Annotated in this window: 51 protein-coding genes (1 of these 51 only partly in view); 18 read left to right on the top strand and 33 right to left on the bottom strand. The window is 55.8% G+C overall.

Annotated features, from left to right (window positions below):
- Positions 1-21 carry the 5' portion of a D-glycero-beta-D-manno-heptose 1,7-bisphosphate 7-phosphatase gene (gene gmhB / locus N1689_RS14375; RefSeq protein ID WP_260059237.1) on the bottom strand. 540 nt of this gene lie to the left of the window's left edge, so 21 of the gene's 561 nt are visible here — the first part of the coding sequence; the start codon lies at positions 19-21; its stop codon lies off the left edge, out of view.
- A gap of 189 nt (positions 22-210) precedes the next feature.
- Here gmhB and metN point away from each other — a divergent pair, with 189 nt between their 5' ends.
- From metN to proS, 6 genes are all read left to right on the top strand, one after another.
- Entirely contained in the window at positions 211-1242 is a 1032-nt protein-coding gene (gene metN, locus N1689_RS14370; RefSeq protein WP_150010669.1) for a methionine ABC transporter ATP-binding protein MetN, read from the top strand.
- A complete protein-coding gene (locus N1689_RS14365) occupies positions 1235-1888 on the top strand; it encodes a methionine ABC transporter permease MetI (protein ID WP_031375299.1) in 654 nt (217 codons plus the stop codon). The genes metN and N1689_RS14365 overlap by 8 nt, the downstream gene beginning before the upstream one ends.
- A 34-nt stretch (positions 1889-1922) precedes the next feature.
- Positions 1923-2738, top strand: coding sequence for a MetQ/NlpA family lipoprotein (locus N1689_RS14360; RefSeq protein ID WP_161735512.1), 816 nt, complete (start codon positions 1923-1925; stop codon positions 2736-2738).
- A gap of 128 nt (positions 2739-2866) precedes the next feature.
- Positions 2867-3265, top strand: coding sequence for an Rcs stress response system protein RcsF (rcsF, locus tag N1689_RS14355; protein ID WP_013356860.1), 399 nt, complete (start codon positions 2867-2869; stop codon positions 3263-3265).
- Positions 3262-3966 carry a tRNA (N6-threonylcarbamoyladenosine(37)-N6)-methyltransferase TrmO gene (gene tsaA, locus N1689_RS14350; RefSeq protein WP_161735510.1) on the top strand — a complete coding sequence of 235 codons (705 nt, stop codon included), beginning with the start codon at positions 3262-3264 and terminating at the stop codon, positions 3964-3966. The genes rcsF and tsaA overlap by 4 nt, the downstream gene beginning before the upstream one ends.
- A gap of 89 nt (positions 3967-4055) precedes the next feature.
- Positions 4056-5774 (top strand): proline--tRNA ligase, encoded by a 1719-nt coding sequence (gene proS, locus N1689_RS14345; RefSeq protein WP_161735508.1) that lies wholly within the window; start codon positions 4056-4058, stop codon positions 5772-5774.
- Between the two features lie 204 nt (positions 5775-5978).
- Here the strand turns inward: proS and arfB are convergent, their stop codons facing one another.
- Positions 5979-6389 carry an alternative ribosome rescue aminoacyl-tRNA hydrolase ArfB gene (arfB, locus tag N1689_RS14340; protein WP_003852622.1) on the bottom strand — a complete coding sequence of 137 codons (411 nt, stop codon included), beginning with the start codon at positions 6387-6389 and terminating at the stop codon, positions 5979-5981.
- A gap of 217 nt (positions 6390-6606) precedes the next feature.
- Between arfB and N1689_RS14335 the strand changes: the two genes are divergently transcribed.
- Both N1689_RS14335 and rof read left to right on the top strand, forming a co-directional pair.
- Positions 6607-6807, top strand: coding sequence for a YaeP family protein (locus N1689_RS14335; protein ID WP_003852623.1), 201 nt, complete (start codon positions 6607-6609; stop codon positions 6805-6807).
- A complete protein-coding gene (gene rof / locus N1689_RS14330; RefSeq protein ID WP_150010675.1) occupies positions 6794-7054 on the top strand; it encodes a Rho-binding antiterminator in 261 nt (86 codons plus the stop codon). The genes N1689_RS14335 and rof overlap by 14 nt, the downstream gene beginning before the upstream one ends.
- Positions 7055-7094: 40 nt before the next feature.
- Here the strand turns inward: rof and N1689_RS14325 are convergent, their stop codons facing one another.
- The 21 genes from N1689_RS14325 to rpsB form a co-directional block, all read right to left on the bottom strand.
- Positions 7095-7403: a cytochrome c gene (locus N1689_RS14325; RefSeq protein ID WP_161735506.1), complete on the bottom strand. Its 309-nt coding sequence runs from the start codon at positions 7401-7403 to the stop codon at positions 7095-7097.
- On the bottom strand, positions 7342-8721 hold the full coding sequence (tilS, locus tag N1689_RS14320; RefSeq protein ID WP_260059232.1) for a tRNA lysidine(34) synthetase TilS: 1380 nt from the start codon (positions 8719-8721) through the stop codon (positions 7342-7344). Before tilS ends, N1689_RS14325 begins: the two co-directional genes overlap by 62 nt.
- Positions 8722-8773: 52 nt before the next feature.
- Positions 8774-9163, bottom strand: a complete 390-nt coding sequence (locus tag N1689_RS14315) for a VOC family protein (RefSeq protein WP_161735504.1) — start codon at positions 9161-9163, stop codon at positions 8774-8776.
- Positions 9164-9227: 64 nt separating this feature from the next.
- Entirely contained in the window at positions 9228-11378 is a 2151-nt protein-coding gene (locus N1689_RS14310) for a lysine decarboxylase LdcC (RefSeq protein ID WP_161735502.1), read from the bottom strand.
- A 169-nt stretch (positions 11379-11547) separates the two neighbouring features.
- Positions 11548-12504 (bottom strand): acetyl-CoA carboxylase carboxyl transferase subunit alpha, encoded by a 957-nt coding sequence (gene accA, locus N1689_RS14305; RefSeq protein ID WP_013356851.1) that lies wholly within the window; start codon positions 12502-12504, stop codon positions 11548-11550.
- Between the two features lie 12 nt (positions 12505-12516).
- Positions 12517-15999: a DNA polymerase III subunit alpha gene (gene dnaE / locus N1689_RS14300; protein ID WP_161735500.1), complete on the bottom strand. Its 3483-nt coding sequence runs from the start codon at positions 15997-15999 to the stop codon at positions 12517-12519.
- 31 nt (positions 16000-16030) lie between these two features.
- The gene (rnhB, locus tag N1689_RS14295) at positions 16031-16657 is read right to left on the bottom strand and encodes a ribonuclease HII (protein WP_161735498.1); all 627 of its coding nucleotides are present in this window, start codon (positions 16655-16657) and stop codon (positions 16031-16033) included.
- The gene (lpxB, locus tag N1689_RS14290) at positions 16650-17798 is read right to left on the bottom strand and encodes a lipid-A-disaccharide synthase (protein WP_161735496.1); all 1149 of its coding nucleotides are present in this window, start codon (positions 17796-17798) and stop codon (positions 16650-16652) included. The genes rnhB and lpxB overlap by 8 nt, the downstream gene beginning before the upstream one ends.
- A 3-nt stretch (positions 17799-17801) precedes the next feature.
- On the bottom strand, positions 17802-18590 hold the full coding sequence (lpxA, locus tag N1689_RS14285; protein WP_013356847.1) for an acyl-ACP--UDP-N-acetylglucosamine O-acyltransferase: 789 nt from the start codon (positions 18588-18590) through the stop codon (positions 17802-17804).
- Between the two features lie 3 nt (positions 18591-18593).
- Positions 18594-19049 carry a 3-hydroxyacyl-ACP dehydratase FabZ gene (fabZ, locus tag N1689_RS14280; RefSeq protein WP_003852639.1) on the bottom strand — a complete coding sequence of 152 codons (456 nt, stop codon included), beginning with the start codon at positions 19047-19049 and terminating at the stop codon, positions 18594-18596.
- 152 nt (positions 19050-19201) lie between these two features.
- Positions 19202-20227 (bottom strand): UDP-3-O-(3-hydroxymyristoyl)glucosamine N-acyltransferase, encoded by a 1026-nt coding sequence (gene lpxD, locus N1689_RS14275; RefSeq protein ID WP_013356846.1) that lies wholly within the window; start codon positions 20225-20227, stop codon positions 19202-19204.
- Between the two features lie 3 nt (positions 20228-20230).
- Complete coding sequence (gene skp / locus N1689_RS14270) at positions 20231-20728, bottom strand: molecular chaperone Skp (protein WP_003852644.1); 498 nt, start codon at positions 20726-20728, stop codon at positions 20231-20233.
- Between the two features lie 110 nt (positions 20729-20838).
- Positions 20839-23250 (bottom strand): outer membrane protein assembly factor BamA, encoded by a 2412-nt coding sequence (gene bamA / locus N1689_RS14265; protein WP_222924509.1) that lies wholly within the window; start codon positions 23248-23250, stop codon positions 20839-20841.
- A gap of 51 nt (positions 23251-23301) precedes the next feature.
- Complete coding sequence (gene rseP / locus N1689_RS14260) at positions 23302-24648, bottom strand: sigma E protease regulator RseP (RefSeq protein WP_161735492.1); 1347 nt, start codon at positions 24646-24648, stop codon at positions 23302-23304.
- A gap of 12 nt (positions 24649-24660) precedes the next feature.
- Positions 24661-25518, bottom strand: coding sequence for a phosphatidate cytidylyltransferase (gene cdsA / locus N1689_RS14255; RefSeq protein WP_161735491.1), 858 nt, complete (start codon positions 25516-25518; stop codon positions 24661-24663).
- A gap of 18 nt (positions 25519-25536) precedes the next feature.
- Positions 25537-26289 (bottom strand): (2E,6E)-farnesyl-diphosphate-specific ditrans,polycis-undecaprenyl-diphosphate synthase, encoded by a 753-nt coding sequence (ispU, locus tag N1689_RS14250; RefSeq protein ID WP_009091989.1) that lies wholly within the window; start codon positions 26287-26289, stop codon positions 25537-25539.
- 181 nt (positions 26290-26470) lie between these two features.
- Positions 26471-27667: a 1-deoxy-D-xylulose-5-phosphate reductoisomerase gene (ispC, locus tag N1689_RS14245; RefSeq protein WP_161735489.1), complete on the bottom strand. Its 1197-nt coding sequence runs from the start codon at positions 27665-27667 to the stop codon at positions 26471-26473.
- 111 nt (positions 27668-27778) lie between these two features.
- A complete protein-coding gene (gene frr / locus N1689_RS14240; RefSeq protein ID WP_161735487.1) occupies positions 27779-28336 on the bottom strand; it encodes a ribosome recycling factor in 558 nt (185 codons plus the stop codon).
- A gap of 143 nt (positions 28337-28479) precedes the next feature.
- On the bottom strand, positions 28480-29205 hold the full coding sequence (gene pyrH, locus N1689_RS14235) for a UMP kinase (RefSeq protein WP_013356840.1): 726 nt from the start codon (positions 29203-29205) through the stop codon (positions 28480-28482).
- A 157-nt stretch (positions 29206-29362) separates the two neighbouring features.
- Entirely contained in the window at positions 29363-30214 is an 852-nt protein-coding gene (gene tsf / locus N1689_RS14230; protein ID WP_013356839.1) for a translation elongation factor Ts, read from the bottom strand.
- Positions 30215-30395: 181 nt separating this feature from the next.
- A complete protein-coding gene (rpsB, locus tag N1689_RS14225; protein ID WP_031375276.1) occupies positions 30396-31121 on the bottom strand; it encodes a 30S ribosomal protein S2 in 726 nt (241 codons plus the stop codon).
- Between the two features lie 318 nt (positions 31122-31439).
- Between rpsB and map the strand changes: the two genes are divergently transcribed.
- The 4 genes from map to N1689_RS14205 all read left to right on the top strand — a co-directional run bounded on the left by map (position 31440) and on the right by N1689_RS14205 (position 36480).
- Positions 31440-32234, top strand: a complete 795-nt coding sequence (map, locus tag N1689_RS14220; protein WP_260059231.1) for a type I methionyl aminopeptidase — start codon at positions 31440-31442, stop codon at positions 32232-32234.
- Positions 32235-32300: 66 nt separating this feature from the next.
- The gene (glnD, locus tag N1689_RS14215) at positions 32301-34955 is read left to right on the top strand and encodes a bifunctional uridylyltransferase/uridylyl-removing protein GlnD (RefSeq protein WP_260059230.1); all 2655 of its coding nucleotides are present in this window, start codon (positions 32301-32303) and stop codon (positions 34953-34955) included.
- Between the two features lie 83 nt (positions 34956-35038).
- Entirely contained in the window at positions 35039-35863 is an 825-nt protein-coding gene (gene dapD / locus N1689_RS14210) for a 2,3,4,5-tetrahydropyridine-2,6-dicarboxylate N-succinyltransferase (protein WP_161735481.1), read from the top strand.
- 224 nt (positions 35864-36087) lie between these two features.
- Positions 36088-36480 (top strand): DUF3461 family protein, encoded by a 393-nt coding sequence (locus N1689_RS14205; protein WP_033731626.1) that lies wholly within the window; start codon positions 36088-36090, stop codon positions 36478-36480.
- A gap of 60 nt (positions 36481-36540) precedes the next feature.
- Here N1689_RS14205 and N1689_RS14200 read toward each other — a convergent pair whose 3' ends face one another.
- The 3 genes from N1689_RS14200 to dgt all read right to left on the bottom strand — a co-directional run bounded on the left by N1689_RS14200 (position 36541) and on the right by dgt (position 40953).
- Positions 36541-37698 carry a CdaR family transcriptional regulator gene (locus N1689_RS14200; protein WP_013356833.1) on the bottom strand — a complete coding sequence of 386 codons (1158 nt, stop codon included), beginning with the start codon at positions 37696-37698 and terminating at the stop codon, positions 36541-36543.
- Positions 37699-37882: 184 nt separating this feature from the next.
- Positions 37883-39328, bottom strand: a complete 1446-nt coding sequence (gene degP / locus N1689_RS14195) for a serine endoprotease DegP (protein WP_161735480.1) — start codon at positions 39326-39328, stop codon at positions 37883-37885.
- A gap of 134 nt (positions 39329-39462) precedes the next feature.
- Positions 39463-40953 (bottom strand): dGTPase, encoded by a 1491-nt coding sequence (gene dgt, locus N1689_RS14190; RefSeq protein WP_260059229.1) that lies wholly within the window; start codon positions 40951-40953, stop codon positions 39463-39465.
- A 92-nt stretch (positions 40954-41045) separates the two neighbouring features.
- Here dgt and mtnN point away from each other — a divergent pair, with 92 nt between their 5' ends.
- The 3 genes from mtnN to N1689_RS14175 all read left to right on the top strand — a co-directional run bounded on the left by mtnN (position 41046) and on the right by N1689_RS14175 (position 42906).
- The gene (gene mtnN, locus N1689_RS14185) at positions 41046-41744 is read left to right on the top strand and encodes a 5'-methylthioadenosine/S-adenosylhomocysteine nucleosidase (protein ID WP_161735476.1); all 699 of its coding nucleotides are present in this window, start codon (positions 41046-41048) and stop codon (positions 41742-41744) included.
- Complete coding sequence (gene btuF / locus N1689_RS14180) at positions 41737-42531, top strand: vitamin B12 ABC transporter substrate-binding protein BtuF (RefSeq protein ID WP_260059228.1); 795 nt, start codon at positions 41737-41739, stop codon at positions 42529-42531. The genes mtnN and btuF overlap by 8 nt, the downstream gene beginning before the upstream one ends.
- A gap of 123 nt (positions 42532-42654) precedes the next feature.
- Entirely contained in the window at positions 42655-42906 is a 252-nt protein-coding gene (locus N1689_RS14175; protein ID WP_161735472.1) for a hypothetical protein, read from the top strand.
- A gap of 30 nt (positions 42907-42936) precedes the next feature.
- Here the strand turns inward: N1689_RS14175 and erpA are convergent, their stop codons facing one another.
- Positions 42937-43284 (bottom strand): iron-sulfur cluster insertion protein ErpA, encoded by a 348-nt coding sequence (erpA, locus tag N1689_RS14170; RefSeq protein WP_008925625.1) that lies wholly within the window; start codon positions 43282-43284, stop codon positions 42937-42939.
- A 203-nt stretch (positions 43285-43487) separates the two neighbouring features.
- On the opposite strand from erpA, the gene hemL reads away from it, so the two are divergent.
- On the top strand, positions 43488-44768 hold the full coding sequence (gene hemL, locus N1689_RS14165) for a glutamate-1-semialdehyde 2,1-aminomutase (protein WP_161735470.1): 1281 nt from the start codon (positions 43488-43490) through the stop codon (positions 44766-44768).
- A gap of 329 nt (positions 44769-45097) precedes the next feature.
- On the opposite strand, the gene fhuB is transcribed toward hemL, so the two are convergent.
- From fhuB to hrpB, 6 genes are all read right to left on the bottom strand, one after another.
- Positions 45098-47077 (bottom strand): Fe(3+)-hydroxamate ABC transporter permease FhuB, encoded by a 1980-nt coding sequence (fhuB, locus tag N1689_RS14160; protein ID WP_260059227.1) that lies wholly within the window; start codon positions 47075-47077, stop codon positions 45098-45100.
- On the bottom strand, positions 47077-47955 hold the full coding sequence (gene fhuD / locus N1689_RS14155; RefSeq protein ID WP_260059244.1) for a Fe(3+)-hydroxamate ABC transporter substrate-binding protein FhuD: 879 nt from the start codon (positions 47953-47955) through the stop codon (positions 47077-47079). Before fhuD ends, fhuB begins: the two co-directional genes overlap by 1 nt.
- Before the next feature lie 10 nt (positions 47956-47965).
- The gene (fhuC, locus tag N1689_RS14150) at positions 47966-48760 is read right to left on the bottom strand and encodes a Fe3+-hydroxamate ABC transporter ATP-binding protein FhuC (RefSeq protein ID WP_161731523.1); all 795 of its coding nucleotides are present in this window, start codon (positions 48758-48760) and stop codon (positions 47966-47968) included.
- 39 nt (positions 48761-48799) lie between these two features.
- Positions 48800-51022, bottom strand: a complete 2223-nt coding sequence (gene fhuA / locus N1689_RS14145; RefSeq protein WP_260059226.1) for a ferrichrome porin FhuA — start codon at positions 51020-51022, stop codon at positions 48800-48802.
- Between the two features lie 201 nt (positions 51023-51223).
- Complete coding sequence (gene mrcB / locus N1689_RS14140; protein ID WP_253421118.1) at positions 51224-53761, bottom strand: bifunctional glycosyl transferase/transpeptidase; 2538 nt, start codon at positions 53759-53761, stop codon at positions 51224-51226.
- 98 nt (positions 53762-53859) lie between these two features.
- Complete coding sequence (hrpB, locus tag N1689_RS14135; protein WP_260059225.1) at positions 53860-56343, bottom strand: ATP-dependent helicase HrpB; 2484 nt, start codon at positions 56341-56343, stop codon at positions 53860-53862.
- Between the two features lie 30 nt (positions 56344-56373).
- Between hrpB and thpR the strand changes: the two genes are divergently transcribed.
- Together thpR and sfsA are read left to right on the top strand one after the other, a co-directional pair.
- Positions 56374-56931, top strand: coding sequence for an RNA 2',3'-cyclic phosphodiesterase (gene thpR, locus N1689_RS14130; RefSeq protein WP_260059224.1), 558 nt, complete (start codon positions 56374-56376; stop codon positions 56929-56931).
- Positions 56909-57613 (top strand): DNA/RNA nuclease SfsA, encoded by a 705-nt coding sequence (gene sfsA, locus N1689_RS14125; RefSeq protein WP_222924527.1) that lies wholly within the window; start codon positions 56909-56911, stop codon positions 57611-57613. Before thpR ends, sfsA begins: the two co-directional genes overlap by 23 nt.
- Positions 57614-57671 lie beyond the last annotated feature (58 nt).

Raw genomic sequence — 57671 nt, 5'->3', positions numbered from 1 at the left:
AGCGGGGACTTTATTCGCCACGTAGAAACTCCTGCTGTAAAAATTGCCGATCAGTATCGCATGATTGCTATAAAAGGGAGAATGTCAGATTGAATCACTTCCATTGATTTAGACGTCTGGATGCCTTAACATCCATCCAGCTTTTATAGCGACTAAAAGTGACGAGGCTTCCCACACCACGGACAACGCAACACGATAATTAATAACATAATGATTAAACTAGAAAATATTACTAAAGTGTTTCAGCAGGGCTCGCGGACTATTCCGGCATTAACGGATGTCAGTCTGCACGTGCCTGCCGGACAGATTTATGGCGTTATCGGCGCTTCCGGTGCCGGTAAAAGTACATTGATTCGTTGCGTGAATCTGCTGGAGCGGCCTACTTCGGGTCGCGTACTGGTTGACGGAGCCGATCTGACTGCACTTAATGAACGTCAGTTAACCCAGGCGCGCCGCCAGATTGGCATGATATTCCAGCACTTTAACCTGATGAACTCACGCACCGTTGCGGGCAACGTTTCTCTGCCACTGGAACTCGGTAATCTCTCCCGCGCCCAGATCAACGCTCGTGTCACTGAGCTGCTGGAACTGGTGGGATTGTCTGATAAGCATGATGCCTGGCCTGCAAATCTCTCAGGCGGTCAGAAGCAGCGTGTCGCGATTGCCCGTGCGCTGGCCAGTAATCCCAAGGTTCTGCTGTGTGATGAAGCCACCAGCGCACTGGATCCCGCTACAACCCGCTCTATTCTGGAGTTGCTGAAAGATATCAACCGCCGCCTTGGGCTGACGATTCTCCTGATCACTCATGAGATGGATGTGGTGAAACGCATCTGCGATCAGGTTGCGGTCATCAGTCACGGTGAGTTAATCGAGAAAGACAGCGTCAGTGAGGTGTTCTCACACCCTAAGACGCCTCTGGCGCAGCAGTTTATTCAGTCTACCCTGCATCTGGATATCCCGGATGATTACCAGCAGCGTCTTTCAGCCACTGCCACTGAAGGCACCGTGCCGCTGCTGCGGCTGGAATTCACCGGTAAATCGGTTGATGCGCCACTGCTTTCCGAAGCGGCCCGCCGTTACAACGTGAATAACAACATTATCAGTGCCCAGATGGATTACGCCGGTGGTGTGAAGTTCGGCATTATGCTGGCCGAAATGCATGGCGCAGAGAGCGATACGCGCGAGGCGATAGCCTGGCTGAAAGAGAATCATGTGAAAGTAGAGGTGTTAGGTTATGTCTGAAGCGATGATGTGGTTGCTGGGACGAGGCGTATGGGAAACGCTGATGATGACCTTCGTCTCTGGCTTTTTCGGTTTTGTACTGGGCCTGCCGGTCGGCGTTTTACTTTATGTCACCCGTCCGGGCCAGATTCTGCAGAATCAGGGGCTGTACCGCGTGCTCTCCGCGCTGGTGAATATCTTCCGCTCCATACCTTTCATTATCTTACTGGTCTGGATGATTCCTTTTACCCGCGTTATCGTCGGCACCTCCATTGGACTGCAGGCAGCTATCGTTCCGCTGACCGTCGGCGCTGCACCGTTTATTGCGCGTATGGTTGAAAACGCCTTGCTGGAACTGCCTACCGGCCTGATCGAAGCCTCGCGTGCCATGGGTGCAACGCCAATGCAGATCATCCGTAAGGTCCTGTTGCCGGAAGCGATGCCAGGCCTGGTGAATGCGGCAACCATTACCCTGATTACGCTGGTCGGTTACTCCGCCATGGGTGGCGCAGTGGGTGCCGGTGGTCTGGGTCAGATCGGTTATCAGTATGGTTATATCGGATACAACGCCACGGTGATGAATACGGTATTGGTGTTGTTAGTGGTTTTGGTGTATCTCATTCAATTCTGTGGCGACCGCATCGTGCGTGCAGTGTCCCATAAGTAAGCCAGCAATCTCACATTATTAAGAAGGAAAGGATATGTCTTTCAGATTCAAAAAAATTGCCGCTGTGGGTGCACTGATTGGCGCGATTGCGCTGGCAGGATGCGATCAAAAAGAGAAAGACGCTAACCACATCAAAGTGGGCGTCATTGTTGGTGCTGAGCAGCAGGTTGCTGAAGCCGCACAGAAAGTGGCTAAAGATAAGTATGGTCTGGATGTTGAGCTGGTCACATTTAACGACTACGTGCTGCCGAATGAAGCGCTGAGCAAAGGCGATATCGACGTCAATGCTTTCCAGCACAAACCGTATCTGGATCAGCAGATCAAAGATCGTGGTTACAAGCTGGTTTCCGTAGGTAACTCCTTCGTCTACCCGATTGCAGGCTATTCGAAGAAGATCAAGTCACTGGATGAGCTGCAGGATGGCGCGCAGGTTGCCATTCCGAATGACCCGACGAACCTGGGCCGTACACTGCTGCTGCTGCAGAAAGTGGGGCTGATTAAACTGAAAGATGGCGTGGGCTTGCTGCCAACCTCGCTGGATATCACTGAGAATCCTAAGCATCTGAAAATTGTTGAGCTGGAAGCGCCGCAGCTGCCACGCTCACTGGACGATCAGCAGATCGCGCTCGCGGTTATCAACACCACTTACGCCAGCCAGATTGGCCTGACACCAGCCAAAGATGGCATTTTCGTCGAAGATAAAGACTCACCTTACGTGAACCTGATTGTCGCGCGCGAAGATAATAAAGATGCGGAAAACGTGAAGAAATTCGTCAAGGCTTACCAGTCTGACGAAGTTTACGCAGAAGCTAACAAAGTCTTTAATGGCGGCGCGGTTAAAGGCTGGTAATTCAGCTGTTCATCTCTTTAAGGGCGGCGCTATGCCGCCCTTTCTGTTATTGGGTGCCCTGCCCGACTTGTTATTTATTCTTGTCCTTGTTTCAATAACGCCACTTTTTGAAACCTGAGGATGTTGCCATGCGTTTTTTACCGCTCTGCTTGTTAGCATTGATGCTGACAGGGTGTGTTCATGAGTATCACCCGATAAGCAGCGCACCGTCCCGGCCGCAGCAATCCAGCCAACCGACCCGCAAACCTGTGGTACGACCGGCGCCGGTTAAGCTCTATACCGATGCCGCCGATCTGGTCAGTAAACCGTTCCGCGATCTGGGTGAAGTCTCCGCTGAAGATTGCCAGATCAGTAATCAGAACTCCCCGGCCAACATCGCCACAGCACGAAAACGTCTGCAGATTAAAGCATCACAGATGAAAGCCAATGCGGTGCTGCTGCATCAGTGTGAAATCGTCACCGGCACGCCGGGCTGCTATCGTCAGGCCGTCTGCCAGGGTTCAGCGCTGAAAGTCAGCAATCAATGAGTGAATTCGCCTTTGCGCAAATTGGGGTAATCCGCTCACCGTGGAAGGAGAAGTTTGCCGTGCCGCGCCAGCCAGGGCTGGTGCAGGATGGCGGCGGCGAACTGCACCTGCAGCCACCTTACAATCAGCCGGAAGCGGTGCGTGGGCTGGAAGCGTTCAGCCATCTCTGGTTGCTGTTTGTCTTCCATCAGACGATGGCCGGCGGCTGGCGTCCTACGGTTCGCCCTCCCCGACTGGGCGGCAATGCGCGCATGGGTGTATTTGCGACACGTTCAACGTTCCGTCCCAATCCCATTGGCATGTCGCTGGTTGAGCTAAAAGGTATCAGGATTGAAAAACAGCAGGTGATCCTGCAGCTTGGCAGTCTGGATCTGGTCGATGGCACGCCGGTGGTCGATATCAAACCTTATCTGCCCTTTGCCGAAGCGCTGCCTCATGCACAGGCAGGTTTTGCTCAGGCGGCACCTGCCGCTGATATGCCGGTTCGCTTCTCCGCTTTGGCCCAGCAGCAGCTTCAGCAGCAGTCGCGCTACCCCAATCTGGCACGTTTTATCAGCGAAGTGCTGGCACAGGATCCTCGTCCCGCTTACCGACAGAGCGAAACGCAGGCGCGGGAATATGCGGCCTGGCTGATGGATTTTAATGTACGCTGGCGCATTGATGATGCCGGTACTGAAGTAATCGCGATCGACCCGCGTTAAAACCCGCTTTTGAGCCGGTGATCTCACTGGTACACTAGCCGCCAGCAAAATTCTGTCTGTGACTTTCCGATCAACTGGAACCGTAATCAATGCGTACTACTCAATATCTGCTCTCTACTCAGAAAGAGACGCCTTCCGACGCTGAAGTGATCAGCCACCAGCTGATGCTGCGCGCCGGTATGATCCGCAAACTGGCTTCTGGCTTGTACACCTGGTTACCGACCGGGGTTCGCGTGCTGAAGAAAGTCGAAAACATCGTGCGTGAAGAGATGAACAACGCGGGCGCGGTTGAGATTTTAATGCCGGTTGTGCAGCCCGCCGACCTGTGGCAGGAGAGCGGTCGCTGGGAGGAGTATGGCCCGGAACTGTTACGTATTGCCGATCGCCACGAACGTCCGTTCGTGCTGGGTCCGACGCATGAAGAGGTGGTCACTGACCTGATCCGCAATGAGCTGAGCTCTTATAAGCAACTGCCACTCAACCTCTATCAGATTCAGACCAAATTCCGTGATGAAGTCCGTCCGCGCTTTGGCGTGATGCGTTCACGCGAGTTCATCATGAAAGATGCTTACTCATTCCATACGTCGCAGGAATCGCTGCAGGAAACCTATGACGCGATGTACCGCGCTTATAGCCAGATTTTCAGCCGTATGGGCCTGGATTTCCGTGCCGTGCAGGCCGACACTGGCTCTATCGGCGGCAGCGCATCACATGAGTTCCAGGTACTGGCGCAGAGCGGTGAAGATGATGTGATCTTCTCTACCGATTCTGATTACGCCGCCAACATTGAGCTGGCCGAAGCCGTTGCCCCCGCGGGTGAACGTGCCGCGCCATCGCAGGAGATGCAGCTGGTTGAGACGCCAGACGCAAAAACCATCGTGGAGCTGGTTGAGCAATTCAGTGTGCCTGTTGAAAAAACAGTGAAAACGCTGATTGTTAAAGGTGCCGAAGAGAGCGGCCACGCGCTGGTTGCCCTGCTGGTACGCGGCGATCATCAGCTTAATGAGATCAAAGCGGAGAAGTCAGAGATCGTTGCGTCACCGCTGGTGTTCGCGACCGAAGAAGAGATTCGCGCCGCAGTAGGTGCCGGACCGGGTTCAATCGGCCCGGTTGGTCTGCAGATGCCGATCATTGCTGACCGTACCGTGGCGAAGATGAGCGACTTCAGCGCCGGTGCCAACGTCGATGGTAAACACTACTTCGGCATTAACTGGGAGCGCGATCTGCCGCTGGCCAGCGTTGCAGATATCCGTAACGTGGTCGAAGGCGATTTAAGCCCGGATGGCAAAGGTACGCTGCAGATCAAACGCGGCATCGAAGTGGGTCACATCTTCCAGCTCGGCACCAAGTATTCTGACGCGCTGAAAGCCTCCGTTCAGGGTGAAGATGGCCGTAATCAGGTGATGAGCATGGGCTGCTATGGCATCGGCATCACTCGCGTGGTTGCCGCAGCCATTGAGCAGAACCATGACGATCGCGGCATCATCTGGCCAGCCGCACTGGCACCGTTCGAAGTGGCAATTCTGCCGATGAATATGCAGAAATCGTTCCGCGTTAAAGAGCTGGCGGAAGAGCTGTATGCCACCCTGCGAGCCAGGGGCGTTGAGGTTATTCTGGATGACCGTAAAGAGCGTCCGGGCGTGATGTTCGCAGATATGGAACTGATCGGTGTGCCGCACACCATCGTCATCGGCGACCGCAATCTCGACAATCAGGAGATTGAATATAAATCACGTCGTGCCGGTGAGAAGCAAATGATTAAGCAGGATGAAATCGTTGATTTCCTGCTGAAGGCTCTGAATAAGTAAGTTCTTAGCGTTAGTCAAAGCGGGCTGAATCTGGCCGCAACTGATGAGTTCAACGTGAAAGGAACCGGGTCAGAAGAGGAAAGCGGCCATGGATGGCTTTAGCGACTTTCCGGTCTGACCCGGTTCACTGAGAAAGCTCGGAATCTCTTCAAGGCTCGCCCCTGAAGTTATAAGTACTCAAACGCCCCGCCTGCGGGGCGTTTTTTATTGCACCTTGCCGCGCATCGATTTAGTCGAACTGCGTCGCGCTTTTCCTTCCAGACGACGTTCTTTCGAGGCGCGTGTCGGGCGCGTGGCGCGCCGGGCTTTTTCGACGGTGCTCAGCTCCTGGATCAGATTGACCAGACGTTGCAGCGCCGCTTCACGATTCATCTCCTGACTACGATACTCCTGCGCCTTAATCACCACGACGCCATCACCGGTAATCAGATGATGGCTGGCGGTGAGCAGTCGCTCTTTATAAAACGCAGGCAGTGAAGAGGCCGCAATATCGAAACGCAGATGAATGGCGGTGCTGGCTTTGTTGACATGTTGTCCGCCTGCACCCTGGGCACGAATCGCCGTCAGCTCGATCTCACTCTCCGGAATCTCAACCGAACGGGATAGCATAATCATTAGCGCTCTCCCCATACCTTAATCACGTTGACCTCCGATAACCTGTTCATCAATTTAACCTTTTGTGCTCTGATTCAGTCCGCCTGAGACAGCGGAATCTGTCACTTTAGCAGTGATTCGCGCACTGATCCTGCTTTACACAGGCTGATTTCCTCCAAATGGCTATGATATAGTCGCCAGTTAACCAGAGTATTTACGCTCTGCTGAGGAGGGCCACGTGCAAAATTATTGTGAGTTAGTTCGCCGGAAATATGCCGAAATCGGCAGCGGGGATTTAGGTTACATACCGGATGCGATTGGCTGCGCATTAAAGGCACTTAATGATATTGCCGCAAATACTGAGCTAAACTCTTCTGTCAGGGAACAGGCGGCTTACGCCGCTGCTAACTTATTGGTGAGCGACTATGTTGATAAATGAAGCGTACCAACCTATCAATTGCGATGATTACGATAATCTGGAGCTCGCCTGCCAGAACCACTGGATGCTGTCGCTGGAAATGAAAGATGGCGAGCAGCTCAAGGCAAAGGCTAAAGAGATCTTTTCACGCAAGAATGTGGAATATCTGGCTATCGATCTTTCCGGTGAGCATCGCGAATTACGTCTCGATCATATCGCCAGCTTTACCCATCCCGAACTGGGTACGGTCGTGGTCAGCGCAGAGTAATCCACGCATTCCGGGCGGGACCTTCCCGCCCGTTTAAACATCAGGGCTGTAACGAACTGTAGTACGCCGCCAGATCCGCCATATCGCTATCGCTTAATCCCGCCACAAACGCCTTCATGACCTCAGCCTGACCCCCGCTGCGCTCACCCTTTTTGTAGGCCTGCAGCGCATGCTCCAGATAAGGGGCGTGTTGTCCGGCCAGGTTTGGGTAGAGCGGCACCGCCGCTTTGCCCGCTGCGCCATGACACGCCATGCAACTGGCCGCTTTTTCTGCGCCGCGGTGCGCATCACCCGCCGCCCATGCCGGTAACACGGCGGCCACTAAACAGGCGATAAGCCATTGCTTCATTGTTATTGCTCTCCTGCGCAGGTGTCATGTCCCAGACTATCTGCCAGCCCTGCTGATCACTGGCCGCGCCAGCATGGGTGACAAAGAGATTCGGTAGACAGACCAGCGCCTGGTTGTAAAAAATTAACGGCAGCCGTTCTCGCTGCCACGGCGGTATCTGTAACTCCTGCCAAAGCTTTTTCATTTCTCTTCCGCCATTGCGACCCACCACATGAACGTGACCCTGCGCATGGAACCGCACGCTGATCTGCTCATCCGGCTGAGGATAGCGTAACAGGCTTTGTGACTGGCTGGCTCGCAGCGTGCCGAGATTCTGTGGTAAATCCAGCGGCTGGCGAATATCGGGCCATGCCAGCTCAGTGTCTCGCAGTGACGGGAATAACGGCAGCCAGTAGAGTTGCTGACGGTACCGACGCAATTCAGCCTGACCGAAGCGTAGCCGGGGCTGTGCATCTTCCCGGCTTGCCATCACTTCATCGCAAATACGCTTCAGCGCATCACGGGATGGCATCGCCCCACCCTGTCCGGCGATCCAGCGGCGCAATAACGCGTTAGCACGCAGCGCGCTCATGTTCATTAAAGGTGGAAAATAAAGGCTGCCGTCAGGCTGGATCAGCTCGGCCAGTTGCCCGGCGAGCAGTTCATCCAGCAACTGCTCCTGTTCACTGCACAATGCCGCACTTCGGGCCGTTGCCTCGGCAAAATGGGGCCAGCGCTGATAAAGCTCAGGCAGCAGCCGCTGGCGTAAGAAGTTACGATCGTAGCGAAGATCCTGATTGCTTTCATCATCTATCCACACCAGCTGATGTACGTCGGCGTAAGCTTCCAGCGACTTTCGCGACTGATTCAGCAGCGGACGCACCAGCTGATGGGAACCCAGCATGCGCGATGATGGCATCGCAGCCAGCCCGGCAGGACCACTGCCGCGCTTCAGCGCCAGCAGAAAGGTTTCACACTGATCGTCGAGGTGCTGCGCGGTAAGTAATATCTCGCCCGGCTTGAGCGCGGCGCTCAGCGCCTGATAACGGGCGGTGCGGGCGGCTGCTTCAATCCCGGTTTCCCTGTCATCCACCGTCACGCGCAGCACGTCACATGTCAGCTGCAACTGTTCGCATATCGTCTGGCAATGGGCGGCCCATGCATCGGCATTCGGGCTAAGACCGTGATGCACATGCAACGCCCGCAGGCGCGACTGAGGATGCTGCTGCTGCCAGCCGCGAAGCTGATGCAGCAGCACCGTTGAATCGAGTCCGCCGCTGAATGCGACTACCAGCGCGGCATCAGGTTGCAACAGGGCGTCAAAAGCGGGCAAAGACATAGCGGCATCCGAAAAATCGGGCCACTGAATGTCGCCCGCTGAACGCGCTATTTTACGCCTGATAAAGCTCCAGCGGCAAACCATCCGGATCCGTAAAGAACGTACACTGTTTACCGGTCAGTTCATCAATGCGAATCGGCTCGCAGATAACACCTTTATCGGCCAGCGTGGCGACAGCAGCGACCACATCCGGCACGGTAAAGGCCAGGTGGCGCAGGCCACATGCTTCGGGATGACTGACCCGCGCCGGCGGCTCAGGGAAAGAGAACAGCTCAATGGTATAGCGATCCTGTAAGGCCAGGTCGCCTTTCCAGGAGTCGCGCGCCTCGCGGTAAACTTCGCCCATCAGGCGAAAGCCCAGCACGTCACAATAGAACGCTTTGCTGCGCTGATAGTCGGACGCGATGATGGCGATGTGGTGAATAGCGGTTAACTGCAACATAGTGAATGTCCTGATTCAGGCAGGCTGCCCGCAGACCGCCTGCCGCTGTGAGTGGTTTAAGGGTTTACGCGGGATCGTTTTTTAGCACGCGAACGCGGTACTCGCCCTCTTCCGTCAGGCTGGCACCGTGAATATCGGTTTCGAAGCCCGGATAATGCCGGCCAATGCTGCACAGCATTAGCAGGAAGTCGAGCACAGCACGGCTCTTCTCCGTAATCATCTCGCCCGGCATCACCAGTGGAACGCCTGGCGGATAAGGCAGAATCATGTTGGCCGACACCCGCCCGACCAGTTCACTGAGATCCACCGTTTCGATATTGCCCTTCACCTGCTGCTGAAACGCCTGATGCGGCGTCATCTTCATTTCGGGCAGCACATCAAATGCCTGCAGCATCAGACGCGGCAGATCGTGATGGCGGATCAGCTGATGGATCCCCTGCGCCAGCGTCTGGATACGCATATTTCGATAAAAGTCGGGATCTTCAGCGTAGAGATCCGGCAGCATATTTTTCACCCGCAGATTGAGATCGTAGGCGCGTTTAAACTCGGTCAGACCGCGCAGCACGCTCATCGCTTTGGTTTTGTCGATGCCGATACTGAACAGGAACAGCAGGTTATAGGGGCCGGTCTTCTCCACTACAATGCCGCGCTCATCGAGAAACTTCGCTACCAGCGCGGCCGGGATCCCCTCTTCCGCCATCTCACCCAGCTCGCTCATACCTGGCGTCAGAATGGTGACCTTGATCGGATCGAGGTACATGTGGTCACGATCGGCCTGCGTAAATCCGTGCCACTCTTCGTCGCCGGGCTGGATCGCCCAGCATTGCGCTTCATCAATCTGTTCCGGCTGCCAGATATCGAAGAACCAGCTGTCAGACTCTTCGCGCAGGCGCTGGATTTCCCGACGGAAGTGCAGCGCGCGTTCCACCGAGCGATTGATTAACCGCTTACCGGGGTTACCGCGCAGCATGGCGGCGGCAGTTTCAATTGAGGAGACAATAGCGTAATTGGGCGAGGTGGTCGTGTGCATCATGTAGGCTTCGTTAAACGTCTGTTCGTCGTAGTCGCCTTTAATGTGAATCATGGAGGCCTGCGAGAACGCCGCCAGCAGTTTGTGGGTCGATTGCGTCTCGTATATCACCTTGCCCGGAATACGATCGCCACTCATGCCGCTTTTACCGGCATAAATCGGATGGAAATTGGTGTAAGGCACCCAGGCTGAATCGAAATGAATTGACGGCACATCCAGCGTCTCTTTAATGAACTGGGTATTGTAGAGCAGCCCATCGTAAGTGGAGTTGGTGATCACCGCATGCACCGGCCAGGTAGCGCGATCGGTGGTCGCGACCTTCTGCGTAATGCTCTCACGGGTGAACTCGTGCTTCGGGATACCGCCGAGAATCCCCAGCGCATTGCGGGTCGGCTTCAGCCAGATCGGGACCAGATCGCTCATCATCAGCAGATGAGTCAGAGACTTGTGGCAGTTGCGATCGATCAATACGGTGCTGCCCGCCGGGGCCGCATACATGCCGACAATTTTGTTCGACGTTGAGGTGCCATTGGTCACCATATAACTCTGCTCGGCGCCAAACGTGCGTGCGATGTACTCTTCCGCTTCAAGGTGCGGGCCGGTGTGATCCAGCAGCGAACCCAGCTCGGTCACTGAAATGGAGATGTCCGACTTCAGCGTATTGGCCCCGAAGAAATCGTAGAACAGGCAGCCTACCGGGCTCTTCTGAAATGCGGTGCCCGCCATATGGCCCGGTGTGCAGAAGGTGTACTTGCCCTCTTTCACATAGGTGAACAATGCTTTGGTCAGCGGCGGCGTAATGTGGTCGAGATAGTCATCGGTATACTGCCGGATATGCAGCGCGATATCGTCGGCGGCATTCAGCGCATATTCAAAAAAGTGCAGCGGCATGCGCATCTCATTGATGCTGATGTCCATCTGTGAGTGGGTATTAATAAAGGCGTACAGCGGCAGGTATTCGTTGAGCTGATTAATCTCACCACACAGTTCAGGACTGTTGTGTGCATCCCAGTCGAAGATGACGCCGCTGATACGCGGATTGTGTTCAATCAGCTTCAGCAGATCATCACTGTTTTTCGGGTAAAGCAGCTGGAAGCCTTGCAGATTTAACGCCGCGTCGAGTTCGCGTAACGGTTCATCTTTATAAAACACGCCGTGCGCGCCCATGATCGCCAGAATATTCAATGCCCCTCTCCCTGATTGTTGTGGAACCGGACAAGCATAACCGCTAACTCAGGGAAGGTGTAGCAAGGGGACGATCAGATGAGGCTGAAAGGCGTCAGACCGCGTGCGGGGGCTGAACTGGCGGCATAAAAAAAGCGGACCGAAGTCCGCTTTTATTGATGGGCTAAAATCAGGCGTAGCCATAGCTCATCAGACGCTGATAACGACGATCCAGCAGCTCCTCGGTGGTTAATCCATCGAGGTCGGCCAGGTCAGCCAGCAGCTGCTGCTTGAGTGACTGCGCCATATCCACCGGACGACGATGCGCGCCACCCAGCGGTTCAGGGATGACGGAGTCAATCAGCTTCAGCTCTTTCAGACGGTGTGCAGTAATGCCCATCGCTTCGGCGGCAAGCGGTGCTTTGTCAGCGCTTTTCCACAGAATGGAAGCACAGCCTTCCGGCGAGATCACTGAATAAGTGCTGTACTGCAGCATATTCACTTTATCGCCCACGCCAATTGCCAGCGCGCCACCTGAACCGCCTTCACCGATGACCGTACAGATCACGGGTACTTTCAGACCAGACATTTCACGCAGGTTGCGGGCAATCGCTTCAGACTGCCCACGCTCTTCCGCGCCCACGCCCGGATAAGCACCCGGTGTGTCGATGAAGGTGATGATTGGCATTTTGAAACGTTCAGCCATCTCCATCAGGCGCAGCGCTTTGCGGTAGCCTTCCGGTGCGGGCATGCCGAAGTTACGGCGAATCTTCTCTTTGGTTTCACGGCCTTTCTGGTGCCCGATGATCATCACCGGACGTCCATCAAGACGCGCAATCCCGCCGACAATCGCTTTGTCGTCCGCATAAGCACGGTCGCCCGCCAGCTCATCGAAATCGTCGAAGGCGTTGCGAACGTAGTCAAAGGTGTAAGGACGTAAAGGATGGCGTGCCAGTTGGGCAATTTGCCATGCGCCCAAATCGGCGAAGATTTTACGGGTCAGCTCAACGCTTTTCTCACGCAGACGCTGAACTTCTTCATCCAGATTAACGTGTTTATCATCCTGACGACCAATCGAGGTCAGCGAATCAATCTTCGCTTCCAGTTCTGCAATTGGCTGTTCAAAATCCAGGTAATTAAGACTCATAATGTTCCTGTTCTAGTCAAACTCCAGTTCCACCTGCTCCGATCCAATCAACGAGCGCAGATCGTTAAGTAAACGATCGCTGGGCGAAATTCGCCACGCTGCACCAAAGCGCAGCTTCGCTCGCGCGTCGGCTCTCTGATAGTAGAGATGCACCGGAATAGTCCCTGATCGATGGGGTTCCAGGGACTGACGGAGTCGGTTTAATAGCTGGTCATCAATTTGCCTGTCCGTCAGCGAGATAGCAAGTCCGCGCGCGTATTTTTCGCGAGCTTCGTCGATGTCCATGACTTCACGCGCGGTCATTTTAAGCCCACCACTGAAGTCATCAAAGCTGACCTGTCCGCTGACGATCAGGATTCGGTCTTTCTCCAGCAACTGCTGGTATTTATCTAACGCATCGGTAAATAACATCACCTCAAGACGACCGGAGCGATCGTCCAGAGTACAGATACCAATTCGGTTGCCGCGTTTGGTCACCATTACCCGCGCGGCGATCACCAGACCGGCCGCCACGGTAATTTTACCCCGATCGGTAGGATGCATATCTTTCAGCCGCACCCCGCCAACGTAACGCTCAATTTCTTTCAGATACTGATTAATCGGGTGGCCGGTCAGGTACAAGCCCAGCGTTTCCCGTTCACCATCCAGCTGCACCTGCTCAGGCCAGGGTGTGACGCTGGCGTACGATTTCTCAACCTGCTCCGGCTCTTCTGCCAGTACGCCAAACATATCTGCCTGACCAATCGCTTCCGCTTTCGCGTGTTGATCGGCCGCTTTCAGCGCGTCGCTGAGTGCACTCATCAGCGCCGCGCGATGCGGTCCGAGGCGATCAAAGGCCCCGGACATAATCAGTTTCTCCATCACCCGACGGTTGATCTTTTTGGTATCGGTACGGGCGCAGAGATCAAACAGCTCGCGGAAATAGCCGCCTTCGTTACGGGCGTCGATGATCGCTTCGATCGGACCTTCGCCCACGCCTTTGATCGCGCCTATGCCGTACACGATCTCGCCCGCTTCGTTAACATGGAACGGATAGAGACCGGAGTTAATATCGGGCGGCAGGACTTTCAACCCCATCCGCCAGCACTCATCGACCAGGCCGACTACTTTCTCGGTGTTATCCATATCGGCGGTCATAACCGCCGCCATAAACTCAGCCGGATAGTGCGCTTTCAGCCACAGCGTCTGATAGGAGACCAGTGCGTAGGCCGCAGAGTGTGACTTGTTAAAGCCATACCCTGCAAATTTTTCCACCAGATCGAAGATCTTCATCGACAGTTCGCCGTCGATGCCCATGCTTTCGGCACCGTCGCGGAAGACTGAACGCTGTTTAGCCATCTCCTCAGGTTTCTTTTTACCCATGGCGCGACGCAGCATATCTGCACCGCCCAGGGTGTAACCGGACAGGACCTGGGCGATCTGCATCACCTGTTCCTGATAGAGGATGATGCCGTACGTTGGCTCCAGTACTGGCTTCAGGCTTTCATGCTGCCACTGGATGTCGGGATAGGAGATCGCTTCCCGGCCATGCTTACGGTCAATGAAGTTGTCTACCATGCCGGACTGCAGAGGACCAGGACGGAACAGCGCCACCAGTGCGATCATATCTTCGAAGCAGTCGGGCTTAAGACGCTTAATCAGATCTTTCATGCCGCGCGATTCAAGCTGGAACACTGCGGTGGTTTCCGAGCGCTGCAGCATATCGAAGCTTTTCTTATCATCCAGCGGGATCGCGGCGATATCGATCGGCTCCAGTCCCTCTTTTTCCCGGCGCGGGTTGATCATCTTCAGCGCCCAGTCGATGATGGTCAGCGTACGCAGCCCCAGGAAGTCGAACTTCACCAGTCCGGCATATTCCACATCATTTTTATCGAACTGGGTGACCGGGAACTGGCCGTGCTCATCGCAATAGAGCGGCGCAAAATCGGTGATCTTCGTTGGCGCAATGACCACGCCACCCGCATGCTTACCGGCGTTACGCGTCACCCCTTCCAGCTTGCGCGCCATGTCGATGAGCGCTTTCACCTCTTCATCTGCGTCATACATCGCAGGAAGTTGTGGTTCAGCAATAAACGCTTTTTCCAGCGTCATGCCGGGATCGGGCGGGATCAGTTTTGAAATACGGTCAACGAAGCCGTAAGGATGACCCAGCACGCGGCCCACATCGCGGATAACCGCTTTCGCTGCCATGGTGCCGAAGGTAATGATCTGTGAAACCGCTTCACGTCCGTACATATCGGCGACATGTTCGATCACCTGATCGCGCTTCTCCATGCAGAAGTCGACGTCGAAGTCGGGCATTGAGACACGTTCAGGGTTCAGGAAGCGTTCGAACAGCAGGTCAAATTCCAGCGGATCGATATCGGTGATTTTCAACGCATAGGCCACCAGCGAACCCGCACCCGAACCACGCCCCGGTCCGACCGGCACGCCGTTATCCTTGGACCACTGGATGAACTCCATTACGATCAGGAAGTAGCCCGGGAATCCCATCTGGTTGATAACGTTGAGTTCAATTTCCAGACGCTCATCATATTCCGGGCGTTTTTCCGCGCGCTCAGCCTCGTCCGGGAACAGGAACACCAGACGCTCTTCCAGTCCCTCACGGGATTTCACCACCAGATAATCTTCAGTGGTCATGTCGCCGGTCGGGAACTGCGGCAGGAAGTACTCGCCGAGCCGGACCGTGACGTTACAACGCTTAGCAATCTCTACGCTGTTTTCCAGCGCTTCCGGGATGTCCGAGAACAGCTCGCACATCTCTTCTTCGCTGCGCATATATTGCTGAGGACTGTAGTTGCGCGGACGCTTGGGATCATCCAGCGTATAGCCGTCGTGAATCGCAACGCGAATTTCGTGCGCGTCGAAATCTTCTGCGTTGATAAAGCAGACTTCATTGGTGGCGACGACCGGGATGCCCTCGGCAATGGCCAGCTCAACGGCGGCATGCAGATAGCTCTCTTCGTCCTGACGACCGGTGCGGATCAGCTCCAGATAGTAGCGATCGGGGAAATGCTGCTGGTAAAACGACAGACACTGCGACACCAGGGCGTTATTGCCACGCAGCAGGCTGCGGCCCACATCGCCACGCCGTCCGCCCGACAGCAGGATTAACCCTTCCTGCAACTCAATCAGCCAGTCGCGATCGATGATCGGTCCATCCACGCCATAACCACGCTGATAGGCGCGGGAGATCAGCAGCGTCAGATTCTGATAGCCGGTATTACTTGAAGCCAGCACGGTAAGTTGGGTCAGCTCATCCCCCATCAACTCGCTGGCAACGTTGAAATCGGCACCAATGACCGGCTTTATCCCTGCGCTGTGTGCGCCACCGTAAAATTTCACCAGACCACAAAGGTTAGTGAAGTCGGTAATTGCGATAGCAGGCATGCCAAGGGCAGCTGCCTTCTTGATCAATGGCCCGGTTTTCGCCAGGCCATCAACCATCGAATAGTCACTGTGGACACGCAGATGTATAAAACGGGGTTCAGCCATATCAGTTTCCGGTTAAAACAGCGTCAGGCTATTAAAGCGTAAGGGTCTGGCGGGCAGCCAGTACTTCAGCGTCGAGCAGCGCGTTGCGTACAGGCGCAAAACTGCGACGGTGGTGCGGCGTGGCGCCATACTGCGTCAGTTTTTCCATATGCAGCGCCGTCGGATAACCTTTGTGCTGCGCAAAGCCATACTGCGGGAAAAGCAGATCCAGCTCGGCCATCTCGCGATCGCGCGATACTTTGGCGATGATGGAGGCTGCACTGATTTCGGCCACCAGGCTATCCCCTTTGACGACAGCCTGTGAAGGCATGGGCAGCGCCGGGCAACGATTACCATCAATCAGTACATAGTCGGGCTGGATACTCAGGCCAGCGACCGCGCGCTGCATCGCCAGCATGGTGGCATGCAGGATGTTGAGCTGGTCGATCTCTTCAGGTTCTGCACGTCCCAGACTCCATGCCAGCGCCTTCTCTTTGATTTCGTCATACAACGACAGGCGGCGCTTTTCCGACAGTTTTTTGGAATCAGCCAGGCCGGTAATCGGATTAGCCGGGTCGAGGATGACTGCAGCAGTGACGACCGCGCCGACCAGCGGGCCGCGCCCCACTTCGTCCACACCGGCAATCAGCCTGGCGACAGGATAGATAAAATCAGGCATTCACCAGCTCCAGTACCGCATCCGCTGCCTGCTCATCGGCGTGCCAGCGGATCTGTTGATGTAATTCATGAAACGTCTGCAGCAGGGTTTCGCGCTCAGGCCCGGCATGCAGCAGCGGATCTAATGCCGCGGCCAGGGCTTCTGGCTGACACTCATCCTGCAGTAACTCTTTGACCAGCTCACGCCCGGCCAGCAAATTTGGCAGCGAGACGTAAGGCGTTTTTACCAGCCGTTTCGCCAGCCAGAACGTGGCCGGCTTCATTCGATAACCGACGACCATAGGGCATTTTGCCAGCATGCACTCCAGTGCGGCAGTACCTGACGCCAGGAGTGCGGCATCACTCGCAATCATCGCTTCACGTCCCTGACCATCCAGCAGATGCATCGGCAGTTCGGGAGCGACGTCGGCTTTGATTTTCTCAAACTGTTCGCGACGACGGGCATTAACCAGCGGCACCACGATTTCCAGCGCCGGATAGTGACGACGCAACAGTTGAGCTGTTTTCAGGAAATCAGCGCTGAGCATTTCCACTTCCGCACCACGGCTGCCGGGCAGCAGGGCCAGACACAGTGCATCATCGGCAATACCGAGATGACGGCGCGCAGCCAGTTTGTCGGGTTGCAGCGGCATGGCATCCGCCATGGTGTGGCCGATAAAGCGACAGGGAACGTTATAGCGATCGTAGAAAGCTTTTTCAAACGGCAGGAAGGCCAGTACCAGATCGGTATTACGACCAATCTTAAACACGCGCTTTTGCCGCCATGCCCACACCGAAGGGCTGACATAGTGGATCGTGCGAATGCCCGTGCGTTTGAGATTGCCTTCCAGCGTGATATTGAAATCGGGCGCATCAATGCCGACAAAGACATCGGGTCTGAGTCCGGTAAAGCGCCGGGTGAGATCGCGGCGGATTGTCAGCAGACGTCGCAGGCGACCCAGCACCTCGACAATGCCCATCACCGCCAGCTCTTCCATCTCATACCAGGCTTCGCACCCTTCAGCCTGCATCAGTGGGCCCGCCACGCCGACAAAGCGTGCATCAGGATGACGGGCTTTCAGGGCACGAATGAGACCCGCACCAAGAATATCGCCGGAGGTTTCTCCGGCGACCAGGGCAATCGTTAAAGGACGCGCTGACATGGATTAACGAATTAATCCACGGGTTGAACGGGTGAAGAAGTCGTAGAAAGGCTGCACTTCGCTGTGCTGCTGCGCGATGGCTTCAATCTCCGGCTTCACTTCTTCCAGCGTTCTGCCGCTGCGGTAGAGCAGCTTGTAGGCGTTGCGAATGGCGTGCAACGACTCTTTGCTGAAGCCACGGCGCTTAAGACCTTCAATATTGATTCCGAACGGCGTCGCGTGGTTGCCCTGCGCAATAACGTAAGGCGGCACATCCTGCGCCACGCCGGAACAGCCACCTACCATCACGTGAGCACCGATGATGCACCACTGATGTACCGCTGTCATGCCGCCAATAATGGCGAAATCATCGACCGTCACGTGACCACCCAGGGTGGCGTTGTTAGCGAAGATACAGCGGTTGCCAATCACGCAGTCATGCGCAATATGGACATTTACCATCAGCAGATTATCGCTGCCCACGGTGGTGACATGGCCCCCCTGCGTGGTGCCGCGATGAATCGTCACGCTTTCACGAATGCGGTTGCGATCGCCGATCTCAACCCGCGTTGGCTCACCGGCATATTTCAGATCCTGATTCACTTCACCAATCGAGGCGAACTGATAGATCTGATTATCTTTACCGATGCGCGTGTGGCCATTAACCACAACGTGTGACTTCAGTACCGTTCCTTCACCGATCTCCACATTCGCGCCAATAAAGCAAAAAGGGCCAATGTGAACGCGGGCGCCAATAACAGCGCCCTCTTCGATGACTGAACTGGGATGGATAGTGGCGGTTGGATCAATCACGAATTATGCCTCCCGGCTACGGGCACACATCATGGTCGCTTCACAAACGATTTTACCATCGACAGTCGCCACGCCTTTAAAGCGGGTCAGACCACGGCGGGTTTTCTCGAAAGTGACTTCCATGATCATCTGATCGCCTGGTACCACAGGGCGCTTGAAACGGGCACTGTCGATACCGGCAAAGTAATAGAGTTCACCTGGTTCCAGTTTACCTACGCTTTTAAACGCCAGAATACCGGTGGCCTGCGCCATCGCTTCCAGTATCAGAACGCCAGGAAAAATCGGTTTACCAGGGAAGTGCCCCTGGAAAAACGGTTCATTAACAGAAACGTTCTTCACTGCACGCAGGTATTTGTGCTCTTCAAATTCCAGCACGCGGTCTACCAATAGAAACGGATAGCGGTGCGGCAGCAGCTCTAAAATCTCTTCAATTTTCAGAGTATGAGTTTCAGTAGTCAAAATACTCTTCCTGTCCTAAAAATCTGATGACGTCAATAACACGGCCTGCACAGATCAAAATGATCTTCCGCAGGCCGCAAATAGGTTCTGTGGCGCCGGGCTTCCCTGCTTAACATTTTTATTATGAAAGCCGGTCAGTTTTGGGATGGCGGTTAGTCGTCTTTGCCGACCTTGCGCTCGATGGCTTTTAAGCGTTTGCTCATATCATCGATGTTCATCACCAGCGCTGCAGTTTTGCGCCAGGTTTTGTTGGGTTGCAGCGGAATGCCTGACGAATAGACACCAGGCTCTGTGATAGGACGCATGACCATACCCATACCGGTCACCGTTACTTTGTCACAGATTTCCATATGGCCGTTAATGACGCTGGCACCGCCAATCATACAGTAACGTCCAATCTTCAGACTACCCGCCATGATCACACCGCCTGCAACCGCAGTATTGTCGCCAATAACTACGTTGTGAGCGATCTGGCACTGGTTGTCTATGATAACACCATTGCCGATCAGAGTGTTATCAAGCGCACCGCGATCGATGGTAGTGCAGGCACCTATTTCGACGCGATCACCGATAATTACCGCGCCTAACTGCGGGATTTTCACCCAGTTACCGCGATCATTGGCGTAGCCAAAACCATCAGAACCGATGACGGTACCAGACTGAATCAGACAATCCTGGCCGATTTCGATCTCGTGATAAACCGAGACGTTGGCCCAGAGGCGGGTTCCGCTGCCGATACGGGTTTTTTTGCCAACAAAGCATCCCGCACCAATGACCACGTTATCACCCAGCTCAACGTCCGCTTCGATCACCGCATTGGCACCAATGGCAACGTTATTGCCAAGTCGGGCTGAGGGATCGATTACCGCGCTTGGGGCGATATTCTGCGCTGGCTGTGGGGTGGTATCGAGTATCTGTGCCATACGCGCATAGGTCAGGTAGGGGTTTTTGACTACCAGGGCTGCGGTTTTGCACCACTCCAGATCCGCTTCCGTCAGCACCACGGCTGAGGCCTTTATCAGGGCGAGTTGCTCGCGGTAACGGCTGTTTGCAAGAAAAGTGATTTGGCCAGTTGTGGCGGATTGCATAGAAGCAATGCCGGAGATGACGATATCGCCATCTCCGTGCAATTCTGCATCCAACTGCTGGGCTAAATCAGCCAGTCGAATAGATGACATGAATTATTTAACCTGTTTCAGCACGTCAGCAGTGATGTCTTTTGCGTTTGATGCATAAGCCACCGCGTTAGCGTCGATCACGACGTCATAACCATCGCTGTCAGCGACTTTCTTAACGGCATCCTGAATACGGCTCAGCAGCTTGTTACGCTCTTCCATCTGACGACGGCGATTATCCTGCTCAAAAGCCTGCGCTTTTGAAGAGAAGGCTTCACGCTGAGACATGACATCTTTTTCCATACGGCTGCGTTCGCTGGCCTTCATGGTAGAACCGTCACGCTGCAGACGCTGCATTTTGGTCTGCAGATCGCGCTCCTGGCTCTGCAACTCAGTTGCACGGCCTTTGAACTCGTTTTCCAGCTGTTTAGCAACAGTCGCACGTTGCGGTAACTGTTGGAAAATGCTGGACACGTTTACCACTGCAATTTTGTCGGCAGCCTGAACACCAGCGGAGACCGCTAAAGCAAGACCCAGACCTGCGGCACACAACAACTTTTTCACTATAAACTCCTTACCATCAACGTTTGTGTCAGCGACACAGTGTTTGCTCCGGAACAGCAACAGGTGCTGCCCGGCAGCAAGACTTCAGCTATGCATCCATGCTCAGAACATTACCAGGTTTTACCAATGTTAAACTGGAACTGCTCTGACTTGTCTCCATCGACTTTCTTAATCGGCTGGGCGTACGAGAACACCAGCGGACCGAGCGGTGACATCCACTGCAGCGCCACACCGCTTGATACGCGGATATTGTTAGGATCGCTGTAGTCGGGAATGTCCGCTGCGCGCGTTTGATCCGTATTTTCCCAATGGGTATCCCACGCGGTACCGGCATCGACAAACACCGAGGTACGCACCGAGTTAGCATACTTTTCGCTCAGGAACGGCGTTGGCGTAATCAGCTCAAGACTGGCAATCGCCATGGCGTTACCGCCCACCGCATCGTCAGACTTACAGACGCCATTCGGATCGGCAATTCGGCAGTTCGACGAGTTGTTATTGTAGTAAGCCGCTTTCGGTCCAATGGTGTTGGACTGGAAGCCACGCACGGTGCTCGAACCACCGGCGTAGAAGTTCTCATAGAACGGCATCTCTTTGCCGTCGAGTCCATCGCCATAACCGACACGACCACGGCCCAGCAGCACCCAGGTACGATCCTGGTTAATCGGCACATACTGCTGAGTGTCCAGCGTGGCCTTATAGAAGCTGTTATCTGAGCCTGGAATCGTTACCTTACCATTCAGGTTGGTACGGTTACCGGATGTCGGGAAGAAGCCGCGGTCCAGCGTGTTGTAAGTCCAGCCGTAGTTAAAGGTGAAGTCATCGGCTGAGAATTCGCCTTTATCATTAAGCTGTTGCGGCTTGTCGACTGAATCCAGATAACGCCACATCGCAACCTGCGGCTGCATGTTTGACAGGTCGTTGTGGACATAGCCAAGACCGACACGCAAGGTGTTGTTTTCGTTAACCGGGAAGCCAAGCGTGCCATCCAGACCATAACTTTTGTTGGTATAGTCAGAAAGGTCCGCATTGTCCGCTTTGAAGTCGTTGTAGAACAGACGACCACCCAGACTCACACCATCAACGGTGAAGTAAGGGTCAGTAAGCGAGAATTCAGCATAGGTCTGATAATCATTTTTGGTCCCGCTGATGCCCACGGTATTACCGGTGCCCAGCCAGTTATCCTGCGTTACCCCGACCTGGAAGCTCACACCACTTTCAGTGCCATAACCGACGCCGAAGTTGAAGGTGCCGGTGTTGCGCTCTTTAACCTTGTAGACCACATCAACCTGGTCCGGCGCACCTGGTACACGCTGCGTATCCACATCAACGGTTTCAAAGTAACCGGTACGGTTCAGACGCTCTTTACCCTGTTCAACCAGATCGCTGCCCAGCCATGCACCTTCCATCTGACGCATTTCGCGACGTAACACCGAATCTTTTGACGTGTCATTGCCTTCGAAACGGACGTTACGCACGTAGTAACGATTGCCCGCATCCACGTTGATATGCAGTTTGACGGTTTTATCGGTGTCATTGATTTCAGGCTGTGTGGCTACGCGCGGATAGGCATAGCCATAGCGGCCCAGCAGTTTCTTGATGTCATCTTCCATTTTCGTGACTTTGGCACCGTTATAAAGCTCGCCTGCCGGAATTTTGGTCAGATGTTCAATTTCTGCTGAATGGCCCGCCATGCTGCCATTGACGATTACACCAGCGATTTTGTACTGATCGCCCTCGGTGATATTCACCGTGATGTAGATGCCTTTTTTATCTGGCGTCAGGCTGACCTGGGTCGAATCGATGTTGAAGCGTGCATAACCGCGATCCAGATAGAAGCTGCGCAGGGTTTCGAGGTCGCCCGCCAGTTTCTGCTTCTGGTATTTACGATCGCCCACCACGTTCCACCATGGCACTTCATCGCGCAGCTGGAAGCGGGAGATCAGTTCATCTGAGCTGAAGGCTTTATTACCGACGATGTTGATCTGCTGAATTTTGGCAGAGACACCTTCCGTAAAGACCAGCTTCAGATCAACGCGGTTACGCGGCAGTGGCGTGACCACGGCTTTCACGTTAGCGGTATATTTACCGACGCTGTAATAGAAGTCTTCAAGTCCCTTCTCGATAGAAGAGATAGTAGTACGGTCCAGCGCTTCGCCGACACGGACGCCTGAAGCTTCCAGATTTTGTTTGAGCTGATCCTCTTTCACCGCTTTGTTACCGGTGAAGGTAATGCTGGCAATGGTAGGACGTTCTTTGACCTGGACAATCAGCGTTGTACCGTCTCGCAGGACCTGAACATCCTCAAAGTTGCCAGTAGCGAACAGCGAGCGAATGGTATTTCTGACATCATCGTCATTCACCGTATCGCCAACCCGTACTGGCATGCTCAGCAGAGCCGCGCCGACGGCGACTCGCTGCAGCCCTTCGAAATGAATATCCTTCACCACGAAATCGTCTGCACCGTAAACGGTGGCGCTGCTAAACAGCAGCGACGCTATGAGCAACTTTTTCATCGCCATCGTTGTTATGCGTTTTCCTAACACATCCCTCGAATGTTCGCGTTCCAGCGGTTACAAACGTGAGAAATCATTGAAAAGTGCAAGCCCCATTAACAGCACCAGCAAAATTGAGCCGATGCGATAACTAAAGTCCTGAACTCGCTCGGACACCGGTCCACCTTTGATCTTTTCGATCGCCAGGAACAGCAGGTGCCCACCATCTAAAACCGGCAAAGGGAACAGGTTGATAATGCCCAGGTTGACGCTAATCAACGCCAGGAACATCAGGTAATAAATCAACCCATATTCTGCTGACAACCCTGCACCCTGCGCAATCGAGATTGGCCCGCTCAGATTGTTCAGCTTCACATCACCGGTTATTAACTTGCCCAGCATGGAAACGGTGAGCTTCATCAGCTGCCAGGTTTTTACACTGGCCTCACCGATAGCCGCAAACGCGCCATACTGCCTTACCGTCTTGTACTCTTCGGGCAGCGGAACAATGCGCGGAATCACACCCGCAAAGCCCGCTGTCGTGCCAGCTTTCGCTTCTGGCGTCATCGTCAGCGCAATTGACTCACCGCCGCGATCCACCTCAAGCGTCATGCTTTTGCCGGGATTGTCCCGGACCTGGGTCACAAATGTCTGCCACTGCGATAATGGCTGACCATCGACTTTAACGATCCTGTCGCCTGCTTGCAAACCGGCTTCACTGGCTGGCGAATTCGCCTGTACTTCTGCCAGTGTGGTCTCAATTTGCGGACCGCGAGGCTGAATGCCTAATGCGACGACCGGATCCTGCTTATCAGGCTCAAACTGCCAGTTACGCAAATCCAGCTGCTTCTGCTGAGTCGCATCCTCGCCAAATCGTGCCACCGTTAACGTGGTGCTGCTGTCGCCGATTTTACCCACCAGCGCCATACGCACAGCATCCCAGTCAGGCGTTTCGATACCGTCAACGGCCTTAAGTTCCATGCCGGGCGCAATTTGCGCTTCCGCAGCCACCGAACCGTTTAAAATTTCACCGATCACCGGGCGCACACCCGGCACGCCGTGAATAAACACAACCCAGTAAGCAAAGATGGCAAAGAGGAAGTTAGCGACAGGACCTGCCGCGATGATGGAGGCGCGTTGCCAGACAGCTTTATTATTAAAAGCCTGATGACGCAGCTCGGCTGGTACGCTTTCGACACGTTCGTCGAGCATTTTAACGTAGCCACCAAGGGGAATCAGCGCGATGACAAATTCCGTGCCGTGGCGGTCACGGCGCTGCCAGAGCGACTTACCAAACCCAATGGAAAAGCGCTCAACTTTGACGCCACAGCGACGAGCGACCCAGAAATGGCCAAACTCATGAACGGTAATCAACACGCCCAGCGCAACGATAAAGGCGAAGAAACTCCAGATTATGCTCAACATCTTTGCCTGTCCTTAAAGGGTGCGGAACACCAGCAGCAATAAACAGGCAAACACCGGCACCGCCGCAGTCAGACTATCAATACGATCAAGAATGCCGCCGTGACCAGGAATCAGATTACCACTGTCTTTGATGCCCGCTTCACGTTTAAACATGCTCTCAGTGAGGTCGCCCAGCACGGAGGCCAGCGTCGCGATAATCGCGCAAATCACCAGCGTACCGGTGGAAACCGTCAGTGGCGCCAGCGTCGCAAACAGCACTGCAATCAGCGCCGAGGTGACCAGACCGCCCAGGAAGCCTTCCCAGGTTTTGCCAGGTGAGACCTTTGGCGCCAGCTTGTGCTTGCCGAACATCTTGCCAAACATATAGGCACCTGAATCCGCTCCCCACACCAGCAGCAACACAAACAGCAGCCACCAGGCACCGGCGAAGTGGTCGGTGTCATAGTGATACTGGCGCAGCGCCACCATGCCCCAGAAAAACGGGACCAGCGTTAATACGCCAAACAGTAAGCGAAGGGGACGCGAATGGCGCCAGAAGGCCGCAGAAGCGGGATAGGAGAGCACCAGCAGCAGTGCAGCGCCCCACCACACCAGCGACGCCCAAAGCGATGTCGCGATCTGTGGCAGATGCACCGTATGTTGATAAGGTGGCAGCGTAAACTGCATCAGCGCCAGCAGCAGACCACAAAGTACAGCCAGCCAGACGCGCTGTTGCCGTGATGCCATGCCTGCAAACTGACCCCATTCCCAGGCGGCCAGCATACAGATAACGATGGTAGTGAGAGCAAAGCCCACAGGTGGTAACCAGAACAGTGCAGCGATTACCAGCGGAATTAATATCAACGCGGTAATCAGACGAGACTTCAGCAAAGGTTACCCCCAGATTGCTCAGGCGCCGCCTGGTGCAGCGCCGCCAAAACGACGCTCCCGCAGAGAGAATGCATTCAGTGCACCTTCAAAAACGTGTTCATCGAAATCCGGCCAGAGCACATCGGTAAAATAGAATTCAGCATAGGCAATCTGCCACAGCAGGAAGTTGCTAATCCGATGCTCTCCCCCGGTCCTTATCACTAAATCCACTGGCGCCAGCTCCTGCATACAGAGCTGCGACGTCAGGCTCTCTTCGGTAATCTGGTCAGGACGCAGTAATCCTTCCTGCACCTGCTCAGCCAGTTTTTTCACGCCTTCGATAATATCCCAACGGCCGCCATAGTTGGCAGCAATGTTGAGCGTCAGGCCACTATTATTTGCGGTCAGCGTCTCAGAACGGCGAATACGTTCCTGAATACGCGGGCTGAAACGGCTGGTATCGCCAATGACGCGTAAGCGAACATTGTGTTTGTGCAGGCTTTTAACTTCGCTGTCGAGCGCCCAGACAAACAGTTCCATTAACGCGGTGACTTCCTGTGCCGGACGGCTCCAGTTTTCACTGCTGAAGGCGTAAAGCGTCAGGGCTTCAAGATTGTTGCTGACCGCAAAGCTGACGGCACGGCGCACCGATTTAACGCCCGCTTTGTGGCCTGAAATGCGCAATTTTCCCTGATTTTTGGCCCAGCGACCGTTGCCATCCATGATGATAGCGACATGGCGCGGACCGTTTCCCTGCTGGTCATCAGTGTTGTTGTGATTGTTAGACGACATAACGCTTAACCAATTCCTTTCATCAGAAATGCTGTGGTTTCTGAATACATTGCGCCCGGTTCAAATCCCGACACGCTTTTGGTGCCGGGCCACACCGAATTCGGTGACAGACCGTGAAACGCGAGCCAGCGACTATACCATTTTCACCTGAAGCGAACAAATGGCCTCATAACGATCGGCTTCACGACGTGAAGCGCGGCAACATTTCTGCCGCCAGCGCGCGCGAGGAGCGATCAATTTCAAGGACAGCGTCCACCGAATCCGGCTCCGGACACACTTGTGCCGCCATCACCGCGCTATTAAGCGCCGCGATGTCGGTGAAGCGGATCTGGTGATTCAGGAAAGCCGCGACGGCAACCTCGTTGGCTGCATTCAGCGTGGTGGTCGCCGCCTGCCCTGCCTCACAGGCATCAATGGCCAGCTTCAGGCAGGGATAGCGACTAAAATCAGGTTCTGCAAAGCTCAGCGCCGACATGCGGGTAAAATCCAGCGGCGTCACGCCTGCTTTGATGCGCGAAGGCCACGCCATGCTATGGGCAATGGGCGTACGCATATCGGGAGAACCTAACTGAGCCAGCACGCTGCCATCGCAGTATCGCACCATGGAGTGAATCACCGACTGTGGGTGAAGGATTACTTCCATCTGCGCTGCGCTGGCATTAAACAACCAACGGGCTTCAATGTACTCAAGACCTTTATTCATCATGGTGGCCGAATCGACGGAGATTTTTCTCCCCATCGACCAGTTCGGATGTGCACAGGCCTGATCTGGCGACATGGCGCTGAGATCTGCTAAATCTGTGTCACGAAAAGGACCACCCGATCCCGTAAGGATAATTGACTCAATGCCATTATCCCGCAGGTCAGCGTAACCTAACTGATGCTGGATGGTAGCCGGTAAACTCTGAAAAATGGCGTTATGCTCGCTGTCGACCGGTAGTAACTGCGCGTTATGATGACGCACCGCCTCCATAAACAAACGGCCGCAGGTGACAAGCGATTCTTTGTTGGCCAGCAGCACCGTTTTACCGGCGCGAATGGCGGCCAGCGTTGGCAGTAAACCTGATGCACCGACAATGGCCGCCATCACCTGATCCACCTCATCCAGCGCAGCCAGCTCACAGGCTGCCTGAACGCCGGAGAGCACTTCAGTATTGACCCTGATTGCTCTCAGTCGCTCACGTAGCGCAGCGGCAGAAGCCTCGTCTGCCATGCAGGCGTAGCGTGGCGTAAAGGCCGCACACTGTTCGGCCATCAGCGCCACGTTATGGCCGGCAACCAGCGCCGTAATCTGATAAAGCTCTGGGTTGGCGCGAACCACCGCCAGCGTACTGGTGCCGATCGAGCCGGTGGATCCCAGCAGAGTTAATCGCTTCATGAGGCTATCCGTGTGAAGTCAGCGTGCCCGCAGGCACAATGTAAAACGCCGCCAGATGTCGCATTCATATGAATACCTCTCTGTACGGCGTTTTGTCCGGCAGTGATGGAATCAGAAATCCATCAACTCCGTCTCTTTTTCTGACAGTGCAGCATCAACTTTCTTGATATACGCATCGGTCATTTTTTGCACTTCGTCCTGCGCACGACGTTCGTCGTCTTCACTGATTTCTTTATCTTTCAGCAGCGCTTTGATTTTATCGTTGGCATCGCGACGGACGTTACGTACCGACACACGGCCCTGCTCGGCTTCGCCGCGCACGATTTTAATCAGATCTTTACGACGCTCTTCTGTCAGCGCTGGCAGCGGAACACGGATGTCAGTACCGGCTGAACTTGGGTTCAGACCGAGATCAGACTTCATGATCGCTTTTTCGACTGCCGGACTCAGTGAACGATCGAACACGTTGATTTTCAGCGTGCGTGAATCTTCCACAGTGACAGAAGCCAGCTGACGCAGTGGCGTCGGCGTGCCGTAATATTCGACGACGATGCCGTCGAGCAGCGTAGGTGACGCACGACCGGTGCGCACTTTGCTGATGGTCGTTTTGAATGCTTCAACGCATTTTTCCATGCGCGTGTCAGCATCTTTTTTGATGTCGTTAATCACGTTGAAACCCTTGGATTCGGTTTGACCTGGCCAGTTCCGGCATAACCGGAAGCGGGATCGATAATCATCGATAATCCTGACTGGTGCGCGATGCATTCTCATCGCGCTGACAGAATATACCTTATTTTATCTCGCCTCGGGTATTAATGCGTAATCAGGGTACCTTCTTTTTCACCCATCACTACGCGACGCAGTGCGCCAGGTTTATTCATGTTGAAAACACGGATAGGTAATTTGTGGTCACGCGCCAGGGTAAAGGCCGCCAGATCCATCACTTTCAGCTCTTTATCCAGGACTTCGGCATAGGTCAGTTGATCATACAGTGTCGCATCCGGGCTTTTCACCGGATCGGCAGAGTAGACGCCGTCAACTTTGGTCGCCTTCAGTACCACGTCCGCTTCAATCTCAATGCCGCGCAGACACGCCGCAGAGTCGGTGGTAAAGAATGGGTTGCCGGTACCGGCGGAGAAGATGACGACGCGGTTGTTACGCAGCAGGCTGATCGCTTCTGCCCAGCTGTAGTTGTCACAGACGCCATTCAGTGGAATCGCTGACATCAGGCGTGCATTCACATAGGCGCGGTGCAGTGCATCACGCATCGCCAGGCCGTTCATCACGGTCGCCAGCATACCCATGTGGTCACCTACGACACGGTTCATCCCTGCCTGCTGCAGGCTCGCGCCGCGGAACAGGTTCCCTCCGCCAATTACCACGCCAACCTGGATGCCCAGCTCAACCAGCTCTTTTACCTCTTGTGCCATGCGGTCAAGCACACTCGCGTCGATACCAAAACCTTCAGCGCCTTGCAGAGCTTCGCCGCTGAGTTTAAGCAGGATACGTTGATAAACAGGTTTTGCGTTGGTCGCCATGGTCAGTTCTTCCTGGAAGATTGGGTGTAAAGGAGAAGTAAATTCTGATCGATCATCCGCTTACCGCAAAGAAAATGCTATTGGGATGAAACTGAAAACGTGTCTGTTGCGATTCACAGACAAAAAAGAACCGCCATCTGGCGGTTCTTTCAGAGCATTAAGACTGTTTGGACATTGCTGCAACTTCTGCAGCGAAGTCAGACTCAACTTTCTCGATGCCTTCGCCCACTTCGAAGCGGATGAAGTTGATGACGTCAGCGCCCTGCTCTTTCAGAGCCTGGCCAACGGTTTTGCTTGGGTCGATAACGAAAGCCTGCCCCGTCAGAGAGACTTCACCGGTGAATTTCTTCATACGGCCTTCAACCATCTTCTCTGCGATCTCTTTTGGCTTGCCAGACTGCATCGCGATGTCCAGCTGAACCTGGTACTCTTTATCAACCACGTCAGCAGAAACGTCTTCTGGCTTAACGAATTCAGGCTTGCTCGCTGCAACGTGCATCGCGATCTGTTTGATCAGATCTTCGTTAGCGCCTTTCGCTGAAACCAGAACGCCGATACGCGCGCCGTGCAGGTAGCTGCCCAGCTCTGCGCCTTCCAGGATTGCAACGCGACGGATGTTGATGTTCTCACCGATTTTCGCAACCAGTGCAACGCGCTCTTCTTCGAACTGCGCTTTCAGGACTTCAACGTCAGTGACGCGATCAGCGGCAGCCGCATCCAGAACTTTGTCTGCGAACGCCTGGAAACCGCCATCTTTTGCTACGAAGTCAGTCTGGCAGTTCACTTCCAGAATCACGCCGTAGTCGCCAACGATTTTGGTTTTGATTACGCCATCAGCAGCAACGTTGCCTGCTTTTTTCGCTGCTTTGATTGCGCCAGACTTACGCATGTTCTCAATCGCCAGCTCAATGTCGCCGTTCGCTTCAGTCAGCGCTTTTTTGCAATCCATCATGCCAGCGCCAGTACGCTCGCGCAGTTCTTTTACCAATGCAGCGGTAATGTCAGCCATTCCAGAATCCTCGGTTCGTGCCTGTGTACATAGGTACCTGCAGACACTTATTTGCGGAAAATTTACTCTGTCCCGCCGTCCGGTTGGGGGCGTAACAGACTGAGATAAATAAAGGGGCCACTATAGGCCCCTTACAGATCACATCTGAATGCTAAGGGCTCTTATGCAGAGCAAACCTTAATTAAGCGTTTTCTAAAGACGCTTCTTCAGCTTGCTCAGCCAGGTCCTGAGAGCGGCCTTCGCGAACGGTGGTCGCAACGGCAGTCAGGTACAGGTTTACAGCACGGATCGCATCGTCGTTACCTGGGATAACGAAATCAACGCCATCTGGATCTGAGTTGGTATCAACGATAGCAAATACCGGGATACCCAGGTTGTTTGCTTCTTTGATTGCGATATGTTCGTGGTCAGCATCAACAACAAACAGCGCGTCTGGCAGACCGCCCATGTCTTTGATACCGCCCAGGCTGTTTTCCAGCTTGGCCAGCTCACGCGCACGCATCAGCGCTTCTTTTTTGGTCAGTTTGTCGAAAGTACCATCCTGAGACTGAGTCTCCAGATCTTTCAGACGTTTGATTGACTGACGCACGGTTTTCCAGTTAGTCAGCATGCCACCTAACCAGCGGTGGTTTACGAAGAACTGGTCGCAGCTCAGTGCAGACTCTTTTACCGCTTCAGCAGCAGCGCGCTTAGTACCTACGATCAGGATCTTACCTTTACGGGAAGCGATCTTGTTCAGTTCAGCCAGAGCTTCGTTGAACATAGGAACCGTTTTTTCCAGGTTGATGATGTGAACCTTGTTACGAGCACCAAAGATGAATGGCTTCATTTTTGGGTTCCAGTAACGGGTCTGGTGACCGAAGTGAACACCAGCCTGGAGCATGTCGCGCATGGAAACAGTTGCCATGATAAAACCTCTAAAGTTTGATTGGGGTTGGGCCTCCATGTATCCCATACGACCGACCTCTTTCAAGGCACCCCGGCGTATGTGTCGATACATGTGTGTTTTAGTACACATAATGAGAGTTATGCGTTTCCTGCTGACCGAAACGGCCATACAGAGAATCGTCGGCGCGCTTTATACCACAACCAGCCCAGTGACGCCAATAAATGATCGCTGACAGAGGCCAGCGCGTTCTCTATTTGGCAGCCCATTTGCTGGCTGCTAACATGGCAGCACAGAACTTATTATTGTCGAAAACTTCGACAACTGCGGATTAATTTAATGGCAATTTCAATTAAAACCCCTGAAGAAATCGAAAAAATGCGCGTCGCGGGCCGAATGGCCGCTGAAGTGCTGGAGATGATCGAACCTTACGTGAAACCGGGTGTGACCACCGGTGAGCTGGACCGCATCTGCCACGAGCATATTACCCAAAAGCAACAGGCAATCTCTGCCTGCCTCGGCTATCACGGCTTTCCAAAGTCGGTCTGCATCTCCGTTAACGAAGTGGTGTGCCACGGCATTCCCAGCGATGATCGCCCGTTAAAAAATGGCGATATCGTCAATATTGATGTCACCGTGATTAAAGATGAGTACCACGGCGACACCTCAAAGATGTTTATCGTCGGTAAGCCGACCATTCAGGGTGAACGCCTGTGCCGCGTCACGCAGGAGAGCCTCTATCTTTCCCTGCGTCTGATTAAGCCTGGCATTCGTCTGCGCGAGCTGGGCCGGGCTATCCAGAAGTATGTGGAAGCGAACGACTTCTCTGTCGTGCGTGAATATTGCGGTCATGGCATCGGCAAAGGCTTCCACGAAGAGCCGCAGGTGCTGCATTACGATGCCGATGATAGCGGCGTGGTACTGCAGACGGGCATGACCTTTACGGTAGAACCGATGGTCAATGCCGGTGATTACCGCATCCGCACAATGAAAGATGGCTGGACGGTAAAAACCAAAGATCGCAGCTTGTCCGCACAGTATGAGCATACTATTGTGGTGACGGAAAACGGCTGTGAGATTTTAACCCTGCGTAAAGATGACACGATCCCTGCCGTGCTCGTTGCTGAAGGGTAATTTTCCTCACACAGATCAAGCCGGCGATGAGCCGGCTTTTTTTTGGCTAAAAAAGAGAAGAGCTGCATGAGTGTGAGTCTGTCAGAAGAGGTAAAAAACGGTCTGGTCGATTCGCCGGCCGAATGGGGTGACGACCAGCTGACCCGCGACATTCTGAAGCCGCGGCTGGAGCAGTTTCAGCAGCATCTGGCTGCCGCATTTGATACCGGTGAAGCCGTTGAGCCGCTGATTGATGCGCGTACCCTGTTTATTGACCGGCTACTACGTCGCCTGTGGCGCTTCTTTGGCTTTGATGCGATGCCCTCTATCGCGCTGGTCGCCGTGGGCGGCTATGGCCGTGCCGAACTGCATCCGCTCTCTGATATTGATGTGCTAATCCTTAGTCGACAGCCGCTGGACGAACAGGCCGCACAGCGCACCAGCGATCTGCTGACGCTGATGTGGGACCTTAGGCTGGAAGTAGGCCATAGCGTCCGCACGCTGGAAGAGTGTCTGCTGGAAGGACTGTCAGACCTTACCGTTGCCACTAACCTGATTGAGTCGCGGATGCTGACCGGAGACGTGGCGCTGTTTCTGGAGCTGCAGAAAAACATCTTCAGTGACGGCTTCTGGCCCTCATCCACCTTCTTTGCCGCCAAAATTGAAGAACAGCAGGAACGCCACACGCGTTACCACGGTACCAGCTATAACCTAGAGCCGGACATCAAGAGTAGTCCGGGTGGTCTGCGCGATATCCATACGCTGCAGTGGGTCGCCCGACGCCATTTTGGTGCCACAACGCTGGATGAGATGGTTGGCTTTGGTTTCCTCACCGACGCGGAGCGCAGCGAACTCAACGAATGCCAGGAATTTCTCTGGCGCATCCGCTTTGCCCTGCACCTCTCCCTGCCACGCTATGATAACCGCCTGCTGTTTGATCGCCAGCTCAGCGTGGCGCAGCGCCTGAATTACCAGGGTGAAGGCAATGAGCCGGTCGAGCGGATGATGAAAGATTTCTATCGCGTCACGCGGCGCATCGGCGAACTGAATCAGATGCTGCTGCAGCTGTTTGATGAGGCGATTCTGGCGCTCTCTACCAGCGAAAAACCGAGGCCTGTCGATGACGATTTCCAGCTGCGTGGCGATTTGATCGACCTGCGTGACGAAACGCTGTTCACCCGCGAACCGCAGGCAATTCTGCGCATGTTCTATGTCATGGTGCGTAACGACAGCATCAAAGGGATCTACTCCACTACCCTGCGTCATCTGCGCCATGCGCGTCGTCATCTTAAACAACCGCTGTGTCAGATTCCGGAAGCGCGACGCACCTTTATGTCGATTCTGCGCCATCCCGGCGCGGTCAGCCGGGCGCTGGTGCCGATGCACCGTCACAGCGTGTTATGGGCTTACACGCCGCTGTGGGGCCATATCGTCGGGCAGATGCAGTTCGATCTGTTCCACGCCTACACCGTGGATGAGCACACTATCCGCGTGCTGCAGAAGCTGGAAAGCTTTGCCAATGAAACCACGCGTCCGCAGCATCCGCTGTGCGTAGAGTTATGGCCGCGTCTGCCGCAGCAGGAGCTGTTGCTGATGGCAGCACTGCTGCACGACATTGCCAAAGGGCGCGGCGGCGATCACTCTATTCTCGGCGCACAGGATGCGCTCGATTTCGCTGAAATGCATGGCCTGAACTCGCGTGAAACGCAGTTGGTGGCCTGGCTGGTTCGCCATCATCTGCTGATGTCGGTGACGGCGCAACGGCGCGATATTCAGGACCCGACGGTGATCCAGCAGTTCGCTGAGATGATGCAGAATGAGAACCGGCTGCGCTATCTGGTTTGCCTGACCGTCGCCGATATCTGCGCCACCAACGAAAGCCTGTGGAACAGCTGGAAGCAGAGCCTGCTGCGCGAGCTGTTTTTCGCCACCGAGAAGCAGTTGCGACGCGGCATGGAAAACAGTCCGGACCTGCGTGAGCGGGTGCGTCACCATCGTCTGCAGGCACTGGCGCTGCTACGGATGGACAATATCGATGAAGAGCGCCTGCACCAGATCTGGAATCGCTGCCGCGCAGATTATTTCCTGCGCCACACGCCTAATCAGATTGCATGGCATGCCCGCCACTTACTGGTTCACGATCTGAAGAAACCGATGGTGCTGGTCAGCCCGCAGGCCACGCGCGGCGGAACCGAAATTTTCATCTGGAGCCCCGATCGTCCGCACCTGTTTGCCGCCGTAGCTGGAGAACTCGACCGCCGCAACCTCAGCGTCCACGACGCGCAGATCTTTACCAGCCGCGACGGCATGGCCATGGACACCTTTATTGTGCTGGAACCGGATGGCAGCCCACTGTCGCCGGATCGCCATCCGATGATCATTCAGGCGCTGGAGCAGGCGATCACCCAGTCTGACTGGGTGCCGCCGCGTACCCGCCGTCCGTCAGCCAAACTCCGGCATTTCAGCGTGGATACAGAGGTCAATTTCCTGCCGACGCATACCGATCGTCGCAGCTACCTGGAGCTGGTGGCGCTGGATCAGCCTGGTCTGCTGGCGCGAGTCGGTGAAGTCTTTGCCGATCTCGGTGTGTCGCTGCACGGCGCACGCATCAGCACCATCGGCGAGCGGGTCGAAGATTTGTTTATTCTGGCCAACAGTGAACGTCAGGCGCTGGATGAAGAAATGCGTAAAGCGTTGCAACAACGGTTGACAGAGGCCCTTAATCCAAACGATAAAGTGTGACCAGACTCGATTTGTAAACATTAATCTCTTTACTTGTGTCGGGTTATTGCCCGGCATCGCACATGACAGATCAGGAAAAAAATATGCAACAGTTACAGAGCGTTATTGAATCCGCCTTCGAACGTCGCGCTGACATCACACCTGCCAGCGTTGACAGCGAAACCCGTGATGCCATCAACCAGGTGATCTCTCTGCTGGACAGCGGTGAGCTGCGCGTTGCTGAGAAGATCGACGGCGAGTGGGTAACGCATCAGTGGCTGAAGAAAGCAGTGCTGCTCTCTTTCCGCATCAATGACAATCAGGTAATGGAAGGTGCAGAAACCCGCTTTTACGACAAAGTGCCGATGAAGTTTGCCGGCTGGGATGAAACGCGTTTCAAAGCCGCAGGCTTCCGCGTCGTGCCGCCTGCGGCTGTGCGTCAGGGTGCCTATATCGCCCGCAACACGGTGCTGATGCCTTCTTACGTCAACATTGGCGCCTTCGTGGATGAAGGCACCATGGTAGACACCTGGGCGACTGTTGGCTCCTGTGCACAAATTGGTAAAAACGTTCACCTTTCTGGCGGCGTGGGTATCGGTGGCGTGCTGGAACCGCTGCAGGCCAACCCGACCATTATCGAAGACAACTGCTTCATTGGCGCACGCTCTGAAATCGTTGAAGGCGTGATTGTTGAAGAAGGCTCAGTGATCTCAATGGGCGTTTACATCGGTCAGAGTACTAAAATTTATGACCGCGAAACAGGCAAAGTACATTATGGTCGTGTGCCTGCTGGTTCCGTCGTAGTTTCAGGTAACCTGCCGTCCAAAGATGGCAGCTACAGCCTCTACTGTGCTGTGATCGTGAAGAAAGTGGATGCGAAAACGCTGGGAAAAACCGGTATCAACGAACTGCTGCGCACCATCGACTGATTGAACTGACGGGCTGGAAACCAGCCCGTCATCTTTTCTTTACACTCATTACCCAATAACATGCTTCGCGCCGCGAATTAACTGGTGCGTTTAGTTTTTATCCAGGTCATAATCCGCGCCAGTTAAATCCTGTCGCGCAATGTTCATCCCGCTTATTTATGTCTACAGTTGACGGACGTCATGAACAAGTCTGCGCGCTTCTCACTTTTGATGGAAACAACGCTATGTATGACAATCTGAAAAGCTTAGGTATCAGTAACCCGGACGACATTGACCGCTACAGCCTGCGTCAGGAAGCCAATAACGACATTCTGAAGATCTACTTCCGTAAAGATAAAGGCGAGTTTTTCGCGAAGAGCGTTAAATTCAAATATCCGCGCCAGCGCAAAACTGTCGTTGCCGATCACGCGACTCAGGGCTACAAAGAAGTTCAGGAAATCAGCCCGAATCTGCGTTATGTCATCGATGAACTGGACCAGATTTGCCAGCGCGATCAGGTTGAAGTGGATCTGAAACGCAAAATTCTGGATGACCTGCGTCATCTGGAAAGCGTGGTCGCCCACAAGATCTCAGAAATTGAATCGGACCTCGAAAAATTAACCCGTAACAGCCGTTAATGTCCTGTCTGACAAGAGAGGCCAGCTTTGCTGGCCTTTTTTATGCCGCAAATCTTCTCCCTACCCCTGCTCATCCAGTTGCAAAGCCACATAGAGCAGTAGCCTGTCGTCAAAATGACCCAGATTCAGTCCGGTCAGCTCAGAAATCCGGTTCAGGCGGTACTCCAGCGTATTACGATGAATGAACAGCGCACGTGCGGTAGCGCTCGGCTGGACGTTATGGGTGAACCAGGCGATTAACGTGCGGCGCAGCAAACCGTTGTTATCCATGCTCTTGAGCTTCGCCAGCGGCCGGGCCAGCTCATTGGCCTGCCAGCCGCCGCGCAGGCTGTCGAGCAGCACCGGCAGCACCAGATCCTGATAAAAATAGCTGCGTACTTCAGGCATACGCTGCTTGCCCACCATCATGGTGGTGCGCGCCGTCCGATAAGAACGTGCAATGCTGCCCGGCCCGGTAAAGAAGTTACCCAGCGCGATACGCATCCGAAGATGACCACTCTCTTTCATCCGCTGCAGCAGCTGCTCGACGCGGCGGCGATGATCATCCTGATCGTAACGTCCATGCCCGTTCAGGGCCGGTTTCAGCACCACCATTTCGGTCAGTGACACAATAGCGATCAGATTATCGCGCTCCGGTGTGGTCAGCAGCGTTTGCAACTGCTGTAGCTCTGACATCGCGCTGTCGACGCCAAGCTGACCGCTATCCACCTCCAGAACGGCCACCACACGCGGTTGATTGAGATCGATGCCAAGCCGCTGAGCCCATTCGGTCAGCTGTGGCGACAGGGTATCGCTGCGGATGAGATTCAGCACCAGCTCTTCACGCAGACGGCTGTCCTGTGCCAGCATATGCAGAAGCCGTGCCTGCTCCAGCATCATCTCTGCGGTCATGCAGACCAGCTCGCCATAATGCCGCAATGCCAGCGGCTCGCCGGTCAGGCCAATCACCCCGACAATGTCACCATCAATGCGCAGCGGCAGGTTAATGCCGGGCCGTACGCCATGAAGGTGTTTAGCCACGGCTTCATCGATGTCGACTACGCGGCCCTGCGAAAGCACCAGTAGCGCACCTTCGTGCAACTCCCCAATGCGTTCCCGGTCACCGCTGCCGATAATGCGGCCCCGCGCATCCATCACATTGACATTGCTGTCAATAATTTTCATGGTGCGTGCCACGATATCCTGTGCCAGCCGGGCATCAAGGTGATAGGTAGCCATCCATTACTCCTGAAAAAGAGGGGGAGAAACAGAATACGCATGGAAAGCAGGCAGAACATTGTGCATTTGCACAGAGCCAGGCGGTCATTTGCCGAATTTGCGGTGAGCATCACACTCTGCCAGGGCAAATGCCGGGCATAAAAAAGGCGGACCCTGGTCCGCCTCTTCATCAGTGGTCGTTCCGTTACTGCATCAGCAGGTAGATACTGCTGTCGCCGCGCTTCACATTCAGTGCCAGAACAGCTGGTTTGGTATCGAGAACTTTGCGCAGCTCGCCGAGGTTGGTTACTGGCTGCTGGTTAACGCCCTGAATCACATCACCCTTCTTCAGGCCGATACGCGCTGCGGCACTGCCGGCTTTCACATTATCAACGCGAACGCCTTTATCGCCGGTTTCAACATTGCTGAGGTCAGCCCCTTCAATGCCGTTGTAGATGGTGGCGGACTGCACTTTCGCCTGGCTGCTCTGCTGCAACTGAACAGAAACATCGACCGGTTTGCCGTCACGCAGCAGGCCCAGTTTCAGGGTGGTGCCAACCGGCAGTGAACCGACTTCTGCACGCAGTGAAGCAAAGCTGCTCAGCGGTTTGCCATTCATGGAGACAATCACGTCACCCGCTTTGATGCCCGCTTTCGCAGCTGCAGAGTCTGGCAGTACCTGGCTGACAAACGCACCACGCTGTGCGTCGACTTTCATCGCTTTTGCCAGTTCGGAGTTCAGTTCCGTGCCCTGCACACCCAGCTCGCCGCGTTTCACCTGTCCAAACTCAACCATCTGCGCCGTCAGGTTTTTCACCATGTTGCTCGGAATTGCAAAGCCGATACCGATATTGCCGCCATCCGGTGCCAGAATAGCGGTGTTAATCCCAATCAGTTCACCGTTGAGGTTAACCAGCGCACCACCGGAGTTGCCCCGGTTAATCGCCGCATCCGTCTGGATAAAGTTTTCGTAATTTTCTACATTCAGGCCGCTGCGTCCCAGTGCCGAAACGATACCGGAGGTCACGGTTTCACCCAGTCCATACGGGTTACCGATTGCCACGGTGTAGTCACCGACGCGCAGATTGTCGGAGTCAGCAATTTTCACGGCGGTCAGATTTTTGGCTTCCTGTAGCTGAACCAGTGCAATGTCAGAGCTGGGATCTTTACCGATGACTTTTGCATCATAGCGACGGCCGTCGCTGAGCTGCACCTGAATTTTGGTGGCATTATTTACGACGTGGTTATTGGTCACCACATAGCCTTTTTCGGCATTGATGATCACGCCCGATCCCAGCGCACGGAATTTTTCCTGCTGGGTATCAGGGGCAAGTCCGCTACCGTTACCGCCTGCACCGTCACCGTTCTGGCACAGGGGTGAACCCTGGAACGGTGAACCGTCCTGACAGAACGGCGAATTGTCGCCAAAAAATTGCTGAAACTGCTGTGGCATGCGTGGCGTTTTTACTGTGGTAGTGCCCTCAACGCTGATACTGACCACAGACGGCATCACTTTTTCCAGCATGGGAGCCAGGCTTGGCAGTTGCTGGCTTTCGGAAGAGGCCGTTTGCGCAGCAGAAACAGTAACAGGGGCGAGCGCCATGCTCAGGCTCAATGCCAGCGCACTTAACACTAAAGTCTTTTTTTTCATTTTTCGTTTCTCAATAAGATTACTGTTCAGACCATTGCTGTGGTCGAAAGGTGAGATAAATGTTTTAGCGCGAAGTTCCTTTAAAAGTTTAAGCCAAAGGTAAAAATTTATTCGCGCTCTTTACAATCGGCGGCTTATTCTACTGCCATCAGCCGCCGGTACTCATCCCAGGCATAGAGATCGGTCATACCGCTAATATAATCCTGAATAAGCCGGAAGCGATAATAACGCTCCCACAACAGCCGCTGATATTTATGCTCCACAACCAGATTACGCATCTTGTGCAAATAGGCTTTACGGTGTTTCCCGGAGAGCTTATGGAAAAGCCGCGTTTCAATCGGGTGCTGGCGCAGGAAGTCTTCATTCATCAGCGTGGTAAAGGCTTCATAATTAAGGCGCATCAGCGGCTGATAGATCTCCAGCAGCCCTTTAATCACGCGGTAACCCTGCAGTTCCAGCTGCTCAACTTCGGAGTGATTAAACACCTGCTGGCGCGCAACGGTCTTAAACAGTTGCAGTAAACGCCCTTCTTCACCCTCATCTTCCAGCAGTGCATGGTTAAAACTTCCCTCGAATATTGCAGGCAGATTATCAACAAAACGTTTCACCGCGTAACTGACCAGCACGCTCTGAACATGTACGCGTAATGACATAAAAAATTGATCGCTGCGGCTGCGGCGTTTTTTACTGCAGGCTTCCCGCCAGGCTTCGCCAATAGTCCGGCTAAAGGCGTCATTATTTTTCACCGGCCCCCAGGCTTTACTGAGAAATTCAAACAAACTCTCAACATTAAAAATATCTTTTTCTACAGCGTCGTCCAAATCGGCAATACAATAGGAGATATCATCTGCGGCTTCCATTATATAGGTGAGCGGAAATCGGTGGTGTTCTTCCATATTGGTGGCAGCACGCAGGTCGGCAATATAATCCTGCTCAGAGAGATAAAAACCGGGTTTCTTCATTAACACGCTAAATTCGGCGGGCTTTTCACCCTGCCACCAGGCAGGAGCAGTATATTTGAGGATACAGGCGACCTGAGAATAACTGAGATTGAGTTGCAGCAGCGTATGCACCATACGGATAGCCTGCGCGTTGCCCTCAAAATGGCAGAGATCCTGGCGTATCATGGCGTTCAGCTCATCAAAGGCTTTACGCTGCGCATCCCCTTCAACGCCCGCCACCAGCGGATCGACCAGCTCGGCAGCGAGGTTCTCTTCAAACCAGTCGTTAATAGCTGCCTCGCCAAAATGACCAAACGGCGGATTGCCCACGTCATGCAGCAGACACGCCATTTCGATCAGGCTTTCAAATGCGCCTTCAAGCTCATCCAGACCATACTGCGCCAGCCCGCCCTGCATCTTCAGGGTTTGCAGGATCTCTTTGGTGATGTAGCGTCCGGTCTGCTGCACCTCCAGCGAGTGTGTCAGTCGGGAACGGACAGCGGCATTGCGCTCCAGCGGAAAAACCTGCGTTTTCTGTTGCAGTCGCCGGATGGCGGCGGAGTTGATAATCCGTCCACGGTCGCTCTCAAAATGGCGGGTAATATAATATTCGCCTTCCGGATCTTTTCGACTGGTATAAGGGCGCGAGAAGCTGATCTTCTTCCTGAAATTGATCGCCGACATGAATTACCCCTGACTTTTTCGTGAATTAATCCCCTGAATGCCATGGTAGACTATGCCCTAAATTTTGATTCTTTACATTAACGGAACTCACTATGAAAGCAGGCATTATTGGCGCGATGGAGCAGGAAGTCACACTGCTGCGCGACAAAATTGAAAACCGTCAAACGCTGTCGCTGGCGGGTTGTGAAATCTATACCGGCACCCTGCAGGGCGTTGAGGTGGCACTGCTGAAATCGGGCATTGGTAAAACCTCTGCGGCGCTGGGCACCACGCTGCTGCTGCAGCTCTGCAAACCCGATGTGGTGATCAACACCGGTTCGGCGGGCGGTTTATCGCCGTCGCTCAGCGTCGGCGATATCGTGGTGTCAGACGAAGTGCGTTATCACGATGCGGATGTCACCGCATTTGGTTACGAGCCGGGTCAGATGGCGGGTTGTCCGGCCGCATTTGTGGCAGACAGCAAGCTGATTGCTGCGGCGGAAGCCTGCATTAAGCAACTGGACCTGAATGCCGTACGCGGTCTGGTGGTGAGCGGTGATGCCTTTATCAATGGTGCCGAACCGCTGGCACGCATTCGCAACCTGTTCCCGCAGGCGATTGCCGTTGAGATGGAAGCAACCGCTATCGGTCACGTCTGTCATCAGTTCCAGGTACCGTTTGTGGTGGTCCGTGCGATTTCCGACGTGGCCGATAAGGAATCTCACCTCAGCTTTGATGAGTTCTTAAGCGTAGCGGCAAAGCAATCTTCGCTGTTGGTGGAGAACCTGCTGGCGCATCTGGCGCGTGGCTAAAACGCTGCTTTTCTGCTGGCTGCTGCTGTTGAGCGGCAGCCTGCTTGCCTCCCCGCCCCGTGTTATCACCCTCGCTCCCCACCTTACCGAACTCGCCTTTGCTGCCGGGATTACGCCGATTGCGGTCAGTGCATGGTCTGACTATCCGCCGCAGGCGAAACAGATTGAACAGGTTGCCAACTGGCAGGGCATCAAGGCCGAACGCATTCTGCAGCTCAAACCGGATCTGGTCTTAGCCTGGCGAGGCGGTAATCCGCAGCGACAGATTGACCAGTTGCAGCAGCTCGGCGTACCGGTTAAATGGATTGATCCGCAGACGCTGGATGACATGTTCACAGCGCTGGCCGATCTGGGCCGCTGGAGCCCCAGCCCGGAACAGGCAAGCAGAGCTGCCCAGGCGTTACGGCAGCAGGAAGCCGCATTGCGTCAGCGCTATACTCACCTGACTGCGGTTCCGCTCTTTTTGCAGTTTGGACAGCAGCCACTCTTTACCGCCGCCAGAGCCACGCTGCAGAATGAGATAATTACATTATGTGGTGGCAGGAATATTTTTGCCGACAGTCGTGTCAGCTGGCCACAGGTCAGCCGTGAGCAGGTACTGATGCGCCATCCTCAGGCCGTTGTGACGGGTGGCAGTGCGCAGCAGGCGGAAAACATCCGTGTGTTCTGGCGACCGCAGCTGGATGTACCGGTGATTGCCATCAACGAGGACTGGCTTAGCCGGCCAGGCCCGCGACTGCTGCTGGCCGCGCAGCAACTCTGCGCGGCTCTGCATCCCGATGAATAAATCGGCGAATTAATTAAAGTCACTGCGATTTTTGCCGTTGATCAATACCAGAGACGAACGCGCCACGTATGCTCGCCGTCCTTTTAGCGCCCCGGCGCTTTTTTAAAACACCAGGAACCTTATATGACCAGAGCACTGCTGCTGGCCATAGGGCTGTCGATCGCCGGTTCTGCCTTTGCAGGATCGATAAATGGCTCTATTGGCGCCAGACTTGTCATCTATTCACGCTGTGAAATCAACACGGCTAACGGTCAGCCCGCGCCACAGATCAACTGCGGCAGACAGGCAAGCGCGCAGCCACGCGTAACCCATAGTCAGATTCAGTCGCAGGGAAGTGTGAAACAGAGTAACCGGCTGGTCACAATCGAGTGGTAAACGAGGCCGTCGCGATGACGGCCTTCATCATCAGATACTAAAGGAAGAGCCACAGCCACAGGTGGTTTTGGCATTTGGATTGGTCACGATAAAGCGTGAGCCTTCCAGACCTTCGGTGTAATCCACCGAACCGCCCACCAGATATTGCAGGCTCATCGGGTCAACCACCAGCGAGACGCCCTGCTTTTCGATCGTCATGTCGCCATCATTCAGTTGATCATCAAAGGTGAAGCCGTACTGGAAACCACTGCAACCGCCACCGGTGATATAGACGCGAAGTTTCAGCGCCGGGTTCTCTTCGTCGGCAATCAGGTTCTTCACCTTGGTGGCTGCGGCGTCGGTAAACTGCAACGGCAGTGCTACTACTTCATCACTCATGTTTTACTCCGGTAAACGCCCAGGTCAGAAAACGACCTTAATAACGCTATTATCAGCCAGCACCTCAGCGCAATCAAGCTCTGCCCTTCGCACTCTGTGCCGCTTTCACCTCTGTTAAGGGCGCCGCGGGTGAATCCGCCTTTCGTCTGCTGCCCCTCTTCCGTAGAATGGTGCAATATTTTTATGAACCGCTGGAGCCGAAAATGAGTAAGTCCGAACAACTGTTTGCCGAGGCACAACGCCTGATCCCGGGCGGGGTAAACTCGCCAGTACGCGCATTTACCGGCGTGGGCGGCGTTCCGCTGTTTATTGAACATGCTGATGGCGCGTATCTCTATGACGCCGATGGAAAAGTCTATATCGACTATGTTGGCTCATGGGGTCCGATGGTGCTGGGTCATAACAACGCGGCGATCCGTAATGCCGTGATCGAAGCGGCCCAGCGCGGCCTGAGCTTTGGCGCACCGACCGAAATGGAAGTGACCATGGCGCAACTGGTGTGTGAGCTGGTGACGTCTATGGAGATGGTGCGGATGGTCAACTCCGGCACCGAAGCAACCATGAGCGCGATTCGTCTGGCGCGTGGCTTTACGGGCCGCGATAAAATTATCAAGTTTGAAGGCTGCTATCACGGTCACGCCGATCATCTGCTGGTGAAAGCGGGTTCCGGTGCCTTAACGCTGGGTCAGCCAAACTCGCCGGGCGTACCGGCTGATTTCGCTAAACACACCCTGACCTGCACCTTTAACGACCTCGACTCGGTGCGCAGCGCCTTTGAGCAATATCCTGACGCCATCGCGGCCATCATCGTTGAGCCGGTCGCCGGCAACATGAACTGCATTCCGCCGCAGCCGGCGTTCCTGCCAGGCCTGCGTGCGCTCTGCGATGAGTTCGGCGCACTGCTGATTATTGATGAAGTGATGACCGGTTTCCGCGTGGCGCTGGGCGGCGCGCAGGCTCACTACAATGTGCGTCCTGACCTGACCTGTCTCGGAAAGATTATCGGTGGCGGGATGCCGGTTGGCGCATTTGGTGGCCGTCGCGACGTGATGGCTGCGCTGGCCCCGACCGGTCCGGTTTATCAGGCGGGTACGCTTTCCGGTAACCCCATTGCCATGGCCGCCGGTTTTGCCTGCCTGACACAGATCGCGCAGCCTGGCACGCACGACAAACTGGATGCCCTGACCCGCCAGCTGGCTGAGGGTCTGCGCGAAGCAGCCCAACAGCAAAATATCCCGCTGGTGATTAATCATGTGGGCGGGATGTTCGGCCTGTTCTTCACCGAGGCTGATAGCGTGACCTGTTATGCCGATGTGACCCGCTGCGATGTAGAGCGCTTTAAAACCTTCTTCCATCTGATGCTGGAGGAAGGTGTTTACTTTGCGCCATCAGCTTATGAGGCAGGCTTTATGTCGCTGGCGCACAGCGAAGAGGATATTCAGCGCACTGTCGACGCCGCGCGTCGTTGTTTCGCGAAGCTGTAATTGCGGCAGCGTTAGAGGCAAAGACCGGCAGCAGCACCCGGTCCAGGATCTCACAGCAACATAAAACTCAACGCGCAGGGAACACGGGCAGAGGAGGAAAGCGTCCCGCGCCTGGGACAAAAACGCCAGGCGTTTTTGAACAACGCAACGCGTTGGCCGGTTTACGGGCGCACCTCAGGGATGAGGTGCGTAATCGCGCGGGCCGAGCGTGTCAGGGACTGGCCTTAGCGTCTTTCCGATCTGACCGTGTTCCCTTCGCAGGCTCAGTCTCACAGCCAATCGGGCCAGACTTTGTTAGTAATCTCAGACCGGTTTGCGCTGGTCTTTTTTTAACCTGAACGCCGCAGCAGCCAGATAAAGTAAGGCGCACCTAAAAAGGTCGCCATCAGCCCGGCTGGGATTTGATCCGGGAATGCCAGCATTCGCCCGCACCAGTCAGCCAGTATCATCAATCCCCCGCCCAGCAATCCCGACAGCAGCAGTTGCGGCAAGGCCCGCCGGAACCCCAGCATCCGCGCCATATGCGGTGCCATCAGTCCGACAAAACTCAGCGGACCGATAGTCAGCGTCGCGCTGGCGGTCAGCGCGGCGGCCAGCAGCAGCAGACTCAGCCGCGCGGGCGTCAACGCCATGCCCGCCGAGCGTGCAGTCGCACTTCCCAGCGGCAGCAGCGTCAGCCAGCGACTGGCCAGCGGGGCCAGTGAGACCAGCACCAGCGCACAGAGGGCACTCAGAATCGCCTGACTGCCGCTGATGTTATAGGTCGAGCCGGAGATCCAGCTCAGCAGCCCGCCCATACGCGGATCGCCGCTGGCCAGCAGCAGCATCAGCAGGGTGACAAAGGCGCTGTTAAGCGCCATACCCGCCAGCAGCATCCGCGCCGGCGAGAAGCCGCCACGGCTGGCTACCGTTATAATCACCAGCAGCGTCAGTGCGGCACCCACAGCACCGGCGGGCAGCAGCCAGGCCATCGCATCGCCTGGCACAAAGAACATCATGACCACTATGCCGCAGGCAGCTCCGGAACTGATGCCCAGCACTTCCGGGCTGGCCATGGGATTGCCGGTCAGCCGCTGAATCAGACTCCCCGCCACGCCCAGCATCAGACCGGTTACCAGCGCCGCCAGCACGCGCGGCGCGCGCCACGGCAGCAGTGATTGCAGCATCTCGCCCGCTGACCAGATCCAACCCTGCGCATCACGTCCAAACGCGAGAGCTCCCCACCCCAGCAGCGCCAGAACAGCGAGACCGATCAGCGCCCAGCGCAGCAGGTTCTGTCGTTCGGCGGGCACATGGTCACCCTGATTCAGCGCGGGCGGCACCGAACCGGTGCGCAGTCGCGGCAGCAGCCACAGCAGAATCGGTACGCCAAGCAGGGCCGTGGCTGTGCCGGTCGGAATATCGCGCCAGTGCGTGCTGAGCCATAAGACGCAACTGTCCGCCAGCCACAGCAGCAGCGCGCCGGTAAACGGTGCCAGCAGCATCCTGCTGAGGAGTCGTCGTCCACCCAGCAGCTTTGCCAGCAGCGGCGCAAACAGCCCGATAAAGCCGATGATACCGGCGATATTCACCAGCTGTGCGCTGAGCAGAATCGCCAGTCCAAGGCCACCAATACGCGCCACAGAGAGCGCCAGACCCAGGTTTTTCGCGACACCATCATCCAGCCCCATCAGCGTCAGCGGACGCAGCAGCGCCAGTGTCAGCACAAACGCCAGCAGCAGACGCGGCCAGAGTTGCTGTACGTTTTCCCAGCTCATCTGATTCAGCGCGCCGGTGCTCCACAGAAACATGTTCTGCAGCTGATCGTGATTGAAGATAGCGAAGATTTGATTCACCGCGCCGCTGTACAGGCTCAGCACCAGCCCGGCCAGAATCAGCGTCACCGGCGACAGACGTTTGCCCCAGGCCACACCAAACACCAGCGCGCCCACCAGCAGCGCACCGCTAAGCGCGGCAAACTGCTGGGTCATGGCCCCGCCGGGCAGATGCCACAGCGTTGCCACGGTAATCCCCAGCTGCGCGCCGGAAGAGACACCCAGCGTGGTCGGCTCCGCCAGTGGGTTGCGCAGGATCTGCTGAAACAGCAGACCGGCAAGACCCAGTCCGGCACCCACCAGCAGCGCCAGCGCCGTGCGCGGCAGCAGGCTGTAGTGAAACACCATCTGCGGCAGACTATCGACGGCTGGTGACCAGAATGCCTGCCACCATTCAGCCTGTGGCAGTGCCTGGTGCAGATTAACCAGCGTCAGGCTGAGTGAGAGCAGAAACAGCAGGCTGAGGAGGCCTGCGGGAAACAGAGCATGGCGCATCAGTGCGTCTCCAGCGCGCGTTCCAGCACGCGAACAAAGTGCAGCGCCGAGAGCGTTGCACCGTAATACCAGACCGCCGGGACGCGCTGAAAGCGTCCAGTGCGGAGAAACGGCATGGCCTGCCACAGCGGACTGCGCATCAGCTGCTGCATCTCCACGTCATTGTCATGATCGAAACAGATAACATCTACCTCCCCGGCCTGCGCCAGCTGTTCGATGCCGATCACTGCGCTGCCCCAGAAGTTGGTTTCGCCCTGCCAGCCATTTTTCAGGCCCAGCAGCGTCATCACTTCCAGGAACAGGCTGTTTTTACCGAAGGTAATGGCGTGACGACTGTCGAGCAGCGACATCAGCAGAAGCGTGCGTCCGGCATAGGGTGCCAGCCGCTCACGCGCCGCTGCCAGCCGATCATCGACCTCGCGCAGATGCTGCTCCGCGCGCTCACTTAATCCCAGGCGCGCCGCCAGCTGACGCAGCGATGCGCGCGCGGCGGTGAAGGGTTTTCCGTCGCCGCTGTGAAGATCAAAGCCCATGATGGGCGCGATGCGCGTCAGTTTCTCTTTGGGCGGGCCGTAGCCGTTGGAGCAGAGGATCAGCGACGGCTGCATTTGCGCCATCAGCTCAAGATTGGGTTCGGTGCGCAGGCCGACGTCGATCACGTCCGCAGGCAGCTTCGGCTCACCTACCCAGATGTTGTAGTTGTGCAGATCGGCCACGCCCCAGGGCGTAACGCCCAACGCAATCAGCAGTTCGGTGGGTAACCACTCCAGTGCAATAATCCGACCCGGATCCGGCGTGGCAGCACGCAGAGGAAGCGCACAGAACAGTGGCGAGGCCGCCAGCGCCAGCAACAGTCGGCGGCGATAAAGATCGGGCATCATCCTTTCCTTAACAGACAAAACTGACCGGCGCGCCGCCCTGCGGGTGCGGTAAAATGCCCATTGGAATGCCATAAATTGCACCCAGTACCTCAGGCTGCATAATTGCTCCGGCGTCACCTCCGGCAATCATCGCACCCTGACGCAGCGCCACCAGATGATCGCAGTAGCGTGCCGCCATGTTGATATCGTGCAGCACCGCAATCACGGTCAGGCCGCGCTGCTGGCTCAGGTCTTTTATCAGCGCCAGCACCTCCACCTGATGGGCAATATCCAGCGCCGAGGTCGGTTCATCCAGCAGCAGACAGCGGCTGTTCTGCGCCACCATCATCGCCAGCCAGGCGCGCTGACGCTCACCGCCTGACAGACTGTCCACCAGCCGACCGGCAAAGGGCTTTAGCCCGACCTGCGCAATCGCATCCTCTACCCTATCGCGATCCTCCTGAACAAAGCGCCCCAGCGCCCCGTGCCAGGGATAGCGGCCAATCGCTACCAGCTCACGCACCGTCATCCCTTCGGCGGCCGGTAACTGCTGCGGCAGATAGGCCACCTCGCGGGCAAAGGCTTTACTGTTCCAGCGCCCGACGGGCTGCTGATTCAGCAAAACCTCTCCACTGCTGGCCGCATGATGGCGACCCAGCATTTTCAACAGCGTCGATTTGCCCGAGCCATTGTGGCCAATCAGCGCGGTCATTTTACCCGGTGGAAAAGTCAGCGACAGGGGCTGGAGGAGAGTGCGGCCGGGCACTTCGAAACTGGCATTCTCCAGCCTGAAGGTTGCCTCTTCTGCGTGCGGATGCGGCATGGTTATCCCTGTGAACGGGCGCCTAAGCGCCCGGTTAAATCAGAATCTGAAGGTCGCGGTGCCGACAATCTGGCGTTCCGCACCCCAGTAGCAGGCGTATTCACGGTAGCAGCTGGCGACATACTCGCGGTTGAACAGATTGTTAACGTTAACACCCACTGTCGAGCCTGGCAGACCGAAACGACCCAGATCATACTTCAGCGCCGCATCCACCGTGGTGTAACCGGCTACCTTAAAGTTCTGGTTCGAGAGTCCAGCAGAGGTATTAGTTGGGGTTTCAGCATACAGCCCCTGGCTTTCACCCACGTAACGGATCCCAGCGCCGATCGTCACCCCTGACAAAGCTGTCTCGTGGAAGGTGTAGTCGCTCCACAGTGAGGCCATATGTTTCGGCACCTGCACCGGCGTTTTGCCTTTAAGCGACGTGTCTTCAGTATATTCCGCATCGGTGTAGGTGTAGGAGGCCGTCAGGTTAACGTTGGCATTGAGCGCCGCTTTAGCTTCCAGCTCTACGCCCCGTGACCGGATTTCACCGCTCTGAACGCTGAAAAAAGCTCTGTCTGGATCGGGATCGGCAGTCAGATTTTTGGTTTTGGTCAGCTGGTAAAGCGCTGCGGTGAGCACCACCGGACGATCTTTCGGTACATATTTCACGCCCGCTTCATACTGCTTAGCGCGTGACGGATCAAATGCCTGACCCTCATAGGTTGAACCCGCATTCGGAATAAAGGCTTCACTGTAGCTGAAGTAAGGCGCGATTCCGTTATCAAACACATAGTTCAGACCCCCACGCCAGGTAAAGGCCTGATCGTTCTGGCGATCAACGCTATTCGCCACCCGATCGTAAACCGAGGTCATGGCGTAGTCGTAGCGGCCACCCAGTGTCAGCACCCAGCGGTTCCATTCCATCTGATCCTGTGCATAGAGGCCGGTCTGACGCTGCTTATTCAGATGCTGATAAGGATCGGCAAATGGCGTTACGCCGTTATCGCCATATTGCGGATTAACTGCATTCAGGCTGGAAGCAGTGCCAAACTGTGCGTCGATATCATTGCGGGTACGCTGGAAGTCCACGCCCAACAGCAGCGTATGATCAACCTGGCCGGTGGCGAATTTCGCCTGCGCCTGGGTATCGACCGCCAACTGGTTGAGCGTCTCTTCTGAAACTGCCGAACCGCGCGTGATTTGCTGAGTCTCCGGCAGGAAACCATTGCCATAAATACTGCGGTAATCGGTGCGCAGGTCGGCGTAACGCAGGTTCTGGCGCAGCGTCCAGGTGTCGTTAAGGCTGTGCTCGGCGTTATAGCCCACCATTTTGGTAGTGCGTGAAATCTTATTGCTCTGCTCGCCTTCGTCGAAGTCGGTCGGCAGTTTGTACTGGCTGCCATCGGCACGGGTGATCGGCACCACAGTGCCCTGACGCGGCAGCCAGCCGTAATAACCAGTTTCTGGCTCGTTCTGGAAATAGGTCAGCAGATCAATGCGGGTGCGATCGTCGGGACGCCAGCTGAATGACGGAGCGATAGTGTAGCGCTTCTCTTTGTTCATCGACTGCTGCGCATCCTGACTGCGCGCCTGACCGGTCAGGCGATAGCTGTAGACGCCGTTATCATCCAGCGCGCCGCCAAAATCAAAGCCGGTCGAAAAAAGGTTGTCGTTGCCCATCTGGAACTGTACTTCGCGCAGCGTTTCCTGGGTTGGACGCTTGCTCACCAGCGAGACCACACCGCCCGGATTGCTTTTGCCATAGAGCACCGACACCGGACCACGCAGCAGTTCGGCGCGCTCCAGGAAATAGGGGTCGATGGCAAACTCAGAGTAATTATCTCCCTGCAGCTTCAGGCCATCCAGATACTGATTGGTATTGGTTTCGCTGAAGCCGCGAATGGATAACGCATCAATCACATCTGAGCTGCCACGGTTACCGGTCAGCACGCCAGGCGTATAGTTAAACGCCCCTTTCACGCTGGTCACGTTGCGCATCTCCATCTCTTCGCGGGTAACCACGGAAACAGACTGCGGATTTTTTTCAATCGGTGTGTCAGTTTTGGTGCCCGTGGCGCTGCGCTTCGCCGCCACGGTCGGTGCCGGCCCCCAGGCGCTTTCCGCCTCGACGCCGCTGCCGCCATCCGCCGAGACCACCATGGTCTCCGTCTGCGCAGCATAAAGCGAGGAGCTCAGGCTCAGTGAAATCATGACGCCCAGAAGCGGCCGGGAAAATGTTTTTTTGGTGTTGTCTGCAAAAGTCGTTCGCGCATTCATAAAAAGGTGTCTCTTAAAATAGGCTCAGGCGAGCGAATCGAAACGATAATGATTATTATAACGGATTAGATAATATGCGAACTTCAGCGACGACTGCAAGCAGAAATCCCAGCAGTGACGCCGTTTGCAGAGCCGTTTACCCGTATTGATCAAAAACAAAAAAAGGGCGCCGAAGCGCCCTTTTTAACCTGTCTGACTGATTTATTTGCCAAACATATCTTTTATCCAACCTGCTACGCCGTCGCTGTCTTTCTGCTCCTGCTCCTGCGGTTGCTGGGCCGGTTGCTGTTGCGGCTGTTGCTGCTGTTGCTGGTCAAACAGCTGTTGCTGCTGCTGAACCTGCTGCTGCTGTTGCTGACACAGCGCATTCGGATCCAGCGCCCACACCGGCAGAGAACGCCAGGTGCTGCTGCCCGTGCCACAGACGAAGTTACCGGCCGAATCCACATTCATCAGTGATACATCTTCCGGCGGCGTCAGCTGCAGCGGCATGGGTGCCTGATTGTCGAGGTAGCGACGATAGAGCTGCATCGCACCGCTGGCACCGTAGAGTTTGGTCGGCTGGTTGTTATCACGTCCTACCCAGGTGATCGCCACTTCTTTGCCATCAATACCGGCAAACCAGCTGTCCACCAGATCGTTGGTAGTACCGGTTTTGCCCGCCAGATGCGCATTCGGGAAACGCGCGCCCAGCGCACGGGCGGTACCGTGGTCAGCGACCTGTTGCATGGTGTAGAGCGTCAGATAAGCGGCCTGCGCCGGTTCCACACGCTGCGCCTGCGGATAGCTCTGATAGAGCACGCTGCCATCTTCTGCAATCACCGAACGCACCGCTGACAGCGACGCGCGATTGCCGCCGCTGGCGATCGACTGGAACGCCTGTGCCACTTCAACCGGCGTCAGGTTTAAAGCACCCAGCAGCATCGCCGGAACCGGATGCAGCTGCTCTTTCGGCACGCCCAGCTTGTTCCAGGTATCGACTACCGCATCCAGCCCCAGCGTCATACCGAGGTTAACCGTCGGCACGTTCATGGAGTTGGTCAGCGCGTCCACCAGCATCACTTTGCCGCTGAAGCGACGGTCGTCGTTCATCGGTTTCCAGATGGTGCCATTTGGCTGCTTCAGCGCAATCGGCTCATCGGCGATCCAGCTGTTCAGGCGATAGCTGTTTGGCTGGCTCAGCGCGGTGAGGTAGGTCGCCGGTTTCGCCAGGGAACCAATAGAGCGACGCGCCTGCAACGCACGGTTATAACCGGCATACTGCGGATCGGCACCGCCGACCATAGCACGGACTTCGCCGCTGAAGCGGTCAACCACCACCATTGCGGTTTCCAGATCCTTCAGACCACGCTGTTTTTTCAGCGTCGGAATGCCGTCAACCACCGCTTTTTCGGCCGCATCCTGCGAGACCGGATCCAGCGTGGTAAAGATCTTCACGCCGGAGAGATCTTTAATCTTGTCGCCCAGTTTCGCCTGAAGCTCGTTACGCACCATCTGCATAAAGGCAGGCTGTGGCGTGATCACACCGCCCTTTGGCTGCACGCCCAATGGACGCGCCGACAGCATGTCGTACAGCTCCTGGTCGATCACTTTCTGCTGCTGCAACAGGCGCAGCACCAGGTTGCGGCGTTCCAGCGCCAGTTTCGGGTTACGCCACGGGTTATAGAGCGACGCCCCTTTCACCATGCCAACCAGCATCGCCTGCTGATCCAGACTCAGCTCATCAACCGGACGGCCAAAGTAGTAGAGGCTCGCCAGCGGGAAGCCGCGAATCTGATCGCTGCCCGCCTGACCGAGATAGACCTCATTCAGGTAGAGCTCCAGGATGCGATCTTTGCTGTAGCGCGCATCCATGATCACCGCCATATAGGCTTCACGCGCTTTACGCCACAGCGAACGCTCATTGGTCAGGAACAGGTTCTTAACCAGCTGCTGCGTCAGCGTACTGCCACCCTGCACCGCTTTCCCGGCCGTGATGTTCGCCAGGAAGGCGCGACCAATGGAGTACGGACTGATGCCATCATGCTCATAGAAATGGCGATCTTCAGTGGCGATCAGCGTATCGACCAGCAAATCAGGGAAACCGGTGCGCGGCACGAAGAGTCGCTGTTCACCATTGGGTGACTGCAGCATGGTGATCAGACGCGGATCGAGGCGGAAAAAGCCAAAATCACGGCCGGTTTCGAGGTTTTTAATCTCGCTCAGCTCATCTTTGGTAAAGCTCATGCGCGCGTGGATTTGCCCCTCTTTACTGTCGGGGAAATCAAACGGGCGACGCAGCAGATCAATGGTGTTGCCCTTCACCGAAAACTCGCCAGGGCGGGTGATACGGGAGACTTCGCGATACTGAGTCCCTTCCAGCAGCGCCACCATTTCACTTTTGTTGTAGGCCATGCCCGGTTCCAGGCTGACCATGCGGCCATAGACGGTGGCAGGCAGTTGCCACACCTTACCGTCAATCCGGCTGCGAATTTCCGAGTCGAGGTAGATGCCCCATGCGACCATTACCACCACAAACACCAGGAACAGTTTAATTAACCATCCCAGCCAACGGCGTTTGCCGCGCGGCGGTTTTCCACCTTTACCTTTACGTGGCACCGGCGCTTCCTCCTCGTCATCATTAAAATCGTCCTGATCGATATCCTGTTCGATATCCCTGCGTCGTCCCCGGCCCGCACTGCTGCGCGGCGGCAACGGTTTACCTTTGCGCCCTATTGGTTCGCGATCGTTCCCAGACATTACTTTTCTTCTCCAGGCAGTGCTTACGGCAGCGCCGCTACTCTAACTGCTTTCTCGCGTGCCGCATGGCAGAACCCTCTGAATTCGATCCAGCGGACTCAACCCTGCGGGGACATTTTTTTGGTTCGCCTTGTTGGCAAGGCGGTGGCCGGATCCTCTGGCCAGAGGTGTTTCGGATAGCGTCCCTTCATCTCTTTCCTGACCTCCGGCCAGGCACCGCGCCAGAACGCCGCCAGATCGCGGGTGATCTGCAACGGACGCTGGGCGGGCGATAACAGCTCGAGCACCAGCGGGATGCGTCCTTCCGCCACGGTGGGATTCTGCGCTTCGCCAAACATCTCCTGAATCCTGACTGCCAGCGCGGGCGGCTTATCCGCATCGTAGCGGATTGGCAGCCGGCTTCCGGTCGGCACAGTGTAATGAGTTGGCAGCACAGTATCCAGCCGCTGACGTTGTGACCATGTGAGTAAATGTAAGAGCGCCGTGGTCAGGTTCACCGCCTGCAGGCTGCGCAGATCGCGCACTGCTGACATCTGCGGCAACAGCCACTGCGGCAGGCTCTCAAGCAGGCTTTCGTCATCCATGGCGGGCCAGCTCTCTTCCGGCAGCCACTGCGCAGCACACTGAATGCGCAGGCGCAACTGCCCGGCATCCGGCGTCCAGCCCAATACCGACAGACCTTTTTCGGCGATCCAGCGCAGCATAGCCGCGTGAAGCACGTCCGGCTCCGGGCGCGCCATCGGCTGGGTCTTCAGGATCAGGGCGCCAATCTGCTCACGTCTGAACGCACGCAGCGTGCCCTTCTCTTCATCCCACTCCACTTCGGTCCGACGCTCAATCAGCGCTGGCTGATGCTGGCATAGCGTTTCAATATCGACCGGCAGTGCCAGCAACATCCGGGCATCCGGCGTCGCACTGCCCTGCAACAGGGCGGGTGTAATCAGCCATTCGTTGCGCGTCAGGCCATCCTGCTCATCGAGTCTGGCCCCCAGCCCGTTAGCCAGCTGATAGCGACCGCTCTGGTCGCGACGCCGCGCCAGCCGATCGCCAAACCCTACCGCCAGCAGGCCAGCGAAGCGATCTTCATCGACCCGTCCGCCCCGAATTTTAAGCCGCTGCTGCCACTGCTGCGCCCGCCGCTGCCATTGGGCCTGTGGCCGATGCAGCGCATCACGCAGATTGGCACTGCCGCTGCGCGGAGGATCTTCCAGAATCGCCACCAGCAGTGCGGCGCTGGCGACCGCATCCGGCTCATCGCCTGCGGCACAGAGCATAGCAGCAAGCCGCGGATCGCAACCCAGCTTTGCCATACGCCGTCCCAGCGTGTTAAGCAGGCCGTTGCTGTCCAGTGCACCCAGACGGGTCAGCTGTTGTTGCGCTGCCATCAGATTTCTGGCGGGCGGCTGATCCAGCCACTGCAGCTGTTGCGGCCCGGTACAGCCCCACTGCAACAGGTCCAGCCACAGCGACGAAAGGTCACTGTTAACCATTTCCGGTTCGCTCTGCGCCGCCGCACGAGACGCCTGCTCCTGCGGCAGAAGATGCAGACAGATCCCCGGCATCAGTCGCCCGGCGCGACCTGCGCGCTGGATCATTGATGCCTGGCTGATGCGCTGCGTCTGCAGACGCGTTACGCCGCTGCGGGCGTCAAACAGGGCGCTGCGTTCCAGCGCACTGTCGACTACCAGACGAATCCCTTCAATGGTCAGGCTGGTCTCGGCGATATTGGTGGCGAGCACCACTTTGCGACGTCCGGCGGCGGCGGGCAGGATCGCCCGTCGCTGCGCCGCCAGCGGCAGTGCGCCATAGAGCGGTGTCAGATCCACATCGTCACTAATGCGTGATTCCAGCTCGCGTTTCACGCGTTCAATTTCCGCCACGCCCGGCAGAAACAGCAGCAGGGAGCCGTCTTCGTCGCGCAGCAGCTGGGCGACTTCACGCGCGACCGCCTCTTCAAAGCGTACGTTCTGATTCAGCGACGCGTAACGCCGTTCAACCGGATAGCTGCGCCCTTCTGAAATAATCAGTGGCGCATCCGGCAGCAGCGCCGCCAGCCGGGCATTATCCAGCGTGGCCGACATCAGCATGATTTTAAGATCGTCGCGCAGCCCCTGCTGCACATCGAGCAGCAGCGCCAGCGCCAGGTCGGCCTGCAGGCTGCGCTCGTGAAATTCATCGAGAATCACCAGCGACACGCCCTCCAGCATCGGATCGTGCTGAAGCATGCGCGTGAGCATCCCTTCGGTGACCACTTCCAGCCGGGTTTCTGGCCCGACGCAGCTTTCGCCACGCATCCGGAATCCCACTGTGGCTCCCGGCTGTTCGCCGAGCTGTTCTGCCAGCCGCTGCGCCACATTACGTGCCGCCAGCCGGCGTGGCTCCAGCATAATGATGCGTCCCGGCAACGCCGCCTGCTGCAACAACTGCAGCGGCAGCCAGGTCGATTTGCCCGCGCCGGTAGGGGCGGCCAGCAGGATTTGAGAGGCGTCACGCAGCGCCGCCAGGATGTCAGGCAGCACCGCGCTGACCGGTAAATCGCTCACAGCAAACTCCGCTTCTGCCTGTGCTAAGATGGCGCGCATTGTAGCACGTGATATTTGCCGGAGAGCGCCATGGCGACACAACGCTTATTTTTTGCCATCAGCCTGCCTGACGAAATGCAGCAACAGCTGGTGCGCTGGCGGGCGGACACCTTTCCTGCAGAGGTCGGCCAGCCAATGGTCGCAGCAAACCTGCACCTGACGCTGGCGTTTCTGGGTGAGGTCGCACCGGAAACCTCACAACGCCTGCAGACGCTGGCCTCCCGTATCGTCCAGCCCGGTTTCGATCTCGACCTGGATGATGCCGGGCACTGGCCGCGCCCCGGCGTGGTCTGGCTCGGCTGCCAGCGCGCGCCACGCGATCTGTTACAGCTCGCCAGCCTGCTGCGGGCCCAGGCCGCCCGGCATGGCTGTTATCAAAGCCCACAGCCGTTTCATCCGCACATCACGCTGTTACGCCAGGCCACCCAGCCGGTTGCATTACCGCCACGCGGTTTTCACTGGCGTTTTCGCGTCTCCACCTTTTCACTGTTCGCCTCTGACTATGCCAGAGGTCGTACCCGCTATCGCGCTCTGGCCAGCTGGCCGTTAACGTCTCAGGATCCGCATGCACTTCTCTCCGCCCCTTAAATCCGCCCGCCTGATCGCCCGTTACAAACGTTTCCTGGCCGATGTCGAGACGCCTGAGGGCGAGGTGCTGACGATTCATTGCGCCAACACCGGTGCCATGACCGGCTGCGCCACGCCGGGCGATCGGGTCTGGTATTCCACGTCCGACAGCCTGACGCGCAAATATCCCCACAGCTGGGAGCTGACCGAAACGCAACAGGGCCACTGGATCTGCGTGAATACCCTGCGCGCGAATCAGCTGGTGGCTGAAGCGCTGGACCAGGATCGGTTGCCATTGCTGGCTGGTTATTCGCATCGACAGGCGGAAGTAAAATATGGCAGTGAAAAAAGCAGAATTGATTTCCTGCTCAAAGCAGAGGCACGGCGCAACTGCTATATTGAGGTGAAATCCGTAACCCTTTTACATGAAGGTAAAGGCTATTTTCCGGATGCGGTGACGATTCGAGGACAGAAACACCTGCGCGAGCTGGCGACAGTGGCGGCAGAGGGTCATCGGGCCGTTTTGTTGTTTGCCGTTTTGCACTCGGGGATTGAGGACGTTTCCCCGGCACGCCACATTGATGCGGCGTATGCAGAACAACTGGCTCAGGCGCAACGGGAAGGTGTAGAGGTTTTAGCGTATCAGGCAGACTTATCGGCGGAGGGAATGTTTCTTAAATCGCCGATCAACGTAACCTTGTAATATCTTTTGCAATTTTATGTGGTAAGAATGTTCTGAGCTAAGGGCTGATTACGCTGTT

It is taken from the genome of Pantoea sp. XY16, assembly GCF_025153065.1.
Taxonomy (GTDB): Bacteria; Pseudomonadota; Gammaproteobacteria; order Enterobacterales; family Enterobacteriaceae; genus Pantoea; species Pantoea alfalfae.
This window is presented reverse-complemented; position numbering and strand designations above follow the sequence as displayed.

Coding starts and splice junctions, on each gene's coding strand:
- rseP (WP_161735492.1), bottom strand. CDS start 24,648: ATGTTGAGCATAATCTGGAGTTTCTTCGCCTTTATCGTTGCGCTGGGC.
- rpsB (WP_031375276.1), bottom strand. CDS start 31,121: ATGGCAACTGTTTCCATGCGCGACATGCTCCAGGCTGGTGTTCACTTC.
- accA (WP_013356851.1), bottom strand. CDS start 12,504: ATGAGTCTTAATTACCTGGATTTTGAACAGCCAATTGCAGAACTGGAA.
- mrcB (WP_253421118.1), bottom strand. CDS start 53,761: ATGTCTGGGAACGATCGCGAACCAATAGGGCGCAAAGGTAAACCGTTG.
- rnhB (WP_161735498.1), bottom strand. CDS start 16,657: ATGCCTGATTTTATCTATCCTGTCGCCAGGCTGATTGCCGGTGTGGAC.
- arfB (WP_003852622.1), bottom strand. CDS start 6,389: ATGATTATGCTATCCCGTTCGGTTGAGATTCCGGAGAGTGAGATCGAG.
- fhuD (WP_260059244.1), bottom strand. CDS start 47,955: ATGCCCGATCTTTATCGCCGCCGACTGTTGCTGGCGCTGGCGGCCTCG.
- erpA (WP_008925625.1), bottom strand. CDS start 43,284: ATGAGTGATGAAGTAGTAGCACTGCCGTTGCAGTTTACCGACGCCGCA.
- degP (WP_161735480.1), bottom strand. CDS start 39,328: ATGAAAAAAAAGACTTTAGTGTTAAGTGCGCTGGCATTGAGCCTGAGC.
- N1689_RS14175 (WP_161735472.1), top strand. CDS start 42,655: ATGACCAGAGCACTGCTGCTGGCCATAGGGCTGTCGATCGCCGGTTCT.
- N1689_RS14325 (WP_161735506.1), bottom strand. CDS start 7,403: ATGAAGCAATGGCTTATCGCCTGTTTAGTGGCCGCCGTGTTACCGGCA.
- tsaA (WP_161735510.1), top strand. CDS start 3,262: ATGAGTGAATTCGCCTTTGCGCAAATTGGGGTAATCCGCTCACCGTGG.
- N1689_RS14200 (WP_013356833.1), bottom strand. CDS start 37,698: ATGGCTACCTATCACCTTGATGCCCGGCTGGCACAGGATATCGTGGCA.
- dgt (WP_260059229.1), bottom strand. CDS start 40,953: ATGTCGGCGATCAATTTCAGGAAGAAGATCAGCTTCTCGCGCCCTTAT.
- proS (WP_161735508.1), top strand. CDS start 4,056: ATGCGTACTACTCAATATCTGCTCTCTACTCAGAAAGAGACGCCTTCC.
- fhuA (WP_260059226.1), bottom strand. CDS start 51,022: ATGAATGCGCGAACGACTTTTGCAGACAACACCAAAAAAACATTTTCC.
- hrpB (WP_260059225.1), bottom strand. CDS start 56,343: ATGCGCGCCATCTTAGCACAGGCAGAAGCGGAGTTTGCTGTGAGCGAT.
- lpxB (WP_161735496.1), bottom strand. CDS start 17,798: ATGTCAGCGCGTCCTTTAACGATTGCCCTGGTCGCCGGAGAAACCTCC.
- hemL (WP_161735470.1), top strand. CDS start 43,488: ATGAGTAAGTCCGAACAACTGTTTGCCGAGGCACAACGCCTGATCCCG.
- rof (WP_150010675.1), top strand. CDS start 6,794: ATGTTGATAAATGAAGCGTACCAACCTATCAATTGCGATGATTACGAT.
- lpxD (WP_013356846.1), bottom strand. CDS start 20,227: ATGTCATCTATTCGACTGGCTGATTTAGCCCAGCAGTTGGATGCAGAA.
- fhuC (WP_161731523.1), bottom strand. CDS start 48,760: ATGCCGCATCCGCACGCAGAAGAGGCAACCTTCAGGCTGGAGAATGCC.
- dnaE (WP_161735500.1), bottom strand. CDS start 15,999: ATGGCTGAACCCCGTTTTATACATCTGCGTGTCCACAGTGACTATTCG.
- map (WP_260059231.1), top strand. CDS start 31,440: ATGGCAATTTCAATTAAAACCCCTGAAGAAATCGAAAAAATGCGCGTC.
- ispC (WP_161735489.1), bottom strand. CDS start 27,667: ATGAAGCGATTAACTCTGCTGGGATCCACCGGCTCGATCGGCACCAGT.
- fhuB (WP_260059227.1), bottom strand. CDS start 47,077: ATGCGCCATGCTCTGTTTCCCGCAGGCCTCCTCAGCCTGCTGTTTCTG.
- N1689_RS14205 (WP_033731626.1), top strand. CDS start 36,088: ATGTATGACAATCTGAAAAGCTTAGGTATCAGTAACCCGGACGACATT.
- pyrH (WP_013356840.1), bottom strand. CDS start 29,205: ATGGCGACCAACGCAAAACCTGTTTATCAACGTATCCTGCTTAAACTC.
- mtnN (WP_161735476.1), top strand. CDS start 41,046: ATGAAAGCAGGCATTATTGGCGCGATGGAGCAGGAAGTCACACTGCTG.
- tsf (WP_013356839.1), bottom strand. CDS start 30,214: ATGGCTGACATTACCGCTGCATTGGTAAAAGAACTGCGCGAGCGTACT.
- metN (WP_150010669.1), top strand. CDS start 211: ATGATTAAACTAGAAAATATTACTAAAGTGTTTCAGCAGGGCTCGCGG.
- rcsF (WP_013356860.1), top strand. CDS start 2,867: ATGCGTTTTTTACCGCTCTGCTTGTTAGCATTGATGCTGACAGGGTGT.
- dapD (WP_161735481.1), top strand. CDS start 35,039: ATGCAACAGTTACAGAGCGTTATTGAATCCGCCTTCGAACGTCGCGCT.
- ispU (WP_009091989.1), bottom strand. CDS start 26,289: ATGTCGTCTAACAATCACAACAACACTGATGACCAGCAGGGAAACGGT.
- tilS (WP_260059232.1), bottom strand. CDS start 8,721: ATGTCTTTGCCCGCTTTTGACGCCCTGTTGCAACCTGATGCCGCGCTG.
- N1689_RS14365 (WP_031375299.1), top strand. CDS start 1,235: ATGTCTGAAGCGATGATGTGGTTGCTGGGACGAGGCGTATGGGAAACG.
- N1689_RS14315 (WP_161735504.1), bottom strand. CDS start 9,163: ATGTTGCAGTTAACCGCTATTCACCACATCGCCATCATCGCGTCCGAC.
- thpR (WP_260059224.1), top strand. CDS start 56,374: ATGGCGACACAACGCTTATTTTTTGCCATCAGCCTGCCTGACGAAATG.
- sfsA (WP_222924527.1), top strand. CDS start 56,909: ATGCACTTCTCTCCGCCCCTTAAATCCGCCCGCCTGATCGCCCGTTAC.
- glnD (WP_260059230.1), top strand. CDS start 32,301: ATGAGTGTGAGTCTGTCAGAAGAGGTAAAAAACGGTCTGGTCGATTCG.
- bamA (WP_222924509.1), bottom strand. CDS start 23,250: ATGGCGATGAAAAAGTTGCTCATAGCGTCGCTGCTGTTTAGCAGCGCC.
- N1689_RS14360 (WP_161735512.1), top strand. CDS start 1,923: ATGTCTTTCAGATTCAAAAAAATTGCCGCTGTGGGTGCACTGATTGGC.